Origin of the sequence: Chitinimonas sp. JJ19, assembly GCF_036961565.1 — a bacterium.
Classification (GTDB): Bacteria; Pseudomonadota; Gammaproteobacteria; order Burkholderiales; family Chitinimonadaceae; genus Chitinimonas.
This window is the reverse complement of sequence record NZ_JBAMDD010000002.1, coordinates 396,850-454,520: the sequence shown is the minus strand read 5'-3', so window position 1 is coordinate 454,520 and position 57,671 is coordinate 396,850. Positions and strand designations below refer to the sequence as shown.

Annotated in this window: 45 protein-coding genes and 1 pseudogene (2 of these 46 only partly in view); 41 read left to right on the top strand and 5 right to left on the bottom strand. The window is 61.0% G+C overall.

All coding sequences use genetic code 11. The features are described from left to right. From V7714_RS04480 to V7714_RS04400, 17 genes and pseudogenes are all read left to right on the top strand, one after another. A protein-coding gene (locus V7714_RS04480) for a J domain-containing protein (protein WP_335708630.1) crosses the window boundary here: on the top strand, window positions 1-58 show its 3' end. The gene continues 791 nt to the left of window position 1, outside the view; the window shows 58 of its 849 coding nt (coding positions 792-849); its start codon lies beyond the left edge, outside the window; it ends in the stop codon at window positions 56-58. Window positions 59-214: 156 nt separating this feature from the next. Continuing rightward, complete coding sequence (locus V7714_RS04475) at window positions 215-2,797, top strand: CHASE2 domain-containing serine/threonine-protein kinase (RefSeq protein WP_335708629.1); 2,583 nt, start codon at window positions 215-217, stop codon at window positions 2,795-2,797. A 9-nt stretch (window positions 2,798-2,806) separates the two neighbouring features. Further along, window positions 2,807-3,637 carry a Stp1/IreP family PP2C-type Ser/Thr phosphatase gene (locus V7714_RS04470; protein WP_290333316.1) on the top strand — a complete coding sequence of 277 codons (831 nt, stop codon included), beginning with the start codon at window positions 2,807-2,809 and terminating at the stop codon, window positions 3,635-3,637. Window positions 3,638-3,655: 18 nt separating this feature from the next. Continuing rightward, entirely contained in the window at window positions 3,656-4,402 is a 747-nt protein-coding gene (locus V7714_RS04465) for an FHA domain-containing protein (protein WP_335708628.1), read from the top strand. A 6-nt stretch (window positions 4,403-4,408) separates the two neighbouring features. Then, window positions 4,409-6,637 (top strand): CHASE2 domain-containing protein, encoded by a 2,229-nt coding sequence (locus tag V7714_RS04460; protein ID WP_335708627.1) that lies wholly within the window; start codon window positions 4,409-4,411, stop codon window positions 6,635-6,637. Window positions 6,638-6,702: 65 nt separating this feature from the next. Continuing rightward, window positions 6,703-7,425, top strand: coding sequence for a 3',5'-cyclic-nucleotide phosphodiesterase (locus V7714_RS04455; RefSeq protein ID WP_335708626.1), 723 nt, complete (start codon window positions 6,703-6,705; stop codon window positions 7,423-7,425). Between the two features lie 12 nt (window positions 7,426-7,437). Further along, window positions 7,438-9,801, top strand: coding sequence for an ATPase, T2SS/T4P/T4SS family (locus tag V7714_RS04450; protein ID WP_335708625.1), 2,364 nt, complete (start codon window positions 7,438-7,440; stop codon window positions 9,799-9,801). Window positions 9,802-9,836: 35 nt separating this feature from the next. Continuing rightward, the gene (locus tag V7714_RS04445; protein WP_335708624.1) at window positions 9,837-11,423 is read left to right on the top strand and encodes an HD domain-containing phosphohydrolase; all 1,587 of its coding nucleotides are present in this window, start codon (window positions 9,837-9,839) and stop codon (window positions 11,421-11,423) included. A gap of 75 nt (window positions 11,424-11,498) precedes the next feature. Further along, window positions 11,499-11,589: pseudogene (locus tag V7714_RS04440) on the top strand (prepilin-type N-terminal cleavage/methylation domain-containing protein); the annotation flags it as partial. 185 nt (window positions 11,590-11,774) lie between these two features. Next, window positions 11,775-11,957, top strand: coding sequence for a prepilin-type N-terminal cleavage/methylation domain-containing protein (locus tag V7714_RS20600; RefSeq protein ID WP_439954227.1), 183 nt, complete (start codon window positions 11,775-11,777; stop codon window positions 11,955-11,957). Window positions 11,958-11,988: 31 nt separating this feature from the next. After that, window positions 11,989-12,363: a hypothetical protein gene (locus V7714_RS04430; protein ID WP_335708623.1), complete on the top strand. Its 375-nt coding sequence runs from the start codon at window positions 11,989-11,991 to the stop codon at window positions 12,361-12,363. Between the two features lie 25 nt (window positions 12,364-12,388). After that, window positions 12,389-13,192, top strand: a complete 804-nt coding sequence (locus V7714_RS04425) for an ABC transporter permease (protein ID WP_335708622.1) — start codon at window positions 12,389-12,391, stop codon at window positions 13,190-13,192. Window positions 13,193-13,302: 110 nt separating this feature from the next. Continuing rightward, window positions 13,303-14,028, top strand: a complete 726-nt coding sequence (locus tag V7714_RS04420) for a hypothetical protein (RefSeq protein WP_335708621.1) — start codon at window positions 13,303-13,305, stop codon at window positions 14,026-14,028. 10 nt (window positions 14,029-14,038) lie between these two features. Then, window positions 14,039-14,944: an ABC transporter ATP-binding protein gene (locus V7714_RS04415; RefSeq protein ID WP_335708620.1), complete on the top strand. Its 906-nt coding sequence runs from the start codon at window positions 14,039-14,041 to the stop codon at window positions 14,942-14,944. Between the two features lie 48 nt (window positions 14,945-14,992). Then, the gene (locus V7714_RS04410) at window positions 14,993-16,993 is read left to right on the top strand and encodes an O-linked N-acetylglucosamine transferase, SPINDLY family protein (protein WP_335708619.1); all 2,001 of its coding nucleotides are present in this window, start codon (window positions 14,993-14,995) and stop codon (window positions 16,991-16,993) included. A gap of 164 nt (window positions 16,994-17,157) precedes the next feature. Further along, complete coding sequence (locus tag V7714_RS04405) at window positions 17,158-17,769, top strand: fused MFS/spermidine synthase (protein ID WP_335708618.1); 612 nt, start codon at window positions 17,158-17,160, stop codon at window positions 17,767-17,769. Continuing rightward, on the top strand, window positions 17,766-19,292 hold the full coding sequence (locus tag V7714_RS04400) for a spermidine synthase (RefSeq protein WP_335708617.1): 1,527 nt from the start codon (window positions 17,766-17,768) through the stop codon (window positions 19,290-19,292). The genes V7714_RS04405 and V7714_RS04400 overlap by 4 nt, the downstream gene beginning before the upstream one ends. 227 nt (window positions 19,293-19,519) lie before the next feature. Here the strand turns inward: V7714_RS04400 and rpoH are convergent, their stop codons facing one another. Together rpoH and V7714_RS04390 are read right to left on the bottom strand one after the other, a co-directional pair. Next, window positions 19,520-20,365, bottom strand: coding sequence for an RNA polymerase sigma factor RpoH (gene rpoH, locus V7714_RS04395; RefSeq protein WP_335708616.1), 846 nt, complete (start codon window positions 20,363-20,365; stop codon window positions 19,520-19,522). A gap of 141 nt (window positions 20,366-20,506) precedes the next feature. Beyond that, window positions 20,507-20,998, bottom strand: coding sequence for a MarR family transcriptional regulator (locus V7714_RS04390; protein ID WP_335708615.1), 492 nt, complete (start codon window positions 20,996-20,998; stop codon window positions 20,507-20,509). Window positions 20,999-21,829: 831 nt separating this feature from the next. Between V7714_RS04390 and V7714_RS04385 the strand changes: the two genes are divergently transcribed. The 24 genes from V7714_RS04385 to V7714_RS04270 all read left to right on the top strand — a co-directional run bounded on the left by V7714_RS04385 (window position 21,830) and on the right by V7714_RS04270 (window position 54,716). Beyond that, on the top strand, window positions 21,830-23,659 hold the full coding sequence (locus V7714_RS04385; RefSeq protein WP_335708614.1) for a S8 family peptidase: 1,830 nt from the start codon (window positions 21,830-21,832) through the stop codon (window positions 23,657-23,659). 442 nt (window positions 23,660-24,101) lie between these two features. Then, window positions 24,102-24,818 carry an autoinducer binding domain-containing protein gene (locus V7714_RS04380; RefSeq protein ID WP_335708613.1) on the top strand — a complete coding sequence of 239 codons (717 nt, stop codon included), beginning with the start codon at window positions 24,102-24,104 and terminating at the stop codon, window positions 24,816-24,818. Window positions 24,819-25,249: 431 nt separating this feature from the next. Further along, complete coding sequence (locus tag V7714_RS04375; RefSeq protein WP_335708612.1) at window positions 25,250-25,840, top strand: acyl-homoserine-lactone synthase; 591 nt, start codon at window positions 25,250-25,252, stop codon at window positions 25,838-25,840. 27 nt (window positions 25,841-25,867) lie between these two features. Then, the gene (locus V7714_RS04370; RefSeq protein WP_335708611.1) at window positions 25,868-28,105 is read left to right on the top strand and encodes an AMP-binding protein; all 2,238 of its coding nucleotides are present in this window, start codon (window positions 25,868-25,870) and stop codon (window positions 28,103-28,105) included. After that, on the top strand, window positions 28,089-28,355 hold the full coding sequence (locus tag V7714_RS04365) for an acyl carrier protein (RefSeq protein WP_335708610.1): 267 nt from the start codon (window positions 28,089-28,091) through the stop codon (window positions 28,353-28,355). The genes V7714_RS04370 and V7714_RS04365 overlap by 17 nt, the downstream gene beginning before the upstream one ends. Beyond that, the gene (locus tag V7714_RS04360; RefSeq protein WP_335708609.1) at window positions 28,352-29,458 is read left to right on the top strand and encodes a Rieske 2Fe-2S domain-containing protein; all 1,107 of its coding nucleotides are present in this window, start codon (window positions 28,352-28,354) and stop codon (window positions 29,456-29,458) included. The genes V7714_RS04365 and V7714_RS04360 overlap by 4 nt, the downstream gene beginning before the upstream one ends. A gap of 66 nt (window positions 29,459-29,524) precedes the next feature. Next, entirely contained in the window at window positions 29,525-31,453 is a 1,929-nt protein-coding gene (locus tag V7714_RS04355) for an aminotransferase class I/II-fold pyridoxal phosphate-dependent enzyme (RefSeq protein WP_335708608.1), read from the top strand. A gap of 110 nt (window positions 31,454-31,563) precedes the next feature. Then, window positions 31,564-33,156, top strand: a complete 1,593-nt coding sequence (locus V7714_RS04350) for an amino acid adenylation domain-containing protein (protein ID WP_335708607.1) — start codon at window positions 31,564-31,566, stop codon at window positions 33,154-33,156. Next, window positions 33,156-35,834, top strand: a complete 2,679-nt coding sequence (locus V7714_RS04345; RefSeq protein ID WP_335708606.1) for a polyketide synthase — start codon at window positions 33,156-33,158, stop codon at window positions 35,832-35,834. Before V7714_RS04350 ends, V7714_RS04345 begins: the two co-directional genes overlap by 1 nt. A 3-nt stretch (window positions 35,835-35,837) precedes the next feature. Then, window positions 35,838-37,010: an acyl-CoA dehydrogenase family protein gene (locus tag V7714_RS04340; protein ID WP_335708605.1), complete on the top strand. Its 1,173-nt coding sequence runs from the start codon at window positions 35,838-35,840 to the stop codon at window positions 37,008-37,010. Between the two features lie 148 nt (window positions 37,011-37,158). Further along, the gene (locus V7714_RS04335) at window positions 37,159-39,990 is read left to right on the top strand and encodes an aminotransferase class III-fold pyridoxal phosphate-dependent enzyme (RefSeq protein WP_335708604.1); all 2,832 of its coding nucleotides are present in this window, start codon (window positions 37,159-37,161) and stop codon (window positions 39,988-39,990) included. Window positions 39,991-40,004: 14 nt separating this feature from the next. Beyond that, window positions 40,005-41,141, top strand: a complete 1,137-nt coding sequence (locus tag V7714_RS04330) for a hypothetical protein (RefSeq protein ID WP_335708603.1) — start codon at window positions 40,005-40,007, stop codon at window positions 41,139-41,141. A gap of 65 nt (window positions 41,142-41,206) precedes the next feature. After that, window positions 41,207-42,001: an outer membrane lipoprotein-sorting protein gene (locus V7714_RS04325; RefSeq protein ID WP_335708602.1), complete on the top strand. Its 795-nt coding sequence runs from the start codon at window positions 41,207-41,209 to the stop codon at window positions 41,999-42,001. Between the two features lie 10 nt (window positions 42,002-42,011). Then, a complete protein-coding gene (locus V7714_RS04320) occupies window positions 42,012-43,436 on the top strand; it encodes an ABC transporter permease (RefSeq protein ID WP_335708601.1) in 1,425 nt (474 codons plus the stop codon). Then, window positions 43,433-44,701, top strand: a complete 1,269-nt coding sequence (locus V7714_RS04315; RefSeq protein WP_335708600.1) for an ABC transporter permease — start codon at window positions 43,433-43,435, stop codon at window positions 44,699-44,701. Before V7714_RS04320 ends, V7714_RS04315 begins: the two co-directional genes overlap by 4 nt. Before the next feature lie 70 nt (window positions 44,702-44,771). Further along, window positions 44,772-45,488, top strand: a complete 717-nt coding sequence (locus V7714_RS04310; protein ID WP_335708599.1) for an ABC transporter ATP-binding protein — start codon at window positions 44,772-44,774, stop codon at window positions 45,486-45,488. After that, window positions 45,478-46,710, top strand: coding sequence for a hypothetical protein (locus V7714_RS04305; protein ID WP_335708598.1), 1,233 nt, complete (start codon window positions 45,478-45,480; stop codon window positions 46,708-46,710). Before V7714_RS04310 ends, V7714_RS04305 begins: the two co-directional genes overlap by 11 nt. 65 nt (window positions 46,711-46,775) lie before the next feature. Further along, window positions 46,776-47,804 carry an SAM-dependent methyltransferase gene (locus V7714_RS04300; protein ID WP_335708597.1) on the top strand — a complete coding sequence of 343 codons (1,029 nt, stop codon included), beginning with the start codon at window positions 46,776-46,778 and terminating at the stop codon, window positions 47,802-47,804. 50 nt (window positions 47,805-47,854) lie between these two features. Continuing rightward, window positions 47,855-50,593 (top strand): PEP/pyruvate-binding domain-containing protein, encoded by a 2,739-nt coding sequence (locus V7714_RS04295; RefSeq protein WP_335708596.1) that lies wholly within the window; start codon window positions 47,855-47,857, stop codon window positions 50,591-50,593. After that, window positions 50,587-50,895: a hypothetical protein gene (locus V7714_RS04290; RefSeq protein WP_335708595.1), complete on the top strand. Its 309-nt coding sequence runs from the start codon at window positions 50,587-50,589 to the stop codon at window positions 50,893-50,895. The genes V7714_RS04295 and V7714_RS04290 overlap by 7 nt, the downstream gene beginning before the upstream one ends. Continuing rightward, window positions 50,862-51,665, top strand: coding sequence for a 4'-phosphopantetheinyl transferase family protein (locus V7714_RS04285; RefSeq protein WP_335708594.1), 804 nt, complete (start codon window positions 50,862-50,864; stop codon window positions 51,663-51,665). Before V7714_RS04290 ends, V7714_RS04285 begins: the two co-directional genes overlap by 34 nt. A 4-nt stretch (window positions 51,666-51,669) precedes the next feature. Then, window positions 51,670-53,394, top strand: coding sequence for an acyl-CoA dehydrogenase family protein (locus V7714_RS04280; protein WP_335708593.1), 1,725 nt, complete (start codon window positions 51,670-51,672; stop codon window positions 53,392-53,394). Window positions 53,395-53,490: 96 nt separating this feature from the next. After that, window positions 53,491-54,045 (top strand): hypothetical protein, encoded by a 555-nt coding sequence (locus tag V7714_RS04275; RefSeq protein WP_335708592.1) that lies wholly within the window; start codon window positions 53,491-53,493, stop codon window positions 54,043-54,045. Window positions 54,046-54,047: 2 nt separating this feature from the next. Then, window positions 54,048-54,716, top strand: coding sequence for a GNAT family N-acetyltransferase (locus V7714_RS04270; RefSeq protein ID WP_335708591.1), 669 nt, complete (start codon window positions 54,048-54,050; stop codon window positions 54,714-54,716). Window positions 54,717-54,778: 62 nt separating this feature from the next. Here the strand turns inward: V7714_RS04270 and V7714_RS04265 are convergent, their stop codons facing one another. The 3 genes in view from V7714_RS04265 to V7714_RS04255 are tightly spaced (each overlapping or abutting the next) and all read right to left on the bottom strand, a layout consistent with a single transcriptional unit that may run on beyond the window. Continuing rightward, the gene (locus V7714_RS04265) at window positions 54,779-55,222 is read right to left on the bottom strand and encodes a DUF2214 family protein (RefSeq protein ID WP_335708590.1); all 444 of its coding nucleotides are present in this window, start codon (window positions 55,220-55,222) and stop codon (window positions 54,779-54,781) included. Continuing rightward, window positions 55,219-56,433 carry a heme biosynthesis HemY N-terminal domain-containing protein gene (locus V7714_RS04260; protein ID WP_335708589.1) on the bottom strand — a complete coding sequence of 405 codons (1,215 nt, stop codon included), beginning with the start codon at window positions 56,431-56,433 and terminating at the stop codon, window positions 55,219-55,221. The genes V7714_RS04265 and V7714_RS04260 overlap by 4 nt, the downstream gene beginning before the upstream one ends. Continuing rightward, window positions 56,430-57,671, bottom strand: the 3' portion of a protein-coding gene (locus V7714_RS04255; RefSeq protein ID WP_335708588.1) for a uroporphyrinogen-III C-methyltransferase. Its footprint extends 558 nt past the window's final position; only the last 1,242 of its 1,800 coding nucleotides appear in the window; the start codon falls outside the window, past its right edge — the gene reads right to left on this strand; the stop codon is at window positions 56,430-56,432. Before V7714_RS04255 ends, V7714_RS04260 begins: the two co-directional genes overlap by 4 nt.

Sequence of the window (57,671 nt, the reverse complement as noted above, 5' to 3'; positions counted from 1 at the left end):
TCACCCTGATGCCTGGCGGGAATTTGGCCGCAAGATCAAGCCGCTGATCGTATTTTGACCCCGTTCACGCCGCCTTTTGCGCGCGGTAACTGCTGATGGAGTTGTCTGCAAGCCGACTTTTTACCCCGCGAAAATGGCTTGGAGGCTGGCGTTGCGCGCCTTTGCCATCTAATCTTCCTACAGCCCGAAATAGTAACTGGGCCAGGGAGAAATAATGAAGCGTGCTTTTTGGAAGGCTGACTGGTTTGTCGGCATCGTGGTCGTGGTGGTTTTTGCCATCGCCGGTATAGGCACCAATGTGCTGGCCGGCTTGGAGCGCAAAGCCTACGACACCGGTGTAGGCATGACCAGCCGTACCCCAAACGACCGTATCGCCGTGATTGCGATAGACCAGCAGAGCCTCGACAACATAGGCCGCTGGCCCTGGTCGCGCGATGTCCATGCCGATTTCATCAACAAGCTGGCGGCAGCCAAGCCCAAGGTGATCACCAGTACGGTGTTCTATACCGAGCCACAGCAGGACAAGGGGGCCGATTACCTCAAGCAGCTGCTCGACATCTATCGCAAGCAGCATGGCGAGGCTGCCGCCGCTGCGGCAGCGCAGCCGACCATCGCTGCTGATGGCACGGTGATACCGGCCGAGCCTGCGGCGGCGCCCGCGCCGGACAAGTTTGGCGCACTGCTGGAAGGGGCCGTCAGCCAGCTCGATTTCGACAAGCAACTGGCGGACAGCGTGGGCAAGGCGGGCAATGTGTTGCTGCCCATGTTGCTGGAGCTGGGTGAGCCAGTGGGCAATCCTGAGGAAGAAACCCCGGCTTATGTCCTGAAGAACGAGGTGGGTGTGGCCGGTGACCCAGCGTCTGGCTGGCCGATTCCGACCATGTATATGGTGCCGCCTATTCCCCGCATAGGAGAAAAGGCTGCCGGCGTGGGGCATTTGACCGTGCGGCCGGATGCCGCTGATGGCGTGGTTCGCGAGGAGCCGCTGGTCCTGCGTTATTACGATGAGATCTACCCCTCCTTGTCGTTGCTGACGGCGGCCAAGAGTTTGAACCTGGCGCCCAAGCAGGTGACAGTGAACCTGGGCGAGTCGGTGCAACTGGGGGGCATCAACATCAAGACCCAGTCGTATTCCACCTTTCTGACCTACTACTACCCGGATGTGGATGGCCGCTCGGCGATACCCGTGGACTCTTTCTACGATGTGGCCAGCGGCAAGATTCCGTTCACCAAGTACAAGGACAAGATCGTGCTGATCGGGCCGACGGCACCGGGCCTGGGTACCACCATGGTGACGCCCATCTCGGCCGGCACGCCGCCTGTGCTGTCCTTGGCACACAATGTTTCCAGCATACTGCAGCAGGATTATTTCTCTTCACCTGGCTGGAGTGTGTGGGTGCAGCTGGGCTTGTGCCTGCTGGTGGCTGCCTACCTGATTGCACTGCTGCCGCGCCTGGGGGCTGGGCCTGCAGCCATGGTGACGGGCGGCCTGTTTGTGGTGCTGGTGGTGGCGCACTTTGTTCTGATGACCACCCAGCTGCTGTGGCTGCCCATGATGACGCCAGCAGCGTTGCTGATCGTCGGGCACCTGGTGCTGACCACCAAGCGCTTCCTGGTGACGGAACGCCGCAGCGAGGCGTCTGAGCTGTCGGCGGCGGAATCCAACCGCATGCTGGGCCTGGCTTTCCAGACCCAGGGCCAGCTGGATATGGCCTTTGACAAGTTCCGCAAGATTCCCATGGACGACACCATGATGGATACCTTGTACAACCTGGCGCTGGATTTTGAGCGCAAGCGCCAGTTCAACAAGGCGGAGTCGGTGTATCGGCATATGGCCGGTTACAACCCCAAGTTCAAGGATCTGGATCAGAAACTGAACCGGGCCAAGCAGATGGCCGAGACGGTGATACTGGGCGGTGCGGGCAACCGCAGCAATGCCAGCACATTGATACTCGATGGTGGTGCGGTAGAGAAACCCATGCTGGGCCGCTACCAGGTGGAGAAGGAATTGGGCAAGGGCGCCATGGGCGTGGTCTATCTGGGGCGTGACCCCAAGATAGGCCGGGTGGTGGCCATCAAGACCATGGCCTTGAGCCAGGAGTTCGAGGCGGACGAACTGGAGGAGGCGCGCAGCCGCTTCTTCCGTGAGGCCGAAACGGCCGGGCGGCTGAACCACCCCAATATCGTTACCATCTACGATGCGGGCGAGGAGCACGACCTGGCGTATATCGCCATGGAATTCCTCAAGGGCAAGGACCTTGCCCCGCATACCAAGGCCGGCCAGCTGTTGCCGGTGGCGGATGTGGTCAATATCGCCATCCAGACGGCCGAGGCGCTGGACTATGCCCACAAGCAGCATGTGGCGCATCGGGATATCAAGCCGGCCAACATCATGTACGAGATGGACACCAAGATCGTCAAGGTGACCGACTTCGGCATTGCCCGCATTACCGATTCCAGCAAGACCAAGACCGGGATGGTGCTGGGTACGCCCAGCTATATGTCGCCAGAGCAGCTCAGCGGCAAGAAGGTGGATGGCCGCTCTGACTTGTTCAGCCTGGGGGTGATGCTGTATCAGATGACGGTCGGCACACTGCCGTTCAAGGGAGAATCCATGGCGGAGCTGATGTTCCGTATTGCCAATGAGCCGTACACCAACCCCAGGGAACTCAACCCCAATCTGCCTGCCAGCGTCGTGGCGGTGATCGATCGCGCCTTGAAGAAGAACGCGGACGAGCGCTTCCAGACCGGGGCGGAATTCGCCGAAGCGCTCAAGCAGTGCGCGGCTGGACTGTAAGGGGTTGTCATGAAGACACTTGCACACGCAATTGAGATGTATGGGCTGACCGATGCCGGCATGGTACGCAGCCACAATGAAGACGCCATTGTGTTTGAGGCTGACAGTGGCCTGGCCATATTGGCCGATGGTATGGGGGGCTATAACGCGGGTGAGGTGGCCAGCGGTATTGCTACCACCCTGCTGGCCCAGGGCGTCAAGGCGGCCATTGAAGTGGTGCCACCGCATGTGCCGGAGGCGCTCAGCGGCAAGTCTGCCGCTCACCGCATCCTGCGCCTGGAAATCGAAAAGGCCAACCTGGCGATCTTCCAGACTGCCCAGAGCCAGCCACAGTGCGCAGGGATGGGCACCACGCTGGTATCAGCCTTGTTCTACGATAACCGTATGACCTCGGCCCATGTGGGTGATTCGCGCTTGTACCGTCTTCGCGGCGCAGAGTTCGGGCCACTGACCCGCGACCATTCGCTGCTGCAGGAGCAACTGGATAATGGTCTGATTACGCCCGATGAGGCACGCCGATCCCAGAACAAGAATCTGGTGACGCGGGCAGTCGGCATAGATCCACAGCTGGACCCGGAATTGAATGATTTCGAGGTGCAGGTTGGCGATGTCTACCTGCTTTGTTCGGATGGTCTTAACGACATGGTGGATGATGCCGACATTGGTGCGGTGCTGAGTACCGTGTCGGGTAATTTGCCGCTGGCGGCCGAGCAATTGATACAGATGGCTAATGACAACGGCGGGCGCGATAATGTTTCCGTGATATTGATCCGTATTAATCGTAGTTTTGCCGCCGAACGCAGTCTGTGGGCTCGCCTGTTTGGCTGGCTGGCAGGCTGACATAAGAGGACTAAGCAGATGGCCAAACTGATTTTGAGTCTCGATGGCATGGTGCTACGCGAGTTCAAGTTGGAAAAGAACACGGTGACCATAGGTCGCAAACCCCATAACGATCTGCAGATCGACAATCTGGCGGTGTCGGGCGAGCACGCCCGGCTCAGCATGATAGGGGCCGATGTGTTTCTGGAGGACCTGGATAGCACCAATGGCACCCAGGTGAACGGCCAGCCGGTCAAGCGGCAGTTGCTGCAGGATGGGGACCTGGTGGAGCTGGGCAAGTACAAGCTCAAGTTCATGGCCGAGGGGGCTGCCAAGGCTGCCGCTGGCGCGCCGCAGGAAGATTTTGAGAAGACCATGGTGATACGGCCGGGTGGGGTGAAACCCACGGCGCCGGCCGCGCCGCCAGCTGCCGCACCGGGTGCAACGCCCAGCTATCGCGCTGGCGACACCGTGATGGAACTGCCGCCGGCCGCAGCACCTGCTGCTGCACCCGCTGCCGAGGCGCGGGCTGCCGCCATCAAGGTGCTGAGCGGCGCCAATGCTGGCAAGGCGCTGGACTTGGTGAAAAACCTGACCTCGCTGGGCAAGCCTGGCGTGCAGGTGGCCATCATTACCAAGCGGCCCACCGGCTATTTCATTACCCATGTGGAAGGCCCCAGCCGGCCGCTGGTGAACGGGCGGCAGATTGGGGTGCAGGCGGAAGAGCTGAGCGATAAGGATGTGATCGAGCTGGCTGGTGTGAAGATGGAGTTCTTCTACAAGTAAGGCGCCATGAAAACGCTGCGTAAATACTGGCTGCAACTCGCCCTGAGCTTGCTGGTGCTGATCTACTTCATGGGCTATGCCGCCAGCTTCTGGCGGCCAAGGCTGGTGGAGCAGATGGATTTGTGGCTCTACGATGCCCGCGTGGTGCTGACCATGCCGGGTGGCGTAGACCCGCGCGTGGTGGTGGTGGACCTGGACGAGAAGAGCCTGGCGGAAGTAGGGCGCTGGCCCTGGCCCCGCAACACCGTGGCGCAGTTGGTGGACAAGTTGACGGGGGACTACAAGGCTGCGGCAGTGGGCTTTGACATTGTGTTTGCCGAGAAGGACGAGAGTTCGGGCCTGCCGGTGTTGAAGCGTCTGGCCGAGACCGAGTTCAAGGGTGATGACAACTTCAGGCTCAAGCTGAGCGAGTTGGAAGGCAGGCTGGACTACGACAGCCTGTTTGCTGCCAGCCTCAAGGACAAGCCGGTGGTGCTGGGCTACTACTTCAGCTTTGAAGATGGTGCCCGCAAGGCCGGGCAGCTACCCAAGCCGGTACTGCCAGCCGGTATGTTCAAGGGGCGCAACGTCAACCCTATTCCGGCGCCGGGCTATGGCGCCAATCTGCCGGTATTGATGCAGCAGGCGACCTTGGCAGGGCATTTCAATCCGCTGCCGGACTCTGATGGTGTGACGCGCAGGGTGGCCATGCTGGTGGAGCATGAGGGCAAGTACTATGAGTCGCTCTCGCTGGCCATGGTGCGGGCCTACCTGAGCTTCCCCGAGATTGTGCCGCTGTATGGCACAGACTCCTGGCTGAGTTCCTATCAGCCGCTGGAGGGTTTGAAGATCAACCATCTGACCGTGCCGGTGGATCAGTCGGTACGCGCGCTGGTGCCCTATCGTGGCGGGCAGCGCAGCTTCAAGTACATATCGGCTGCCGATGTGCTCAATGGCAAGGCCGATGTCGAAGCCATTTCTGGCCGCCTGGTCTTGGTGGGCACCACGGCCCCCGGCCTGCTGGATTTGCGGGTGGCGCCGGTGGAATCGGTCTATCCGGGGGTGGAGGTGCATGCCAACCTGATAGCCAGCCTGCTGGATAACACCCTGCCTGCCAAGCCGGACTACCTGATCGGGGCGGAGATGGTCTTGTTGCTGCTGGTGGGCGGGACCTTGATGCTGGCCCTGGTGAAGCTCAATCCGCTGCCGGGTACGGTGGTAACGGCGGCCTTGGCGGTACTGGTGGTGGTAGGCGATTTCGCACTATGGAAGTACTCCCAGCTGGATCTGCCGCTGGCATCGCTGCTGTTGAGCATCATGCTGCTGTATGCGATCTCCATGTCGTACGGTTACTTCTTTGAATCGCGCAACAAGAAGCAGATGGCCAGCCTGTTTGGCCAGTATGTGCCGCCCGAGCTGGTAGCCAAGATGAGTGAGCAGCCCGAGAAGTATTCGATGGAGGGGCAAAGCCGCGAGCTGACGGTGCTGTTCTCGGACGTGCGCAGTTTCACCACCATTTCCGAGAGCATGGACCCGAAGGAGCTGACGCGGTTCATGAATGAGTTCCTGACCACGCTGTCGGATGTGATACGCACCCAGTATCTGGGCACCATAGACAAATACATGGGTGACTGTGTAATGGCCTTCTGGGGCGCGCCCATCCATGATCCCGATCATGCACGCAATGCGGTGCTGGCCGGTCTGGAAATGCAGCGCGCCATGGCGGCGCTTGGGCCCAAGATGCGCGAGAAGGGCTGGCCTGAGATCCATATCGGGGTGGGCGTGAATACCGGCCGCATGACGGTGGGCGATATGGGCTCGCAGATACGCAAGGCCTATACCGTGATGGGTGATGCGGTCAACCTGGCCTCCCGGCTGGAGGGCATTACCAAGCAGTATGGTGTGGGCATGATCGTGGGTGAGCAAACCCATGAGGCAGTCAAGGATGGCATCGTGTTCAGGGAGCTGGATAGGGTGAGGGTGAAGGGCAAGGATGAACCCGTCACCATCTACGAGCCCCTGGGTACGGTGGAGGCGGTCGACAAGGCGGTGAAGAAGGAAGTCGATCTGTTCCACGGCACCCTCAAGCACTACCGTAGCCAGAACTGGGACCTGGCTGAGATGCAGCTGATCAACCTGAAGAACCAGAGGCCGGACTGTAAGCTATACCAGGTTTATCTGGATCGTATTGCGTACTTCCGTAAGTCACCGCCGCCCGCCGACTGGGATGGTGTGTATGAGTTTGATACCAAGTAGCCGTCGGCAAGGATAAGAGGATGCGTCTCAAGGTGCTCGGTTGCAGTGGCGGAATAGGCGGTGGTATGCGTACCACCGCCTTTCTGGTCGGCCGCCATACGCTGATCGATGCGGGGACGGGAGTGGGTGACCTGTCGGTGGCCGAGTTGAGCCAGATAGACCGGGTGTTCCTGACGCATTCGCATCTGGACCACATTGCCATGCTGCCCTTGCTGGTGGATACCGTGGGCGCCATGCGCGACAAGCCGCTGGATGTCTATGCCAGCCGGGCTACCCTGGATATCTTGTCTGCCCATGTATTCAACTGGCGGGTTTGGCCGGATTTCAGGGAGATACCCAATAAGGCGGCGCCCTTCCTGCGTTTTGTCCAGTTTGAGCAGGGTGAGACGGTGATACCGGAGCCGGGGCTGAGCGTGACCGCCCTGCCTGCACTGCATACGGTGCCGGCCGTGGGCTACCAGCTGGATTCGGGCAAGCATAGCCTGGTGTTTACCGGGGATACCACGATCAACGATGCGTTCTGGCCGGTGATCAATACCATCGAGAATCTCAAGACGCTGATCATAGAGACGGCGTTCTGCAATCGCGAGCGCGCCCTGGCCGAGGCATCGCGCCATCTCTGTCCTGCCATGCTGGCCACTGAGCTGGCCAAGCTGAACCGCCCGGCTGAAATCTTCATCACCCATTTGAAACCGGGGGAAATTGAACTGACCATGCAGGAAATCGGGGAGGACGCAGCCAGCTTCCGTCCCAAGATGCTCAAGAATGGGCAGATGCTCGACTTCTGATCGCCAAACACCATGAACCAGCCAGCTGCAGCCCCGGAACTCAATATCGAACTGCAATTCATCCGTGATTTGCAGGCGGTGACCAACAAGATACACGCCACCAGCAATGTGGACGAGATCATGCTGGAGGTCAGCCAGTCCATCTGCGAGCTGTTCAATGCGGACAGGCTGACCATCTATGTGCTCAATGACGAGCAGAATGCCATCGTGTCCAAGGTCAAGATCGGGTTGAATTCCTTTAAGGATCTCAAGCTGCCGATCACCGAGCAGAGCGTGGCTGGTTATGTGGCCATGAGCAAGAAGCTAGTGAACATCAAGGATGTCTACGATGTGAATGAGCTCAAGGCTATTCACCCGCAGCTGACCTTCTTGCAGGAAGTGGACAAGCGCACCGGCTACCGCACCAAACAGATGATGGTGGCACCCATAGTCGAGGAAAAGAGCGGTGGCCTGATCGGTGTGGTGCAGCTGATCAACAACCGCGCCGGGCGCCCGTTTCCGGGGCTCACCGAGAAGGGCGCGGTGGAGCTGTGCAAGACCCTGGCCATTGCCCTGAAGCAGCGCCAGCATGGCGGCCCCTTTGTGGCGCGTACCAAGTATGACTATCTGGTGCTGGACGGGGTGCTGTCTGCCGCTGAGCTGGAACTGGCCATCAAGGGGGCCCGCGAGCATGGCACTGAGATTGAAGACATCCTGCTAAAGGAGTTCAAGGTCAATGCCGCCCAGGTGGGTGCCTCGCTGGCCCGCTTCTTTGGCGTGGAGTACGAGCCCTTCAAGCCCGACCGCATCAAGCCCCTTGATCTGGTCAAGAGCGTGAAACGTGACTTTGCCGAGATGGCGCAGTGGCTGCCGGTGGAAGAAGGCAAGGATGGTGTGATGATTATCACGCCAGACCCGGAGAAAGTACGCAGCAGCGGCATGGCCGGCCAGGTGTTTCCCGGCAAGAAGCTGATCTACCGGGTATGTAGCCTGCGTGAGTTTGGCCAGTCGCTGGATTTGTTCTTTGGCTCTAGCTCCGCCATGGATGGCAGCTCCATTGGTGATCTGCTCTCGGGTTTGTCCGAGGACTCCGATGAAGTGGAGGGGGTGAGCAGCGAGGCGCTGTCATTGGCGCAGGACAATGAGCTGGTCAAGCTGGTCAACAAGGTCATTGTGGACGCCTACCAGCAGGGTGCGTCCGATATCCATATCGAGCCGTTTCCCGGCAAGGGCAAGACCGAGATACGGTTTCGCAAGGATGGCTCCCTGCAGCCCTATATCGAGGTGCCTTCGGCTTATCGTGACCCTATCGTCACCCGGCTCAAGATCATGTGCGACCTGGATATCTCGGAGCGCCGCAAGCCGCAGGACGGCAAGATCAAGTTCAAGAAATACGGGCCGCTGGATATCGAGCTGCGGGTGGCGACCGTGCCGACGGCGGGCGGCATGGAAGACGTGGTCATGCGTATCCTGGCCTCGGGCGAGCCCTTGCCGCTGGACAAGATGGGTTTCAGCAAGCGCAATGACGAGACGCTGCGCAAGGTCATCTCCAAGCCCTACGGCCTGTTCTTTGTCTGCGGCCCGACCGGTTCGGGCAAGACAACCACCCTGCACTCAGTGCTCAAGCACCTGAATACTTCCGAGACCAAGATCTGGACGGCGGAAGACCCGGTGGAAATTACCCAGAAGGGTTTGCGGCAGGTACAGATGAACCCCAAGGCGGGGTTGACCTTTGCCGTTGCCATGAAGGCCTTTTTGCGGGCCGACCCCGACATCATCATGGTTGGGGAAATGCGGGACAAGGAAACCACCAGCACCGGCATCGAAGCTTCATTGACTGGCCACCTTGTGTTGGCCACCCTGCATACCAATTCGGCGCCGGAGTCCATCATCCGCTTGCTGGACATGGGGATGGACCCGTTCAACTTCTCCGATGCGCTGCTGGGTATTCTGGCCCAGCGCTTGGCCAAGCGCCTGTGCGCCAAGTGCAAACAGGCCTACCAGCCTGATGAAGCTGAGCTGAAGCTGATACTGGCCGAGTATGCGGAGGAACTGAAGAATACAGCCAGCTGGGCCAAAGACCCTGCTGCAGCACAAAAGGCGCTGCTGGACGAGTGGCGGCGCGATTTTGCAGACAAGGACGGCAAGTTCACCCTGTACAAGCCGGTGGGCTGCGAAGCCTGCAATAACACGGGCTACAAGGGGCGCGTGGGCTTGCATGAGTTGCTGGTGGGCACCGACGCCGTGAAGAAGCGCATACAGGAACACGCGCGCGTGGCCGAGCTGCTTGCAGTGGCCTTGGATGAGGGCATGCGTACCCTGAAGCAGGATGGCATAGAAAAGGTATTGCAGGGCGTAACAGATTTGCACCAGGTGCGGGCGGTCTGCATCAAGTGATCGAGCAGTGGATGACAGGAGAGGGGTGCGGCACCATGCAAAGCGCCGACCAGCTCATGCAGCGGCTGGAGATGCTCAATGCGATCGGCATTGCGCTCTCCAGTGAGCGCAATATCGGCAATCTGGTCGAACTCATCCTGCTCGCCGCCAAGAACCTAGTCAATGCCGATGCCGGTACGCTGTACCTGGTAGAGGGCGACACTCTCAAATTCGAGATAGTCCGCACCGATTCGCTAGGGATAGCACTGGGCGGCAGCACCGGCCGCGTCCCGCCCATGCCGCCGATACCGTTGCATCTGGGCGATGGCGTACCCAATACCAGCACGGTTGTGGGGTGTGCGGCCTTGCTGGGGGAGACCTTCAATATCCCAGATGCCTATCAGGCCGTAGGGTTTGATTTCTCCGGCACCAAGCGCTTTGATGCAGCCAATGGTTACCATTCCAAGTCGTTTCTCACCGTGCCCATGCGCAATCATGAGAACGAGATCATTGGTGTGCTGCAGCTGATCAACAAGCTGGCGCCCGATCGCAGCATTGAGGACTTCAGCACCGACGATCAACGCCTGGTTGAGTCTCTGGCCTCGCAGGCGGCCATTGCGCTGACCAACCGGCATCTGATCAACCAGCTGGAGAACCTGTTCGAGGCCCTGATCAATCTGATCAACACCGCCATCGATGACAAGAGCCCCTATACCGGTGGCCATTGCGAGCGGGTACCGGTACTGACCATGATGCTGGCCGAGGCCACCAGCAAGGCCAACTGGGGGCCGTTCAAATCCTTCCATATGACGGAGAAGGACCGCTATGAACTCAAGATAGCGGGCCTGCTGCACGATTGCGGCAAGATCACCACGCCTGTGCATGTGGTGGACAAGTCCACCAAGCTGGAAACCATTTTTGACCGCATAGCCCTGGTGGATACCCGCTTCGAGGTGCTCAAGCGTGATGCCGAAATTGCCCACCTGAAGGGTGAACTGGATGCGGAGGCCTACGCGGCTCGCCTGCTGCAGTATGCAGACGACAAGGCTTTCCTGCGCCGTACCAATCAGGGGGGCGAGTTCATGCGGCCGGAGGATCAGGCCAGGGTGCGCGGCATAGCAGCCTATGTCTGGAGCGGTACTGACGAAAATTGTCAGTCTGTGCCGTTCTTGAGTGAGGACGAGGTCACCAACTTGGGTGTGGCGCGCGGAACCTTGACCGATGCGGAGCGGCAGATCATCAACCACCATATTGAGGTGACCATACGCTTGCTGGAGGCCCTACCCTGGCCGCGCCACCTGACCAATGTGCCGGAATATGCAGGTGGGCACCATGAGCGCATGGATGGGCGGGGCTACCCTAGGGGACTTACGCGGTCACAAATGAGCGTGCAGGCACGCATGATGGGTATAGCGGACATATTCGAGGCGCTGACGGCGCGGGATCGCCCCTACAAGCCGGGCAAGACCCTGTCGGAGTCGCTGGGCATATTGGCGCGGATGACGCGCGATCAGCATGTAGACCCGGATCTGTTCGAGATATTCATCCGCGAGAAGGTCTATATGCAATACGCTAGGATGTTCTTGGAGCCTGGGCAGATTGATGCTGTGGATGAGGTGCAATTGTTGGCCATGGCAGGCTAGTAGTGGCGGTGTGCGATAGCTGGCATGCAGATTGCTCTACGCATAGTAAGGCAAGTAAGTTCATTGGTGGCTGCTATGTGTGTGACTCGTCAGTCGGGTTTTACGCTGATAGAGCTGATGATCGTGGTTGCGATCATTGGTATTCTGGCAGCCATCGCCATTCCTCAGTTTAGCGAATATACCAAGCGCGGTGAGGATAAAGCTGGGCAGTCTGATGCTAGGAATTTCCTAACCCTGGCGCAGGCAAATAGTGTTTAGTGTCTGGCACGATAGTTGCTCTTGTTGCCGAAGTATCGATGTAGTGTTGATGGCTTGCATAGGGTGAGCCAGACTCGACAGAAGGAGAAGTTCATGAAGCGCCTGCAAAAGGGTTTTACCCTGATCGAACTGATGATCGTTGTTGCGATCATCGGTATTTTGGCAGCCATTGCCATCCCTCAGTTCAGCGAATACACCAAGCGTGGTGAAGATAAGGCTGGTCAGTCTGACGCCCGGAACTTCCTGGGTCAGTCCATTGCGAACAGCACTGAATAATTCACCCGCCAAAGATTAAGGAGTTTTTGCTATGAAAAAGAGTATTCTGCTGGCTAGCCTGTTGGCTACGTTCTTCGCAATCAATGCAAGCGCTGCTGTTACTAGCCCGTGCACTGGTAGTGCAGCTGGTGGTAAGACCACTATTGCTGGTGGTACCCTGGGTACGGACTTCATCATCCGTGATTTCTCCCTGGCTTGCTCTAAGAATGTGTTCCTGAGCTACAACTGGAATGCTACCTCCGCTTGGGTTGCCGCTGGTTCGGGTAAGGGTGCTACGATTTTCGGTGGTACGACTGAAGGCGGTGGTGGTGCAAACTGTCTGAATAAGACCGCAGGCTTGAAGCCCGATGCCACCAACGTTAGTGCTGCATTGGCTAACGCTGAGACTGCTACCTTCTGTAAGTAAGGTGAGTTTGGGCGCATAAAAACTTATGTGGTCTTATTGCCTGACCGCGTGGTACTCCGGCTTTCGTGGCCGGAGTTTTCACGCGGTATTTGCTTTTACATTGCTGCTTCTAGGGGTGGCCTATCTGGGGGCCTCTTTCTCTGCAAGGCAGCCGCAGACTGTGGCGCTCGATATCGGCTTTTCTGCCGTCCGTTTCTCCTTGGTGCTCATGTCGCTGTTCTGGGTGCAGGAACTGGTCGGTAAGGAGCTAGAGCGCAAAACCATCTTGTTTGCTTTGACTTATCCAAGGCCACGCAGTGACTATCTGTTAGGGCGCTACTTTGGCATAATTTCTTTGTTGGCGTTGGCGACCCTTGTCTTGGGTGTGGCTTTGCTATTGATTACCAAGGTGTCGACCTGGGGCTATTCTCAGCCCTATGGCGTGCTGCTAGGTGGTGCGTATTGGTTGGCATTGTTTGGCCTGTGGCTGGATGCCTGCGTGGTGACGGCTTTTTGCCTGGCGATCTCGAGCGTTGCGACCAGCGCGATTCTGCCCTTTGCGGTAGGTGCTTGTTTTGCTATTGCGGCAAAAATGTTGGGTCCGGTGGCAGGTTATCTCGCGCGCGGCGCAGAGGGGGATGCTGACTTGGTGGCTAGCTATGGCACGACCTTGGATGCGCTGCTGCTGGTGATTCCTGATCTGAGTCGCCTGGACTGGCGTGAAATGTCACTGTACCAACAGGCACTACCATTCGAATTGATCGCGGGTGCGATAGTCATGGCGGTGGCCTACATTGTCATACTGCTAAGTGTTGCTGCGTTGGCATTCCGTCAGCGGGAATTTAGTTGATGCGCTGGCGGCATGTTAGCTGGTGGCTGATGTTGGCCGGTGCCGCGTTAATCTATGGGTGGGCATCTAGCCATCTTAAGGCGCTACCGCGCGCTGTTGCAGTTGAAGACATGAAGGTTTCGACGCCTATACCAGTGCAACTCCTGTTGGCTGGCGGCGATAGATTTCTTGCTGCCAATATTGCAGTGTTCAGGGCGCTAATGCTGCGAACGGATAGGGCTCAGGAAGAGGCGATTCCTGTCTTGGCGAAAGTGCAGCGTGATGCTGCTTGGTTGAATCCGGGCCATGCCGATAATTACTACACTGCGGCCGCCATTCTGGCGTGGCAGGGGCAGACTGGTTCGGCGAAGTATGTGCTTGAACGTGCAATACCTGCCCGCCCTGGCGATTTGATGCCCTCGTATTTCCATGCTTTCAATCTATTCCATTTTGCCAAGCAGCCTCGTGAGGGCGCACAGGTGTTGCTTGCCGCAGCAGCGCGCAGCAGCAATGAGGAAGAACAGCTTAGCCTGCGTGATCTTGCGGCGCGCTGGTTGAGTAGTGAACCCGATACACGTGCCGCCATTCTCTTGATCAAGAAGATGGCTGAGCAAAGCAGGCATGTTGGCTTCAAGCGCTACCTGGAGGCTCGAGCTGCCAGGATGGAGGGGCTGGAGCAGTTGCGGGAGGCGCACGCTCGGTTTACTGCAGCCTTTGGCCGGCCCCCTGCATCACTCGATGAATTGGTCGAGCGCAAGATGATTGCACGAATACCGCAAGACCCTTTGAAACTTGGTTACGCGCTGAGTCCTAAGGGTGAACCTATCTATCAGCGCCGTGTTCCGGCAGCGCAGTAAAAGTGACGCTATGACTGTAGTGATTCAGCTCGAGAGGCTGTCCAAGACTTATTCAAGGCGATGGCGCAAGCCGGTTCATGCGTTGCAGTCGCTGGATTTGACGGTGATGCAGGGCGAGGCGTTTGGTTTCGTTGGTGCCAACGGGGCGGGTAAGAGTACTACGATCAAGTTGTTGACCGGGGCTATGAGGCCCACTTCAGGCCATGGGCTGCTAATGGGGCGCCCTTTGGATGACCACAAAAGTCGTGCTTCGCTGGGTTATGTGCCTGAAAATCCTAGCCTATACGATTACCTGACCCCGTTGGAGGTTTTGGGGATTAGCGCGCGCATGCGTGGAGTACAGGGGGATGTCAAGGCAGAAAGCATGCGCTGGCTTGAGCGTTTTGGCATCGCGCACGTGGCGAAGAAGTTGATACGTGATTTCTCCAAAGGGATGGCGCAACGTACCGCATTGGCGCAGGCGATGGTTGGAAACCCCGGATTATTGATACTGGATGAGCCCCTTTCAGGGCTTGATCCTTTGGGGCGGCGCGAGGTGGTGGATATACTTGCCGAGTACCGTAACAATGGCGGCACGATCTTTTTTACCTCTCATGTTCTGCATGATGTGGAGCGGATTGCGGATCGCTTTGGCTTGATACACCAGGGTGAGATGCGGATGGTGCGTAGCCCGGCGGATCTGGCGCGAGAGGATAGCCGCGTGCAGATACGCTCCATGGGATCTACGGCAGTGGCTGGCATGAAAAGAGACGTTGGTGAACGGTGGGCAATCGAGTTGCCACATGATCAGGTCTGGATGCAATTGGAACGATTGCGTGATGCGGGCCACCAGATCGTTGAAGTCCGCGCTTCGCTCTCGCTAGAGCATTTGTTTATGCAAACTGTGCAGTCGGGCTCTGTTGGCAATACGGATTGACCCTTTTCCGCCCTGCGGGCGCCAGCCACTTCAGCCGTGTCGAGATTCATGAAACCAGCAAAATTTGAGAAGAAACGCCAACAGGCTGGCGTGCGTGTGATGGCTGCGTTCGCGGCAAAGGAATACGTATTGCTTGAGCGCTTGGCGGGCGAGTACCTCACCCAGTTCCCAGACGATGCGTTTGGTGTCAAGGCCATGGCCAGCAGTCTGTTGGCGCAGTCGCGCTTCGTTGAGGCAGAACCTTGGCTGCAGCGGGCGGTTACACTGGCGCCCGATGATGATGAAGCCATTAATAATCTCGCAGTTTTCCTGGTTAGGATGGGACGGCTGGACGAGGCGACGCCGTTGTTTGAGCGGGCGTGCAAGTTAGAGCCGAGCAACGAGTGGCGTCTAGGTAACCTGGCACGCTGCTATCGGCTGCAGGGTAGAGTAGACGAAGCGGAGGCAAAATATCGACAGGCCTTGGCGCTAAGCCCGGGTGATCTGGCGCTGAAATCTGGCTTGGGCGAACTGTATTACCGCGTCGGACGTTTGAACGAGTCAATACCCTTGCTGGAACAAGCCGCCCGGCAGCGGCCTATGGATGCGGAGTTGCTGGCTGCCGCACTGGTTTTAAGTAAGCGATACCAAGAGGCTGTTCAAGTCAGTCGGTCTGCGCTGGCGGCGATGTCAGACGAAGTTGCTCTACTTGCGCAATTGCTTCATGCCGCTCAACACCTGTGCGACTGGATATTGGTTGCTGAGGTTGCGACGAGGCTTCATGTCATTTGCGAGAGAGAAAGGCAGCTCCAGATCCCGCCATTCCTATCGTTGACGATACCGGGTTTTGGTAGAAAGCGGCATAAAAGGATTGCTGAAAGTTTTGGAGCCAGCCGCTTTAAGGATAGTGTATCGATGCACGTTCAGCCCGCAGATGCAGCTTCGAAGCCTCGTTTGCGATTGGGTTATATGTCTGCTGATTTCCATGAGCATGCTACGGCATATCTCTTGGCAGGTGTATTGGAGCAGCATGATCGGAATCGAGTAGAAGTCTTTACCTACTCTTATGGCGTACACGATACCAGCCCTATGCGCCACCGGCTTGCTGGCGCTAGCGATGTTTTTCGGGATATGTACACATGTTCATATCGAGAGTCCGCTGAAGCTATTGCCGCAGATAGGATAGATATCCTGATTGATCTCAAGGGATGGACCCAGAATGAGCGGCTGGCCATTTCATCCATGCGACCTGCGCCCGTCATTGTAAATTGGCTTGGTTACCCCGGTAGCCTAGGCTTACCGGTATTGGCCGACTACATTATCGGTGACAAATGGGTAACGCCGATCGAGCATGCCGATGGCTATAGCGAAAAAATTGCCCAACTGCCGCATAGCTATCAGCCCAACGATAATACACGTATTGTCCGTAAAGGGGCCTCCAGGGTCGAGCATGGCTTGCCGGAAGGCGCTGTCGTCTACTGCTCGTTCAACCAGTGTTACAAGATCACGGAGCCGGTCTTCAAAGTATGGTGCGAGGTGCTCAGGCAGGTTCCGAATGGCGTGCTTTGGCTGCTAAGGCCCGCAGATGAGGCGGCCAGAAAACTGATTGAGGCGCTGGCTGGAGAAGGTATCGAGCCGGAACGTCTGATATGGGCTGGGGATATGGACTTGGACGACCATCTCGCCCGTCTGACGCTGGCTGATGTGGCCCTGGATACGTCGCCGGTGGGGTCGCATACGACGGCCAGTGATGCCTTGCGCGCGGGAGTGCCGCTGGTGACGTGCCCTGGTGAGATATTTGCCAGCCGCGTAGCTGCCAGCTTGCTAGCGGCTTTGGATATGGAGTCCTTGATTGTTTCTAGCTGGGAAGCGTATATCGCGCTGGCGGTGAAGATGGGGGTGGACGCGAACTATCGACAGCAAGTGAGAAGTTGTCTGGCAGGCAATCTGTTGACCGCACCGCTTTTCGATACCCCGCGCTTCACTCGCAACCTTGAGCGATTGTATGTGAGCATCTGGCAAAACCATCTGGCGGGCAAGCATGAGCATCTCTTGTCTGTTGATGATTAAGTAGGGTGGGCAGCGTTGAAAAGCCCTTGAGCTGGCCAATCTGCGCTACATGCGCCTAGGTATGGAAGCGAGGCTGCGCATGGTTAGTAGTGCCTGCGCTTCTGCAGTGACCGATAAATGGCAAGCACTTGCGATAAGCGGGTGACACAACAGGAAGTAGGTCTATGCAAGGTAGTAAATTGGCGATTGCCAATGTTTTTACTTTGTCGGGTGCGGCAGGGCTGATCTACCAGATATGCTGGCAACGACTATTGTTCGGCAATTTCGGTGTGGACATGGAGTCCATTACCATCGTTGTGTCGGCGTTCATGCTTGGGTTGGGATTGGGTGGATGGTTTGGCGGTCGGCTGGCGGACCGTTTCCCCGATACCACCCTGAACCTGTTTGCCCTGTTCGAGCTGGGTATTGCCTTGTTCGGCATGATCAGCCCGATGTTGATAGGTGCGGCTGGTGACCTGTTCAGCAGTGCGCCACTATGGCAGGTCGGGCTTATCAATTTTATCCTTGTGTTGCCGGCGACCTTCGTGATGGGGGCCACCCTGCCGCTATTGACGACGCATTTCGCCAGGCATGACAAGGCAGTAGGAGAGTCCATAGGTTTGCTGTACTTCTTTAACACCATGGGTGCGGCGCTGGGGGCGCTTGCCTGCGGTTTTGTGTTGTTCCGGTATGTGACGCTCAACCAGGCCATCGGTATCGCTGTCGCCATCAATGTGCTGGTTGCTGTACTGGTCAAGCTGGTGCAATGGCGCCAGGAAAGAGTGCTGCAGCCATGATACGTCTCGCAGGCCTGTTGGCCTTCTTCTGTGGTCTCAGCAGCCTGGGACTGGAAATACTCTGGGTCAGGCTGGTAGGCTTTGCCCACCATTCTGTGCCCCAGGCCTTTGCCTTTGTCCTGTTTGCTTTCTTGATAGGCATTGCTGCCGGAGCCCACTACGGCAAGCGCCTGTGCCGTGACAACCATGCGCCACTGCAAGTGGCCGGTGTGCTCTTGGCTGCTTCTGGCCTATATGACATGCTCGCCCCATTGGTTTATGCCCTGGTAGTGTCAGTGCCTGTGCTGGAGACGGTAGTACTCTTTATCTTGGTGGCAGTGGCATCTGCATTGAAAGGGCTGTTGTTTCCCCTGGCTCATGAACTGGGCTCGCGCGGTGCGACAGCTTTGGGGCGTTCTGTTTCCAATGTCTATTTCGCCAATGTATTCGGTGCGACCGTAGGGCCGATACTGGTTGGTTTCGTGTTGCTGGATCGCTTGGGTGTGCAAGCCAGTTTCGTACTATTGGGTGTGCTTTCGCTGGTCGTCGGTCTGGGCCTGCTGGCCGCAAGCTTCTCCGGTGGCGCAAAGCCCTGGCGACTTGGCTTGGCTGGTGTCGCTACGCTGCTTTGTCTGGTGTGGGTACCCGCTGATTGGGTGGTGCAGCGTATTGCTGCTTCAGGTCGCCCAGCCTGGGAGACGGTCGGGAATATCATCGAGAACCGTCATGGCATTATCTATACGGTAGCCAGGCCAGGGCTGGCAGATAGCATCTACGGTGGCAATGTGCTGGACGGCGACTTCAATACCAGCATAGTGAGCAATAGCAATGGCATAGAACGGATGTATGCGCTGGCGGCGTTACGGCCGAATGCCAAGCGCATTCTGGTGGTGGGGCTGAGTGGTGGCTCATGGGTAGAGGTGCTGCGGCACCTACCCGAGGTTGAGCGTATTGATGTAGTCGAACTTAACCCTGGTTACTTGGACTTGATACAGCGCTACCCAACGGTAAAGGGGGTGCTGCATGACCCCAAGGTGCATATCCATGAGGCGGATGGCCGCAAGTGGCTAAAGCAGCATGAAGGTAGGTACGACCTGATAGTCATGAATACCACCTGGTATTGGCGTGCGTACTCAAGCTATTTGCTGAGCCAGGAGTTCTTGACTGTGCTTTCGTCACGCTTGGCGCCCGGCGGGATGCTGGCATTCAACAGCACTGGTTCGCCGGACGTGATGGAAACAGCGGCTCAGGTATTTCCACACCTGTTCAGGTATCGCAACTTCATCTTTGCTGGGCACCATGATGCCCGATCCAAGCTTGCCGAGCATGCGCATCTGATACGGCTTGTGCGCCCCAACTGCGGTAACGAAGGCTGTGGCAGCGAGCCCAAGATTGATCGGGCGATTGAGCGGGTGGCGCATTGGCGAACTGAAAGCCTGGAGATGGTACGCGCGGGGGCAGACAGGCCGCTGGAAGTGATTACCGAGCAGAACATGCTGACTGAGTACAAGTACGGTCGGGGATTCATGGCGCTGGAGTGGTAGTGGTAAGCAGGAGGATCAGAGTCAGCCAGACCATGGGCAGATAAGGATGAGCCGTTGCTAACCTTGATAAGGTTGGTGGTGCTCTTGTGCGGGCCTGTCGTGCTCCCAAGCGGTCTGCGCGCCTGCCTACGCGTAGACGGGGTGGAGCTGCTGCGCCGGGGCTTGGCTAGCGGCACCAAGCAAAAAAGGCGAACCTTGGGTTCGCCTTTTTGCTTGGTCATGCATAGTCAGGCCGGGGTCAGGGCCGTCTTCATCTTCTGCAGCGCCTTGACCTCAATCTGCCGGATGCGCTCGGCCGAGACGCCGAATTCATCGGCCAGATCGTGCAGGGTGGCGCCGCTGTCATCGGCGAGCCAGCGAGCTTCGACGATGCGGCGGCTGCGGGCGTCCAGGCCTTCCAGCGCGGATTGCAGGCCTTCGCCTTGCAGCCTATCGGTGGCGCGGCGCTCCAGTACGGCAACGGGTTCGTTGTCATTGTCGGCCAGCCAGTCTATGGGGGCATAGCTGTCTTCGTCACCGTCATCGGCTACCAGGGCGACGTCCTGGCCGCTCATGCGGGTTTCCATCTCCAGCACTTCCTCGGGCTTGACCCCCAGGTCGTCAGCGATCTGCTTGGCTTCAGTATGGCTGAGCGAGGCCAGGCTGGACTTCATGCTGCGCAGATTGAAGAACAGCTTGCGCTGGGCCTTGGTGGTGGCGATGCGAACCAGGCGCCAGTTGCGCAGGATGTATTCATGGATCTCGGCGCGTATCCAGTGTACCGCGAAGGAGAACAGGCGCACGCCACGGCTGGGCTCGAAGCGCTTGACTGCCTTCATCAGGCCGATATTGCCTTCTTGGATCAGGTCGGCTTGAGGCAGGCCGTAACCGGCATAGCCTCGGGCGATGGAGACCACCACGCGCAGGTGCGACATCACCAGCTTACCGGCGGCATCGAGATCATTGTGCTCGTGCAGGCGCGTGGCCAGCGAGACTTCTTCGTCCTGGCTGAGCAACGGAATGGCGTTGATTTGCTGGATATAGCGATCCAGGCTGTCGCCTGAGGCAATGGCCGGCAGGGTCATGGTGGTCATCTTGGTCTTGCTCCTTGTTGCGGCCTGTTGATTGACCGCAAAACGATATTAGCACTCTCAACCAGAGAGTGCCAATAGCGTAGAAGGTTCAGCCTGGGCAAGCATTTTTTTGCACGGTGAGTGCAAGGCCGTGTGGCCTGATCAACGCTGGCTGGGCCTGACCTGCGGGTCTTGCCGCAGTCTTTGGGTGTGCTGTTGCAGCAGGTCGCACAAGCTGCCCAGGGCCTGATGTATAAGCCGTTGTTGTGCAGCCGGATAGCTGGCATCCAGCGCCTGTATGGCACTGGAGAGTGGCTGGTAGAGGTGATTGATGGCGCCGATGCGGTCGGCAACTGGCATGAGCACGACGCTGCGGCGGTCTTGTGGATGAGGTTGGCGTTGTACAAAACCGGCGCGCTCCAGCCTATCTATCAGGCCGGTAATGGCGCCCGAGGTCAATTGGGTCTGGTCGGCCAATTGGCGCTGGGTCATGCCTGGTTGCTGCACGATCAGCCCCAATGCCTTGTGATCGGTCACGCTCAGGCCGATGGCGTCGGCCAGCGCTGCATCCAACATGGCGGCGTAGTTGCTGAAGGCGCTAGCCAGCTGATCAAGTCGTCCGTAGGCGGGGTCAGGGGGGGGCGGTATTTTCATCTTTGTTCACACCACGGGTTTGAAGCTGTGCATGGACCCAGGGGGCGGCGTAGCGGTTTGGGGCGCAGCCTGCCGCCCCGCTTTATTTCGATGCGGCGTTGTAGCGGCAGGGAATGCCCTGCAACCTCGCTGTATTCGCAATGAGGCGTTATTGAGAAATCTCCCCCTACATATCAGCCCCATGCTGCTTGGCGTGCTTTGCTCGCGCCTGGTCTTGCCTGGCAGTCGGGGTTGCTGGAAATCCCCTGAAGCCGCTCTCCTTCCCGGGAGGGTCAGGCAGCGTCGGAATAATTCACTCTGGTTGGGTTCGATTCGTCGAGCTTGCTGGGCACCTTCGTCGGGCTGCACCTTATACAGGGTGTCTCTTTCTGCATGGCATTCAATGCGCTCTTGCTAGCAGAAGTGATAGCCCCCGCCAGGTAGTGCGGCAAGTTATTTAACTAAATATATTTCTAATGTATTGATTTGTAAGGTGTTTTGTTTTCATCGGAATGGGGGGCGCACGGTCTGTCAGCACATTGACACTGATTGGAAGGCTGATTTAGATTGGTATCTAACTTAGTTGCTAAGTAAATAATAAGTATAGCAGATTTGGTGCTATAGCCTGGCTGTACGGCCAGGTATGGACAGGGCGCGATGATATGGCGGACAGGCAAGGCAGCTCGGGTGGTGCTGCCTAGGCGAACCGTGTCACGTACTGCGGTATTTCAGCCATGGTATCCCCTGGCGCTACGACTGCTGTCTTTACACAAGGACAGTGGGCGGTGGTTTATTCCCTGCGCTGATGGCGTCTCGGCGCAAATGCAAGTCCGATAACAACGGAGCAACGCAATGAAGAAGAACAAACAGCGTTTCGTAGCATTGAGCAAGGTGACTCTGGCGGTAGGGTTGGCACTATCTGGTGCTGCTGCCCTGGCCGCCGATGCAAGCAGTGGGACTGACCGTATCATCCTGAAGTATCGTGACAGCGGCCTGGCCGCGCCGCAGATGACCGGGCCGAATGCGGCCAGTGCGCGTGCCACAGTGCAGGCACAGCGGCAAAGCCGGGTGCAGCGCGCTGTGTCGGGTTTTGGCAGCTCGGCGACTCTGCTGCGTGAGGGCAGCAAGGGGGCGCAGATCTATAAGCTGGATCGGCGCTACAGCCTGGCTGAAGTGGAGGCCATGGCAGCGAATATCGCCAAGGGCGATGCGGGTGTGGAATATGCCGAGCCCGACAGGATGAAGCGCCATATGGATGTGGTGCCGAATGACCAGTATTGGACGCAGCAGTGGGATCTGCACAATAGCGTGACGGGGGTGAATGCGCTGCTGGCCTGGGGTAAGTCTACCGGCATGGGAGTGACCGTAGCGGTGGTGGACACCGGCTATACCCGCCACGCAGACCTGACCCGCAACCTGGTCAGCGGTGGTGGCTACGACATGATCAGCGACCCGGCAGTCAGCCGTAAGCCGGCTGGGCGTAGTCGGGATGCCATTGACGCCGGCGACTGGACGGTGGTGGACAATGAATGTGGCCAGGGTGAGCGGGCGTCGGGATCGAGCTGGCATGGTACCCATGTGGCCGGCACCGTCGCTGCGACGGCCCACAATGCCATGGGTATCGTGGGCCTGGCCTATGACGCCAAGATACTGCCGGTGCGGGTACTGGGCCGCTGTGGTGGCTATACCTCGGATATCGCGGACGGCATGGCTTGGGCATCGGGCGGCAGCATACCCAATGTGCCGCAGAACACCACGCCGGCCAGGGTGATCAATCTGTCGCTGGGTGGGACAGGGGCGTGCAGCCGGTATGAACAGGATGCTATCGACACGGCCCGTGCCAATGGCGCTGTGGTAGTGGTGGCGGCAGGCAATGATGGCATGGATGTCAGTACCGCCAGCCCTGCCAACTGCCAGGGCGTGGTGGCAGTGGCGGCATTGCGGGTGGATGGTGGCCTGGCGTCTTATTCCAACTATGGCAGCGGTATCGATATCGCTGCACCCGGCGGCGGCGGGCGGGATGACCCGAGCGAATACCGGGTGGGCATACGCTCGACCCTGAATGCCGGAACGACGGTGCGCGGTGCTGATACCTACGGTGACTACTCGGGTACCTCCATGGCCAGCCCCCATGTGGCTGCCGTGGCCGCCATGATGATTGCTGCCAAGCCCTCGTTGACGCCGGATCAGGTTGAAAGCCTGCTGAAGTCGTCGGCCCGGGCCTTTGTCAAACCCTGCTTGCGGCTGGATGGGCGTAGTGTGAGCTGTGGTACGGGCATGCTGGATGCCGCTGCGGCCATGGAGGCGGTATTGGGTGTCGAACCGACCACGCCACTTGAGCGTGAACCCAACAATACCTTGGGTACGGCCAACCGTATCTACACGCCGGCAAACTTTGAGGGTCTTATTAGCAATTCCACCGACCAGGATTGGTTTGTCATCGATTTGCCGGCCGGTAAGACATTGGCGGCGACTCTGAAGCCATCCGCCAGTACGGCTGACTTCGATCTCTATGTCTACAACAGCAGCGGTACCTTGCTGGGCAAGAGCGAGAAGGGGGCTGGCCAGTCTGATCTGGTCAGTGTCAGCAACAGCAGCGGGGCGACCGCTGCACGTTATGTGAAGGTGCTGCGCTACAGTACTTCGCCAGTTGGCAAGTACAGTCTCAAGTTGAGCAGGTAAGGCGGCTAGCAAGATTGCTAGTAGCTGCGGCCGCTGTTGCGGTGCAGCATACTGGTGATAAGTGCTTTAGCAGGGGGGCGGATGCCGAAAGGCACCTGCCCTTTTTTTGCGCTTGCAGGTAGGCGCTGCCCCCGGGCTTGCCGACAAGGTTATCAGCATATTCTGATGGGTAATATTTTGTATATCAAGCCGTTGCCGCTGTGCTTACGCTGGCGGCGGCTGAGGGTGGCGCGGGCCAGTCATATTGACTATGCTATTGGCATAATTGGCTGGTGCGGTGTGTGTCGGGCTTAGGTATTGAACTCAGTACATTTACAAGAACAAGCAGTGTCAACAACTGCGGCATGAAACGGGGCACGTATTACCCGGCCTGTTCAACTCGCCTGCTTGCAGGCAGGTGGATAGGTGGTTGAGTTCCGTTGGAATCACTCAGGAGGGATGGATGAAGAATTGGCAAGCGGACCTGTTGGCTGCCCAGGAGTCGGTGAATTGTGAAAAGGCTTTGCTTAAACAGATTGAACTGGCTGCGATCGCCCTGGGCTTTGAGTATTACGCCTATGGCTTGAGAGTGCCTTTACCGTTGTCCAACCCCAAGATGGTCATACTGAACAACTATCCGCTGGCATGGCAGCAGCGCTATATGGAGCAGGGCTATCTGCGCAAGGATGCGACGGTGCAGCATGGGCGCAGTTCGCAGACGCCCATCGTCTGGTCCAACCAGATATTCGCTTCGGCCACCGATCTGTGGGACGAGGCGCAATCATTCGGCCTGCGGCATGGCTGGGCGCAATCGAGCTGTGCCGCCAACGGCGTGGGCGGCATGCTGACCCTGGCTCGCTCCAGGGGGGTGATCACCGCTAAGGAGTTGCACAGCAAGGAACTGAAGATGCGCTGGCTGGTGCAGACCTCGCACAATGCCTTGGCCCGTATCCTGTCGCCCAAGTTGGGTATAGGCGGTGGCAAGCTGAACCTGACCCAGCGCGAGATGGAAGTGCTGAAGTGGACGGCTGACGGCAAAACCGCCAGTGAGATTTCCGAGATACTGGCTTTGTCTGAGAACACGGTGAATTTCCACATCAAGAATGCGGTGGCCAAAATGGGGGCGTCGAACAAGACGGCGGCCGTGGTACGTGCGGCCATGCTGGGCTTTTTGAATTGATGGCCTGAAGGCAGACGAAGGGCAGCAAGTACCTGGAGCGGCGCATTGCGCCGCTTTTTTTGCGCCCTGGCGCTGCGTGCACGGCACCCCCTGAGCGATCGTGGAGGGCGTGCATGCCCTGGTTTTGGCGCTTGCTTGGGGCCTGGCTGCCCTGGTTGCGCACCGTGTGGCAGGTCATTTGTCGACCCGTGATGTTGCAAAAAAATGACGGTCAGGCGCCTAGCCGCTGAAATGCCTTACTTCAAGGTGCTTGGCGGTGTTCGAGAGGGAGGCTGGTCGGTTGTGAAACCCTGATGTGTCGCCGCTGTGCGCCCTGGCGGCATGCCGGGCAGAAGACGACCCCACCAAATCTGGTAGTTACGTGAAGTCACCAAGCGCTATTCAATACGCTCCGATGCTCTCGCCGAGAAGAGCCGAATAAGGAGGTAGTGGTGCAAATCGTCACAGGAAGGTCTGACCATCTGCCGTCCGGCGTGTTCATGGGACTGGCCCGATATCGTCACCGGGTGTTCGTGGAAAAGCTGGGCTGGCAGCTCAAATGCCAGGATGGTCTCGAGTTTGATCAGTTCGACCGGCCCGATACGCTTTATGTGGTGGCCCAGGATCAGGACGATCAGGTAGTCGGCGGTGCCCGGCTGCTTCCTACGACCCGCCCCTATCTGCTGGGCGAAATTTTCCCTCAACTGCTTAACGGCCAGCCCGTACCCAACTCGTCCGATATCTGGGAGCTGTCGCGCTTTGCTGCGGTGGACTTCAGCGAGGCGGCCAGTTCGGCGGCCAATCCGGCCAAGCTGCCGCTGGGGCAGTTTTCCTCACCCGTGGCCGTGGAGCTACTGCAAGCCACGCTGGAACGTGCTGCCGAAAGCGGTGCCCGGCGCGTGATCACTGTCTCGCCGCTGGGCGTGGAACGGCTGCTGCGCAAGGCCGGATTCAGTGCTGATCGGGCGGGCTCACCCGTGCTGGTGGATGGCAACCCCATCATTGCCTGCTGGATCGATGTTCCTGGTTACTCCCCTTCCTGAGTCGGTTACAACTTCCGAAAGCGCACGATGACATCAAGCGATATTCGTATCCAGGTACTGGGCGGCGAAGGTGGCCTGCTCGCAGCAGATGAATTGATGGGCGGGCAGGCTGGCCACGCGCACTACCGCAATGGCCCGGCGGACTGCCATACCTTTCTTGATCTGCTGAAGTACCGGGTTGAGAGCGCGCCGCGCGAAATGGTTTATACGGTGCTGGGCGAGGACGCCGAGCAGGAGGAGACGCTCAGCTATTTCGAGCTGGAGTCACTGGTTACCCGCATTGCCCACGCGATCAAGAGCGTGCAGCGCTTGGAAGAAGCGGGGCAATCCAAGGTGGTGCTGGTACTGCCGCAAGGCAAGTACTTCGTTGCTGGGTTCTATGCCTGTCTGGCAGCTGGCGCCATTGCGGTGCCGACCTTTCCGCCCCGCAACCCGCTGCAGCGCGACAGGCTCAAGCTGATACTGCAGGATTTGCAGGACCCCATCGTACTCACCGATCTGGCAGGGCTGGACGGCCTGCTGGTCGACATCGAGCAGGATGCTGCCCTCAAGGGCTTGCGCTGGCTGAGCATGGAAGACTGCCTGGGTGAGCGGGCTGGGCATTTCAGCGAGTTTCAGGCGAATCCTGACGATATTGCCATGTTGCAATACACCTCAGGGTCTACCGGTAAGCCCAAGGGCGTTATCGTCAGCAATCGCAATCTGGTGGAGAACTCCCGCCTGATCGAACAGTGTTTCGGTCATCGCGAAGGGGTCAGCCGCTCGGTGATCTGGTTGCCCCCCTATCACGACATGGGCTTGGTGGGCGGCATCCTGCAGCCAGTCTGCGCTGGCTTTGCCACCATGCTGATACCGACCAATCTGGTGTTGCGCAGCCCCTATCGCTGGCTGGAGGCGGTGTCGCGGTTTCGTGGCACCAGCAGCGGCGGCCCTAACTTCGCTTTCGAGCTGTGCGTCAACAATATCCGCGACCGTCAGCTGGAGCAGCTGGATCTCAGTAGTTGGAACATCGCTTTCTGCGGCGCCGAACCCATCAACTACCACACCATGCAGCGCTTCGCCGAGCGTTTTGGCCGGGTCGGCTTTGATCCCGCTGCGCTGTATCCCTGCTACGGCATGGCCGAGGCTACCCTGATGGTGTCCGGCAAGCCGCTGGATACGCAGTTCAAGTCACTTAGCGTCAGCGCGCGGGAACTGGGCAAGAACCAGTTGAGCCCCTTGCCCGAGACAGACCCGGAAAGTCGCTATCTGGTCAGCAGTGGCCGGCCACATGATTCGCTGGATGTGCGGGTGGTGGACCCGCAGCTGGGTATTGCGCTCAAGGATGGCGAGATAGGCGAAATCTGGATCAGTGGCCCCAGTGTGGCGCAGGGCTACTGGAACGACCCTGGCAAGACACGCCAGCAGTTCGGCCTGCAGATCAATGGTCAGACCGGGCATTACATGCGCAGCGGTGACCTTGGCTTTCTGGCGGACGGTGAGTTGTTTGTTACTGGCCGCTTGAAGGAGGTCATCATCATACGCGGGGTCAATTTCTATCCGCAGGACCTGGAATACGAAGCGGCCGTGGCCTGTGCCGAGCTGAAGAGCGGCCGGGCGGTGGCCTTCTCGGTGGAAGAGCAGGAACGTGAACAGCTGGTGCTGGCCATAGAGGCCAGGCAGGCCGACCTGGACTTTGCCAGCCTGGTGGTGGCCATCAATCAGCGGCTGATACAGAAGTTCGGCATCAAGGCGGACAAGGTTGTCTTTGTGCCGCGCAAGACGGTCAAGATTACTTCGTCGGGCAAGCTGCAGCGTGTTGCGCTCAAGGGCGAATACCTGGATGGCAGCCTGAGCAGCTACTTCAGCTGGTGCGAGGCGGGCGGCGATGTAAGCGGCGCCAGCCACGAGCAGGCGACCGGCGCGGCGCTGGCGGTGTTGGACCTGGGATCGGCAGACAGCATCTGTTTGTGGCTGCGAGCCATGATTGCCAAGCTCAACCGCTGCAGCCTGGAACATGTCCGCGCCGAGGACCCGTTTGCGGCGCTGGGGCTGGACTCGGTGTCGGCCCTGCACATTCTCTCGGTGCTGGAGGCAGAGCACGGCGTGCTGGTGTCACCGGAGTCGCTCTATCAGTTCAATACCCCGCAGTCGCTGGCCTCGGAAATCGCCAGGCTGAGCTATCTGCGCTCGGCCGCCGCCTCTGCTGTGCACGAGCTCTGCGAGCTCGCTGCAACCCCGGAAACCCTCGTTCCAAGCCAGGACAACTATGCAATCCCTACATGATTTCACCGGAAAGGTACTGGGCTTTATCTCCCGCAGCTTTCTGGATGGCGACAAGAACCTGACGGTGGAGACGCCCCTGATGGAGCTGAACATCCTCGATTCGGTATCGGTATTCGACATCGTCGATTACATCTCCAGCGAATTCAAGATACGGATTCCCCTGGAGGAGATAGACCCGGTGAACTTCCAGAGCGTGGTCAGGCTGGAAGAGATGATTCTTAGATTGGCTAGCGGAGAGAGCGGAAAATGATACCCAACCAGTGGTATGCCGTAATACGTGGTCAGGATGTGAAGAACAAGCCGGTCGGGATTACCCGGCTGAACAAGAAGCTGGTGCTTTACCGCGATAGCAACGGTGAGGTGGCCTGCCTGGAAGATCGCTGCGCCCACAAGGGTGTGCTGTTGAGCAAGGGCAAGCAGCATGGCGATGCGATTGCCTGCCCCTATCACGGCTTCCAGTACAACCAGCAAGGCAAATGCGTGCATATGCCGGTACTGGGCAAGTGCGGCGTCATTCCCCGCACCATGCAGGTACCCGCTTACAAGGTACACGAGCAGCACGGCTTGATCTGGCTGTGGAATGGCGAGCAGCAGGACAGCTATCCCGAGGTGCCCATGTTCGCCAACTTTGCCGAATACAAGGGCTTTACCTCGCTGTATGGCTGGACCGCGCCCATCCATTACACGCGCTACGTCGAGAGCGTGTGCGAGGTCTACCACGTACCCTTTGTGCACAAGGGTTCCTTCCTGAATATCTGGGACCCCAAGGGCGGGCGGGTGGATGACTTCCGCTGCGCCATCGATGGGCACCTGATTACCAGCGACTTCATTCTGCGGCCCGATGACGAGCGCCCGGCCCAGGACACGCTGACGGCCAAGTTCCCATGGCAGCGGGGCTGGCGCATAGGCGTGGACGTGCTGATGCCCAATCTGGTGCAGATACGCAATGACGTATTTGACGTCTATCTGGTGGCCACGCCCATAGACGATGAGAACACCTGGGTCTGCTTCTGCTATCAGGAGCCCAAGAAAGACCTGCTGTTCCCCTTCTTCAAGCCTTTGCCCATACCGCTGTGGCGTCAGTTGCGGCCATGGATGATGTGCCGGATGGAACGCTTCATCCAGCAGGCCAAGGACTTGGAGGCCATAGAAGGGCAATGGCCGCGTGCCTCCAGCCTCAGCGCCAACAACCTGATCCCAGTGGACAAGGTCAACGCCTACTACCTGCGCCTGCGGGACAAGCTGATCCGCGAAGCGGAGGCCGGCAAGTCGACCCAGAGCAAGGCGCCGGCTGTGCCCATCCACCTGGTGACCGAGCCGGCAGGTTCGGCCCTGGAAACCAACTCTCTTTAAAACTTTCGCCGCCCCATTTTGCCGCCGCTTGCCCGGCTGGCCCAGACCACGCACAAGGACCGCGCAATGAATGAGCAAGCCATCGCCTCGCGATCAGCACCGGAAGAACTGATCCTCAGCGTCGTGAAGACGCATACCCGCTATGCCGAAGAGGATCTGATCGCCGACGCCTTGCTCCAGGAGGAGCTGGGCATAGACTCCATCATGATTGCCTACATCGGGGCTGATCTGAACAAGCTGTTTCAGGTGCCGCATACCGTGGGCACCCAGGGTGTGGAAACCCTGGCGATGCTGATGGCGCGTTTTCTCCCCTATCCGCTTCGTAACGATGCCACCCAACTGCTGGCCGGCCTGCAGGCTGCTGCCACGGAGGATGAGGCGGAAGGTGGGAACGAGGAAGGCGGAGATGCCCCGGACGGAGGCACCCGCCGTGCGGTCATCCTGGATGTGGTGAAGCAGCATACCCAGTATGCCCTGGCTGATCTGCAGCCTGCTGCCCTGCTGCAGGAAGACCTAGGGGTGGATTCCATCATGCTGGCCTATATCGTGGCCGACCTGAACAAGCTGTTCGAGCTGCCGGTGGCTGCCGAGGCCAGTGGCATGGAGACGCTGGACAGCCTGATTGCGCGGTTTGCCGCCTACCCGCTGAAAGCCGGCGCGGCTGCGCGGCTGCAGGCCGGTGGGGATGTGGCGGTGGCTGAGCCGGAGACGGTAACAGGGCGGCAGGACGCGTCTGACTACGATAGCCTGACCATGCGAGACTTTGCCGGCGACAACGGCCGCGACCTGTTTGGCAAGGTGCAGCGATTTGCGCCTTTCCTGCGTGATCGTACGGACAAGGGGCTGTTCTGGTACGGCATGCCATTCCGTAGCGCCTGTACCAACCGTGCAGTCATCTTCGACGAATACAGCGGCATGGAACGCGAGTTCCTGATGTTTGCCTCCAATAACTACCTGGGCCTGGCCAACGATCCCCGTGTGATTGATGCCATCGTCGATGCCACCCAGCGCTTTGGCGCCACCAATACCGGGTGCCGGCTTATCGGCGGGACCAATACCTTGCACCTGGAGCTGGAGGCCAAGCTGGCTGCCTTCAAGGGGCGTGAGGCCTGCATCGTGTTTCCGTCCGGCTACTCGGCCAATGTGGGGGTGATCTCGGCCTTGCTGGGTGGTAACGATACGGTGATCAGTGACGTCTACAACCATATGAGCATACAGGACGGCTGCAAGCTGTCTGGCGCTGCACGCCGCATCTACCAGCACAACGATATGGCCTCGCTGGAGATGGCCTTGCAGAAGGCGGACAGCCGCTCGGGCGGCAAGCTGATCGTGGCGGACGGGGTATTCAGCATGCATGGCGATATCGCCAAGCTGCCGGAGATGGTGGCCCTGGCGCGGCAATACGATGCCCGTCTGCTGATAGACGATGCCCACGCTACCGGCGTGCTGGGGCGTCGAGGCTCTGGCACGGCCGAGCACTTCGGCCTGGGCCACGAGGTAGACCTGGAGGTGGGCACCATGAGCAAGGCGCTGGCCGGCATGGGGGGCTTTGTGGTGGGTGACCGTGAGGTGATCGACTACCTGCGCTTCTACGCCAACTCCTATGTTTTCGCCGCCACCATCCCGGCTGGCGTGGCTGCCGGCCTGATCCGCTCGGTGGAATTGATGGAGCAGGAACCGGAGCGGCTGGAGACCCTGTGGGCCAATATCCGTTACCTCCGTACTGCCCTGCAGGCGGCAGGCTTCAATACCGAGCACAGTGAAAGCGCCGTCATCCCCATCGTCATCGGTGACGAACAGAAGACCATGGCCATGGGCCGGTCAGTGCGGCAGCGCGGCCTGTTCTGCCAGACCGTGGTGTTTCCTGGCGTGGCGGTGGGCGACGCGCGGCTACGTGTCAGTGTGCTCTCCACCCATACCCGCGAGGATCTGGACCAGGCCATCGCCATCTTTACCGAGGCGGCGGAGGAAAACCAGCTGTTCGCCAGGCACTAGCCATCTGCCGAAGGCTGCCCGGCCCGCCATGGCCTGGCAGCCGCTGAAACCCGCGCTGTATTCGCTTTATCGAACCTAGCCCGCGTCAGACCAACACCGGAAGACCCGCCATGCCACAACACCGTCAGATTGCACCGCCAGAGGCCGTGCACCAGCCCCTTGCGCGCTACGCCCGGACCAGTCCGGAGCGGCCCTTCCTGTTGGCAGAGGGGGGAGTCAGCTATGGCCGAGCGGCCGCCTGGGTGGCTGCATTGGCCAGTGAGCAGCTTGCCGATGTGGCCGAGCAAAGGGTGGCGATCTGGATGGCTAAGGGCAATCACTATGCCTTGTCCATTCTGGCCAGCCTGTACGCAGGCGCTTGCTATGTACCGCTGGATGGCGGCCAGCCCGTGCATCGGGCTGCAGGTATCGTGGAGGATGCGCAGGCCAGCGTACTGATAGTCGATACCGCGCACTATGCCGAATTGCAGTTGCTGGGCGTGCCCGATTGCGTGGAGCGCCTGATCCTGCTGCTGTCACAGGGGGAGGCGGCACCCGATGGTGAGGATGGCAGGCTGCTGGTGGTGGGCGATGCCATGCTGCTGGACAGGGCGTTGACGCTGGACGGCGGGAAGCCGGTTCCGCCCAGCCAGGTGGCGGCCATACTCTATACCTCGGGTTCGACCGGCAAGCCCAAGGGCGTGCAGCTGAGCCACCGCAACCTGTCCAACTTCATAGGCTGGTGCGGCGAGGAGCTGGCGCTGAGCCAGGATGACAGGCTGCTGAACATCGCCAGCTTCAATTTTGACCTCAGTACCTTCGACCTGTTCTGCAGCCTGCTGCATGGCGCCTCGGTCTATGTGAGCCATGAGCAGGAGCAGCAAACCCTGGGTCGCCTGGCGGATGTGCTGCGGCAGCAGCAGATCACCGTGCTGTACACCGTGCCGTCACTGCTGGCCCTGCTGAGCCGGGCTGGTATCTGGGAGGCGCTGGCACCGCTGAGCCTGCGTTATGTGATCTTTGCGGGCGAAGTGATGCCCTTGCCGCAACTGCAGTCGCTGGCGAGGCAGTTGCCGGCCAGTTGCCAGCTCTACAATTTTTATGGCCCGACCGAGACTAACGTGTGTCTGTATCACAAGGTCAGCGAGGCGGACCTGGCAGGATCGGCCCCGCTGCCCATAGGCCGGCCCATACGGGGAGCTGAGGTCTGGCTACGCGACCAGGATGGCCGCCGTCTGGGGACGGAAGAGGGCCAGCTTGGCGAGATCTGGGTAGCCGGTGCCTGCGTCACACCGGGCTACTGGCGGCGGCATGATGCCGTCAATGCCGAGAACCATGTGCTCAATCAACATGCCACCGGCGACTACGGGTCGTACCGCGATGGGGTGCTGGTCTACCACGGGCGCATGGATCGCATGCTCAAGCTCAATGGCTACCGGGTTGAGCTGGGCGAGATAGAGGCGGTGCTGGCCACCCATCCCGATATTCATGAGGTGGCGGTGTTGGCAGAGGCTGGCCCGGTCGTACGGCTGATGGTTTACCTGGCGACGCGCCAGGCTGACGCCAGTATTTCGATTGCCGACCTCAAGATATTCTGTGCGACCCGTTTGCCGCGCTACATGATTCCGCATGGCTTGTGCCAGATGGTGGCATTGCCAAAAAACGCCAATGGCAAGATTGATTACCGTGCCCTGGCCGATGCCGACAAGCTGGTGAGCGCCTGATGCAGCGGACTGAAGATCACGCACCGGCAGTTGCCGTGGTGGGGATGGCCTGCCGCTACGCTGATATAGCGTCACCGGCTGCGTTGTGGCAGCGCTTGCAGATGCCTGGGCAGGTGGCGGCCGAGGGTTTGCGGCGTATGGGACCGGTACGGGCGGAGCTGGCGCAGTTCGGTATTCCGCCCATCTATCGGGATTCCATCAACACCCTGCAGCTGCACCTGTTCGAGCTGGCGCAGCAGGCCCTGCAACAGGCCGGCTTGGCAGACGGGGGTATTGAGGCCGAGTACACCGATGTGATTTTCTGCAGCGGCTTTGGCCTGAACCGTGGCTACGAGAACTTTGCGCGCATACAGGCGCAACACCTGGCCGTTGAGTTTGCGGCTGCGGCGGCTGGCGACGAAGGCCAGGCTGAGCTGCTGGCAGGCAAGCTGCGCCAGGGGCTGCAGCAGGATTTTTCGGCCAGCTCGCACGACAAGGTGGGCGAGATGGCCAGCTCCATCCCTGCCCGCATTGCCGGCTTCTTCAAGCTGCGCGGCCAGTCCATGGCGCTGGAGTCGCTGGATGGTGGCGGTGTGCAGGCTTTGCTGGCGGCGTGTGAATCATTGCGGCAGGGCCGTGCCAAGGCCGTCTTGCTGCTGGCGGGGCAGGGCTTGGAATCGGAATTGATGCTGGAGGTGCTGGCAGGCCAGGGCATTACAGCCGAACTACCGGGCCCGACGCATGCCGAGGAAGGCCTGGGCGGGGTGGGGGAGGGTGCTTGCGCCCTGGTGCTGAAAGCCTGCCATCAGCCCGAGCCGAGGGCGCTGGCCTACCTGGGTGGGCTGTATGCCTGCCCGGCCGGTGACGAGGCTGAGCTGGCGATGCAGCGATCAGCCCTGTGCACTGCCGACCTGGTTTATGTGGATATGCTGCGCAATTGCTGCGAGGCGCGCTACGCCACCATGCTGGCGGCGACTGCCGCCGCGGCCTACCGCAATGATGCACAGCGCAAGTGCTATTGGGGGGCTGCCCAGAATGCAACGGGCTACACCTATGCCGCCAGTGTGCTGACCGGCATGTTGAAGGCGCTGCTGGTATTGGAGCACCGCCAGGTGCCACCGTCCCGTGGCCAGGATGAGGCGGTGGCACGCCCCTTTACCGACTTACTCAACCTGATACTGCCCAGCCAGACCGTGGCTTTGGGGGGCGGTGCCATTGCGGCCATGGTAGCGGGTGAGGACCTGCGTGGTTGTGCCTTTGGCGTGCGCCTGCAAAGCGAGTTTCCTGGGGCGGCCTCTGCCACGCCCATCGGCACGGTGCAGCAGCCTGTTGCGCTGGTGGGCATGGGGGGCTGCTTCGGCCAGGCCATAGGCCTGGATGAATACTGGGAATACCTGAGTGGCGCGGCCGACAGCTTCGGCAGCCTGGATGGGCAGCGCTTTCTGCCCCAGGTTTACCGCCATGAGGATCCGGCGGCCCCCGGTAGTTACTACATCGCCCGTGCCTCCGCCATGCCGCTGGGGTGGTTGGAGCGGATACAGAGCGGGCTGGCCGAGCAGGGCTATGGCCCGGCCCAGTTGGCGGCCTGTACCGCGGCGCAGGAGGCGGTGCGCAGCGTGCCTGCGGCGGCAGGGGGAGGGCGGGTGTTGGCGGTGACGGCTTCCAATCTCACCCTGGGCGTAGAGAAGCTGGCCGCCAGCCGGTACTTCCGCCAGCAGGTGGTGGCTTGCTTCCGCAAGGTGGCACAGGCGCAGGGTCTTGCTGGGTCCGCAGTGCAGGCTGGCCTGGCGGCGGTGTCGCGACAATGGGCCGTGCAGGGCGAGCATGCACCGGCGTTGGAGCTGCTGGCTGCCAGCGGTATCAGCCGGTTGGTGGCGGAGCAGTTTGGCTTGCACGCCCAGTGTGTGGCGGTGGAAGCGGCGTGTGCCGGCTCGCTGGCCGCCCTGGACCTGGCGGTGAACAGCCTGCGGGCTGGCCGCTGCGATGTGGCCCTGGTCAGCGGGGTGGAGTTGCCGGTCAATATCAATGATCTTTGCCTGTGCTCTTCGCAACGGATGCTGGCGCCAGACCTGATTGCCACCTTCAGCAGCACGGCCAGTGGCTTCACGCCTGGTGATGGCGCCGGCACCCTGGTGTTGCGCCGGGCCTATGACTTGCCGGCCGGCCTCACCGCACGTGCACTGATTACCGCGCTGGCCGGCAGCACCGATGCCAAGTCGATGATTGCGCCCAATACCGAGGGGCAGGTCAAGGCCATGGAAAGGGCGCTGCTCCAGTCGCCGCACGGTACCGAGGGGATAGATTTCATTGAGACCCATGGCACGGGCACCCGGATTGGGGACCAGGTGGAGATCAGCTCACTGGCCCAGGTCTACCGCCCCCTGCCTGGGCGTATGCGCAAGTTGGGCGCGCTCAAGACCCGCTTTGGCCACTGCTTTGCCGCAGCGGGCATGGCCAGCGTGATCAAGACGGTGCTGGTCATGGAGCGGGGGCAGCTGCCCGCCAACCGTCTGCGTGGCGCCATCAATCCTGAGTTGCAGCTGGCTGAGCGCGGCTTTGACGTGCTGGCGCATACGCAGAGCTGGCCCCGCCCCGCGCAGGGACCGCGCCGCGCTGCCATCAATGCCTTTGGTACCGGCGGTATCAATTTCCATCTGTTGATGGAATCTCCCCCCATTGCTGCATCCCTTCCCGAGTGAACCATGGATTTTTCGCTTAATGCACAGCAAGCCGCCATCCAGCGCGGCATTGCCGAGATCGCCGCCGAACTGGCCGATCCCGAACTGACGCAGCGCGACCTGGCTGCGGCGTTCTCCCGACCGCTCTGGCAGGTGCTGCACCGGCACGGCTTCAGCAGCCTGTTTGTCGATACCGAGCGCGGCGGCTTGGGTTATGGCGCCGTCGATGCCGCCCTGGCCTTGGAGGCACTGGGGCAGCATTGCCAGGATACCGGCCTGGTATTTGCCCTGTCGGCCCATCTGTGCGCCTGCCTGCATCCCCTGCTCAAGTATGGCAAGCCGGCGCAGCTGGAACGGTGGCTGCCACGCGTCATGCAGGGACAGATAGGTGCCCATGCGGTGACCGAGGTGGAGGCAGGCTCGGATGTGTTCGCCATGCAGACCCAGGCGAAGAAGGAGGGGCCGGGCTATGTGATCAATGGCAGCAAGTGCTACATCACCAATGCGCCGGTGGCGGACTTCCTGCTGGTCCACGCCCGCACGGGCCCGGGCCAGAGCTATTTCGATTTCAGTACCTTTATCCTGCCGGCCGATGCACCAGGGGTCAGCATCAGCGCGGTGCCGCACGAGAAGCTGGGGCTGCGCACGGCGGCCATGGGTGATATCCGCTTTGAACATGTCTGGGTGCCCGAGGCGGACCGTATCGGGGCCGAGGGCAGTGGTGGCCCGATCTTCCAGGTATCGATGGAGTGGGAGCGTACCTGTCTGTTCGCCCTGTACCTGGGGGTGATGCAGCGGCAGTTGGATCTTTGCGTGGCTCGTAGTGAGTCGCGGCAGCAGTTCGGCCAGGCCATCTCGGCCTACCAGGCCGTCAGCCACAAGCTGGTCGATATGTCGCTGCGGCTGGAGTCGGCCCGGTTGGCCATCTACAAATCGGCCTGGTTGCTGGACCAGGGCAGGCCGGATAGCGCCTGCGCGGCCATGGCCAAGCTGCTGGTGTCGGACGCGGCCATGCAGAACGGCCTGGCGGCCGTCCAGATTCACGGCGCCCAGGGAATACTCTGCGGCGAGATAGAGCGGCAGTTGCGCAATGCCATGCCGGCTAGCGTGTTCTCCGGCACGACGGAAGTCCTCAAGAACAACCTTGCCCGCCAATTGCGGTCGGCAGTGTCAATACGCCAGGCATCCAGCCAATAAGCGCCGCTAACAAAACCTTTCGGCGTTGTTGTGCGAGCTTGCCGTACCTACGTACTGTCATCGCTCGCACGCCTAGCCAGAACCGCTGCGCTGGGTTTTGTTAACCGCTCTATATACCTAGCCAAACAAGCAAGAAGGAATGAGGAAGATGGAAAAGCTGGTCGGTCAGAGTGTGATGGGTAAGGAAGCCCTGCTGCAGGCAGCCGGCCTGCTGGTGGATTTCAGCAAGGCCGAGGGCGATATGCTCTACATGGAAGGTGGCGAAGACGGCGAGGCCGGGCTGACTCCCATACTGGACATGGTGGGGGGCTTTGGTTCCACCTTGCTGGGACATAACCACCCGGAGATACGGCAGGCGCTGGAGCAATGCGTGGCGGCCGGTCGCCCCATCCATGCCCAGGGTGCACGGCGCGGCCAATCGGTGGCCTTGCGCGAAGCCTTGGCCAACAGCCTCAAGCGGCATGGCGGGCGCGACTACCAGATCGTGGTGCTCAATACCGGCACCGAGGCGGTCGAGGCGGCCATCAAGCATGCCCAGTATGAATATGCCCGGCGCCTGCAGCGCATGGCCGACGAAGCAGCGGATAGCGTACGCATGCTGCAGATCAAGCTGGAGCGCGGCGAGCTGGAGATCAGCGAGGCGTTTCTGCTGCAGTGTGAACGGGTGCTCCAGCAGGAGCCGCTGGACGACCTGGATGCGCTGCTGACGGCCTTGGCACACCGCAATCAGCAAGCCTTCAACCGCCATGAGTTCGTGGCGGCCTTCAAGGGGGCCTTCCACGGCAAGACCCGTGGTTCATTGGCGCTGACCTGGAACCGCGATGCCCGCCTGCCCTTTATCCGTAACAATCCGGATGCCGTGTTCATTGACGATTGCGCGGCATTTGCCGACCTGCTGGCCAGCCGCCAGCAGTGTTACTACCAGTTTGCCTTTGCGCCATTACGGCTGGAAATACGCCAGTTCAACACCCTGGCGGCCCTGATCTATGAACCCATACAGGGCGAGGGCGGGATAGTGGAGGTGAGTGCCGAGCGTCGCGAACTGTTGCTGCGGATCAAGGCCGAGCACCCTGAGGTGGCCATCATTGCCGACGAAATACAGTGTGGCCTGGGCCGTTCGGGCAGCTTTCTGGAAAGCCAGGCACAGGGCCTGCCCAACGACTACCTGACCTTCTCCAAATCGCTGGGTGGCGGTTACGCCAAGATATCGGCACTGGCGATAGCCACCGACCGCTACCGCAATGAGTTCAGCATGCTGCACAGCTCGACCTTTGCCGAGGATGATCTGTCGACCACCCTGGCCAAGCGTACGCTGGAGATCATAGAACGTGATGGTCTGCCGGCACGCTGTGCGCAACTGGGCTCCGCCCTGACCGAATCCCTGCAGGCACTGCAGCGCAAGTGGCCTGGTGTGATCAAGGATGTGCGCGGCAAGGGTGCGATGCTGGGGCTGGAGTTGCAGGATCTGTCGGCCCATCCCTCGGCAGTGCTGTCCAGCCTGGCGCAGGACGGCATGCTGAGCATGATCTGCGCGGGCTACCTGCTGCATAGGCGGCAGATACGGGTGCTGCCTTCGCTGGGCAAGCGTGGTGTACTGCGGCTGGAGCCCTCGGCCTACTTCCGCCCTGAGTACATCCCACAACTGCAGGCGGGCCTGGATGATCTGTGTGCCTTGCTGGCCGGTGAGGATGTGGCGGGTTTGCTGGCCTATCTGATCGAACCCGGTGCTGCTGGGCGGCAGCCGGCCGCTGCCGGTGCCCCCTTATTGCATCCGCAGCGTGAGCCGGCAGAGGCGATGGCCATGGAAAAGGTGGGCTTTATTGCCCATTTGATCGACACCAGCAGTTTGCTGGAGTGGGACCCCTCGCTGGCCGCTTTCGACGAAGAGGAGTTGGGCCGCCTGCGGGAACAGATACAGTCCACCCTGGAGCCGCAGCGCATTGTGCGGCGGCAGGTGCGCTCGCCCTTGGGCAAGCAGGTGGAGGTCATACTCTACGGCATCCTGATGGATGCGGAGACGATAGAGGACGATATCCGCTTCAATAAATCGGACCGTATCCGCAAGCAGGTGCTGACTGCCTACGATCTGGCCCGCCAGGATGGCTGCTCCATGGTTGGCTTCGGCGGCTATACCTCCATCGTGACGGCCAACTGCAGTGAGTTCGACTACAGCTTTCCTGCCGTGACATCGGGTAATGCGCTGACGGTGGCGACCAGCCTGGCCACCTTGCGTCACAGTGCTGGTGCGCATGGTCTGCGGCTGGCCGAGGCCCATGTGGCGGTGGTGGGGGCTACCGGGAATATCGGCATGGTCCATGCCGCCCTGATCGCCCATGAGTGTGCCCGTCTGACCCTGGTGGGGCGTGCTGGTGCGGGGTCACGCCTGGCCGCAGTGGCTGATTATGTGGTGCGTGACCTGGCCGAGCAGGTGGAGGCGGCTGGTGGCGGTTTGCTCAAGCAGCGCTTTGCCCTGCATTACCAGCACGCCTTGCGCGATGGCATGGCAACCGAGGCGGCTTTGGGCGCCGCCATGAGCCATCTGATGGCGGAGGGCCTGCTGGCATACAGCGAGGAGACCCATAGCTGCCGGGCGGCCGATATCGTGGTCAGTGCCTCCAACAGCAGCAAGCCTTTCCTCGATGCCAGCCACTTCGCGGCTGACAAGCCGGTGTTGATCAGTGATATCGCCATACCGGGGGATGTCGTCCGCGATCTGTCGCAGCAGGTGCCCAGCCTGCGCCTGATACGGGGTGGCGTGGTCAGCATGCCGCACAACCCCGATTTTGACCTGCCTGGCATACAGCTTGGCCGTGGCCAGGTTTACGCCTGTGCAGGTGAGACCCTGCTGCTGGGGCTGGCAGGCATCAAGTCGGACTACAGCAAGGGGGCGGTGACCACCCGTCAGGTACGCGAAATCGAGGCGCTGGCACGCATGCACGGGTTTGAACTGAACCGTGAGAAGTTGGTGAGCGTGTTTTGAACCTGCACGACACCATGCTACTTGCTGAAAAGATCAAGCGCGCGGCCGATCTGGCCAGGCTGGCGCCGTCGTCGCACAACTGCCAACCCTGGCAGGTGTGCAGCTTCGAGCCGGACTTCTATTTCACCCACCTGGACCTGGTTGCCTGTGCACATCGCGATCTGCGACAGGTGCTGGTGCTGGGGCTGGACCGTGAACGCTGCCTGACGGCCTTGCCCTCTCTGCGGCGTGAGATGCGCATGAGTGCAGGGGCTTTTGCCACGCTTTTCTATAACTTCCTGCGCTTGCAGGGCGTGATGGTGGAGGCTCGCCTGGTGCCTGAGCATGGCGCGCCGTTGACCGAGTTGGGCGCGCTGCAACTACATCATTGCGAGCCGCTGTTGGTGCTGATGCTGGGGTCGGTGGAGCAGGCGCCGCAAGCGGAAGCGCTGGCAAGGCTGCAGCAATTGGTGGAAAGCCGGCGCACCCTGAGGACACCTTACAAGCGGCCGGTTCGTGGTGGCCCGGCACAGCCGCTGCCTACCGTGCTGCCTTACCGCCTGCAGGACGATGGCCCGCTACGCTGGACCCATTGCGACAACAGCATCGATATCGAGCGGTTGGCGCGGTTCGTGGGCCAGTATGCCGAGCGCGATTTCAGCGACAGCCGCGCTTGGCGCGAGACCTACCGCTATATCGACTTCTCGGCCCGCAGCGGGGCGATAGAGGGCGAGGGATTCAATATCCAGCAACTGACCGGCCCATTGCCTGGGTGGAAGCGCTGGGCCTATCGCGCTGCGCTGGCACCTGCCCTGCTACCCCTGACGGCAAGGTTCGGCCTGACCCGCAATATCGCCAGCCAGTTGGGCGGGCTGGTACGCAACAGTGCCGCGCTGTGCTACCTGAGCTATGCAGGCAGCCCGGCCAGGGCGGCTGAGCAACAGCTGCTGGCCGGCGAGGCCATGCTGGATTTATGGCTGGCCGCCACGGATAGGGGCATGGCACTGCATCCGGTCAGCGTGGTGCTACAGCACAGCGAGATACGTGAGCGGCTGGAATGCCTGCTGGCCGAGCCCGATGAGATCTGGTTCTTCGCTCGCCTGGGTGAGCCCGTACAGCCGCCCACCACCGAGTTCCGCTACCGCCGCGCGGTGAGTCCGCTGGCATGTTGAGCCCCGTTTTCCACCTGCGGCGCAGCCGCACCGTGCACCCATCACCATTCCGTTGGAAAGACAGTATGGCTACATATCGCACCCTTACCGTTCCCCTGACCTTGCTATTGAGCCTTGCGGCCCATGCCAGTGCGGCGGACAGCCTGCCCCTGCAGCAATGGATCAAGCAGGCGGAGACCATACTGCGCGGCGATACCTCGGCCGCCATCATGAGCATGAAGATCAAGAAGGAAGCCTATCAGCGCGAGTACGACCTGATGGTGCTGACGGACGACAGGGCAGAGTCGAGCAAGGTCCTGATCAAGATGCTGGGACCGGCACTGTGGCGCGGCAATGCCACCGTGAAGGTGGACGACAAGATCAGTTTCTACGACCCACGCAACAGCCGGGTCACGGTTATGGGCAGCTCCATGCTGGGTGACAACTGGATGGGCAGTCACTTCAGCAATGACGATCTGATGCGGGAGACGGATCTGTCACGCCACTACGATTACCAGCTGCTGCAGCAGCAGGCCGGGCAGGAGGAGGGCATAGGGGCTGTTCGCCACTACACCATCAAGCTCAGCCCCAAGCCGACCGCCCCCGTGGCCTGGGGCAAGGTGGTGTACCAGCTGTACCTGGATGGCCAGCAACGGGCCTATCCCAAGCAGCTTGATTACTTCCAGCGTGCTGAGGACGCCCAGGCTGCGCGCACGCTCAGCTATTCGGCACTGAAGGCCATGGACGGCAAGACCGTGCCCACCCGCATGACCATGCTGCTGCCGGCCAAGCGGGGTGAGTTCACCGAGATCGAGTATCGCAAGCTGAAGTTCAACGTGAAGGTGTCCGCCGAGAATTTCGGCGAACGCGCCTTGCAATAGGAGACGGTGCATGAACGCCATTGCAAGGATTGCTTTTCGCAACCTGGGCCGTAACCGCCGCCGCTCCCTGATTACCGGCGCGGGTATCGCCCTGGGGGTAGGCATGTGCATAGCCGTGCTGGGCATCATGGAGGGGCTCAGCGCGGAATTGATCAACGGCACTACCGATGGGCAATTGGGCCATATCCAGGTGCACCACCCCGACTATCTGTCGCGCCGGCAATTGCTCAAGACCGTGCAGCAGGCGCCGGTACTGAGCGAGAAGGTGGCGGCGCAGCCGGGTATCGCGGCGGTCAGTGGCCGCCTGTATGGCTGGGCCTATCTCAGCTATCGCCAGCGTGCCATCGGCGTGCAGCTGTTGGGCGTGGACCCGGTGCATGAAGGGGCGGTGACCCGCATGCCACGGCAGATCGTGGCAGGCAGCTTTCTACCGGCCGCCCCCACACCCTGGCCGGCTAGCAAGCAACTGAGTGAAGCCCAGGCGGCCCAGGACAGGGCGCTGACCGAGCAGGCCATTGCCAGTGCCTTCGACCAGATCGAGCAACTGGATGCGGCGCCCGCCGTGCCGGCACCGGCCGGGCTGGCGGCGCAGACCCAGGCCATCGTCGAGCAGATAGCCCCTACCCCCAGCAAGCCGCCCGCTGTGGTGTTGGGCAACAAGCTGGCCCGCAATCTGGGTGTGCGGCCTGGTGATCTGGTGACGGTGCTGTACGAGAACGCGCAAGGCGCCCAGCTATCGCTGCAGGTTCAGGTGGTGGGGATCAGCCGTACCGGCACCGACTTGCTGGACCGTACCCGCGCCTTGCTGCATCTGGCGGACTTGCAGCAGATGCTGGGCTTGCAGGAGCAGGTGCATGAACTGGCCATACGGGCGCAGCAGCCCCAGCAGGCGCAGGCCCTTGCAGCCAGCCTGCAGCAGGTATTGAGCGGCGGCCAGGCCTTGTCGGTGCAGGATTGGGCGGCATTGCGGCCGGATATCCTGGCCTTGATCACCTCCAACCGCATGCTGATGGGCAGTTTGGTGTTCATCGTGTTCCTGATTGCCGGCAGCGGCGTACTCAACACCATGTTGATGAGCGTGCTGGAGCGGCAGAAGGAACTGAGCATGATGAAGGCGCTGGGCTTGTCGGCACCGGGTGTGACCTGGCTGGTGCTGCTGGAAACCCTGCTGCTGACCCTGCTGGCCACGGCGGCAGGTCTGGTGCTGGGCTTGGGGCTGATTCTGTATCTGCAGCAGGTGGGCTGGGATATCCGCAGCTTTGGCGAGTTCTCGCTGTCCGGGGTGGAGGTGGCGCCGGTACTGCGGGCTGAGCTGACTGCCAGCGGCGTTGTGATTCCCTTGGTAGCCATGTGGCTGATCGCCATCCTGGCAGCGCTGCACCCGGCCATCCGGGCGGCGCGTATCTCACCGGCTCTGGGCATGAGGTCTGCATGAAACTGGAACGTAAACTTGCCATGCGCAATCTGTTGCGCAACCGTCAGCGTAGCCTGCTGACGTCCATCATGATCGTGGCCACCGTCAGCCTGATGATCCTGTTCCAGGGATTGTCGGATGGCGGTCATCGGGCCATGGTCGATATCGGCATCAAGATGGGCCTGGGTCATGTGCTGGTGTACCAGCAGGGCTATAACGATGATCCCTCGCTGGAGCACCTGCTGGTAGACGCCACCGCCACGGGGCAGCAGCTGCAGCAAAGTGTGCCCGAGCTGACCCATATGGTGCGGCGCCTGCACCTGAATGGCCTGATACAGGCGGGCGCCAATGGCGTGCCCATCACGCTGTCTGGGGTGGACCCCGGCCTGGAAGTGCAGGTGTCGCGCATCGCCGACCGCAAATCGATGATGGCTGGCCAGACTCTGGCCGAGCTGCCGCGCGAGCGCTCAGGTCATGGCTTGCCCGGCATCGTGATAGGCGAGCAGTTGGCGCGCAATCTGGAGGTGGGACTGGGTGACCGCGTCACTGTCAGCGTCAAACCCAAGGGTAGTTCCGATCTGTCACGCGAGGCCTTCCTGGTCACCGGTATCTTCAAGACAGGTATGCAGGAGTTGGATGCTTTCTGGGCAGAGCTGGACATTGCCGATGCACAGCGGCTGGCCAGACTGGGCCAGGAAGTGAGCGTGCTGGCGTTGTATCTCGATGATGTGGAGAAGGTGGGGCCGGTGGCGGCCAGGCTGGCCAGCCAGTTGCCGGCTGACAAGTACGAGGTATTGCGCTGGGATCAGGTTGCGCCCGAGCTGCACTCGGCGGTGATGCTGGATGCGGCGGGCATGTATCTGCTGATGGTCATCGTCTTTGTGGTGGTGGCCGCTGCCATCCTCAACACCATCCTGATCTCGGTGATGAAGCGTACCCGCGAGTTCGGGGTGATGCTGGCACTGGGGGCCAGCCCCGCCCTGGTGGTGCGGGTGGTGTTCTGGGAGGCCTTGTTCCTGGCCTTGTTCTGTATCGCCCTGGGCGGCGCCCTGGGTTATGCCGGCCACCATCACTTTGCTACCGAGGGGCTGAATTTCCGCGAGGTGTTCGGGACCACGCTGGAGGCGGGGGGCGTGCTGCTGCCCGATCGTTTCTTCTCCTTCATCTACCCCGGCAAGCTGGCCTTCTGCCTGTTGTTCGTGCTGTTGCTGACCTTGCTGGTCACCATCTATCCGGCCATCCGGGCCAGCCGGCTGGCGCCGGTGGAGGCGACACGGCATGGCTAGGCCCAGGGCAGACAAGGCAGTAGTGCCGGATGCGCCAGGCCGCGCATCCTCAACGAAAAAGGCGACCACTATGGCGAACACAAGCGTGATCAGGCTCGAACAGGTAGGCAAGGTATTCGAGCAGAAGAAACAGCGTTTTCAGGCGCTGAAGCAGATAGACCTGACGGTGGAGTCCAGCGAGTTTGTGGTGATTGCTGGCCCGTCGGGTTCAGGCAAGACCACCTTGCTGAACCTGATAGGACTGCTGGATCAGCCCAGTTCCGGCAAGCTGTTTTTCAACGGCCGCGATCTGTCGCAGTGCTCCAGCACCGAGCTGGCACAACTGCGCCGCGACCAGATTGGCTTTGTGTTCCAGGCCTACAACCTGATGCCGGTGCTGACTGCGCTGGAGAACACCGAGATGGTGATGGAGTTTCGCGGCATGGCGGCCGACAAGCGCCGCGCTGCAGCCCGCAAGACACTGACGGCGCTGGGACTGGGGGAGCTGATGGATCGCTATCCCGACCAGTTGAGCGGTGGTCAGCAGCAACGCGTGGCTGTGGCACGCGCGGTGGCGGGCGAACCCATGCTGGTGATCGCCGACGAACCGACAGCCAACCTGGATTCACGCACCGCCGAGAGTCTGATGGACCTGATGTCGCAGCTGAATCGCGAGCATGGCATCACCTTTATCTTCAGCTCGCATGACCCACGGGTGATCTCGCGGGCCAAGCGGGTGATTTCACTGTGCGACGGCAGCATCGTCGCACCGGTGTCGCTGGCCGTTGAATTCAGCCATGCCGTTTGAGGTGGTGCTTAGGTGGCATGGCCTGGGGGTGGGTCTGGCCTTGCTGCTGGCGGGCCAGGTTGCCGCGCAGGCGGACGATGCCCTGTTTGACGATGAGCTCGGTGGCCGTGAAGCACGCCTGGGGGGCGTCTTGAAGCTGGGTAGCACATTGGTGGATGAGCCGGAACGTGAGCCTGCCTACCTCAGCAGCGGCTTTGCCCGGCTGGAGTATGAGCAGCCCCTGGGGCAGTCCGGCAAGCTGATTGCCCATGGTCAGCTGGACCTGCTGGCTGCGTCGGACCGGCGCCTGCACCAGGCCATGCGTGACCAGCCTGGGCCGGTGGACCGGTCTTTGACCCTGCACAAGCGGCTGGAGCACGGCAGGCAGCACCAATGGCAAGCCTCGCTGGACTGGCTTTACTACCAGCACGACTGGGAAGGCGGGCGGCTGACGCTGGGGCGCCAGCCGGTGAGCTTGACCCAAGGGCGTATCTGGTCGCCAGCCGATCTGCTGGCGCCGTTTGCCCCCAGTGATCTGGAGCGCCTGTACAAGCCCGGTGTGGATGGGGTACGGCTGGCCTGGTCCGCCACGGCCGATCTGAACCTGACCAGCATGGTGACCAGTGCCAAGGTGCAGGGCGAGGGTAGCCATGCCAACTTTCTGCAGCAGGCCGACTGGGCAGACGAGCGGGGCAAGACCACCTTGCTGCTGAGCTATCGCGATGGCCAGCGCAGCGTGGCGCTGAGTCGTCAGCATAACAATCTGCTGGCCGGCGCTGATGTTTATGGCGAGCTGGCCGCCAGCCGGCTGGATGCACGTAGCGCGCAGCTCTGGCGGGATCGCACGGCGGTGCGGGCGGTGGTGGGGCTCAATCGCAAGGTGGCAGAGAACACCTTGCTGACGGTGGAGTACTTCTATCAATCGCTGGGGGTGACCGAGCCCGCCGACTATGCGGCATTTGAGCTGCGGGCAGCCCAGACCGACCTGCCAGCCATGGGGCTGGGTCGCCACAAGCTGGGCGTGGCCTTGAGCCGCCAGGCTTCGACCCTGTTGAGCCTGGAAGGGCAGTGGCAGGCCAATCTGAATGATGGCAGCAGCGCGGTATCGGGACTGCTCAAGTATTCCTTGCAGAAGGATCTGGAGTTGCGCGCCGCCTTCAGCCTGGCCGTGGGCGGCAAGCGCGATAGCGAATACCGGCGTCTGGGCAACGCCTGGCAACTGGGACTGTTTTATTACTGGTAGGACTGATGGAAACGTCGGGCCGGCGGCCAAGCCGGCCCTGGGGATGGACAACAACAGGAGGCGCCATGCGGCTGAACACACTAAAAAAACTGGTGTTCGACAAGAACATCTTCGGCTTTCTGGGACTGAGCGGCAATATCAACCAGCTCTACAAGACCAGTTTTGCCACGGCTGCCAGCTCGTGCGGCCTGCTTGATTACCTGCACGCCAGGCCACGCACGCTGGCCGACATCCAGTTGAAGCTGGCAACCGACCATACCCAGCAGGCAGGCCTGGAGGCCTGGTTGGGCTGTGGCGTGCGGTTTGGCGAACTGCGGCTGAAGGACGGTCACTACACCCTCAAGGGCAAGTTGTCGCGATCGCTGGCGCAGCCACGCAATGAGATTGCCGCCGCGACGCTGGAGGAGGTGGTGCGTTACCACTACGACGCCCTGCTGAACGCACCCAGCCGACTGCGCAGTGGCCACAAGTACAGCCTGGCGGACCAGGACGGGGAGTTGATCGCCCGCTCCTCGCGCATACTCGAACCCTTTGTGGAAGAGGCCATCGAGTGGGCCTTGCGCGATGGCAAGGTACAAAGGGTGCTGGAGGTGGGCTGCGGCTCGGGCTACTACCTCAAGTACCTGAAGCAACTGGCCCCTAAGCTGCAGATAGATGCCATCGATTACCAGCAGGAGGTTGTGGCGTCGGCCAAGGACAATCTGCGCCTTTGGGGCTTGGAGGACCAGATCGAGGTGAGCTGTTGCGACGTCATGGATTATTCGGCGGCGGGCGCTTACGACCTGATTACCCTGCATAACAACATCTATTACTTTCCGCTGGCCTCGCGGATGGCCCTGCTGCGCCACCTGCATGGGCTGCTGGCGCCCGGTGGGCAGCTGTTGCTGACCACCAGCTGCCGTGGTGGCAGCCCGGCCATTGCAGCGCTGAACCTTTGGTGGTCGCTGTCGGATGTGAGCGGCGCCCTGCCGCACAAGGACGAGCTGGTCGGCATGCTGAACCAGGCGGGCTTCAGCCGGGTGGAGGCCAGGCAGATGCTGCCCGGTGAGAGCTACTACGGATTTCTGGCCAAGGCTGACAACACCATTCAATAAGGCAGGGGCGGGCGCACGCAGGTGCACCGTACCCAGGAGCAGGAGGCGCTATGAAGCAACTGGAATCTGTAGTGGGGCAGGAGGTCACCCAGGGCTGGGTGTGCAATTTCGACCAGGGCGCTGCGCTCTCGGTGCAGCAGATAGGGGGCAAGGGGTACAACCTGATACGGCTGCGGCAGTTCGGCTTTACCGTACCAGAGGGGTTTTGCATCAGCACCGATGCATACCAGTACTTCATCAAGGAAACAGGGCTGGGGCAGGATATCTATCAGTTGCTGCAACTGGGGGATGAAACGGTCTACAGCGAGATTGCCGAGCTGATCTGCAAGACCGCCATGCCGACGCCGCTGGCCGAGGCGATATTGACGGCGTACCGGCAACTGGGGGCGGCGCTGGTGGCAGTGCGGTCGTCCGGTGTGGACGAGGATGCCGCCGAGTACTCCTTTGCTGGCCAGCACGATACCTTCCTGAATATTGCTGAAGCGCAGCGGGTACTCGATAGCGTGCGCGCCTGCTGGGCCTCGATGTGGAACGCCAGTGCTATGGCCTATCGCGCCAGGCAGGCGGCGCCGGGCATGCCCCAGGCCATCGGGGTAGTGGTGCAGGCCATGATCAATGGCGAGGCGTCGGGGGTGGCATTCAGCGAGAACCCGCTGCAGGGCCAGGCCGATCAGTTGTTGATCGAGGCCTGCGTGGGCCTGGGCGAGGGCCTGGTTTCGGGGCGGGTGGTATCGGACAGCTATGTGCTGGGCAAGTCGCCCCTGCAACTGGCCAGCAGCCAGATCAACTACAAGCCGACGGCGTTGCAGCGGGGTGAGGATGGCAGCACGGTGGAACGCGAGCTCGATGCTGCGCTGGCCGTGCGCCCGGCTTTGAGCGAGGCGCAGGCGCTGGAATTGGGGCGCTTGGTGGTGCTGGTGGAACGTAGCTATGGCAAGCCCCAGGACATTGAATGGACCTGCCGGGCCGGCCAGTTCTTCCTGCTGCAGAGCCGCCCCATCACCACCACGGCGGTGACGCTCGATAGCGGTTCGCCCCATGTGGGTGAGCCGGATGAAGCCATCGCCAAGCGCATCCTGTGGTCGCGCATGGACATAGGCGAGATATTCACCGGCCGCCTGACGCCGCTGGGGGTCTCCTTTGCCAAGTACTACCAGTACCGGGTACACCGCGATTGCGGCGTCGGCCTCGGCTTGCTGGACCTGGGCAAGGAGGATGAATACATGGGCTATTACAAGGGCCATGTGTACCTCAATGTTGCCTATACCGCCTACCTGCTGGCGCAGACCCCGGCGGGCAAGGATCAATCGGTGTTCATCAAGCGCTTTGCCAGTGCCGAGGTCGATGTAGAGCGCTACCAGAATCCCTATGGTGCGGTACATCAGCATGACCGTTACACCCCAGGCAGGACCAATCGCTACTGGCTGCGCAAGACTGCGCAGGAGCTTCTGGGCGCCAAGGCACGCGCCAAGCATATGGTGGCATCGCGCTACCAGGAGTTCGACCGGGCCATGGCCATGGATCTGGGGCGGCTCAGCCTGTTTGAGCTGCGCGAGGAAATGACCCATTGCCTGGATTACTTCAAGGCCATGCATGTGGGCTATATGCCGTTCTACATCAATGCCTTCGGTCTGTATGGCGTGCTGGAGGAGCTGTGCCACGCCTGGCTGCCGCAGGATGGCAAGCATCTGCAGAATCGGCTCAAGGGCGATATGTCCAATCTGCGCACGGTGGAATCGGCACGCGATATCTGGCGTCTGTGCAAGGCGCTGGATGCGTATCCCGAGGTCAAGGCGCTGTTCCTGCAGGCCGATGTGGCGGCCATCGAAGCGGCATTGCCGACGTCCAGCCAGGGCCGTGAGTTTCTCAAGCGAGAGATGACACCGTTCATGCGCGCCAACGGGGTGCGCGGGCGTGAGGAGATGGAGCTGACCTATCCGCGCTGGATTGACGACCCGGGCTATGTGCTGCAGATGATCAAGACCTATCTGGAGCAGGGCTATGAGGTGGAAAACAAGCTGCAGGCATCCAGCCAGGTACGCAGTGTGGACACCGACAAGCTGCTGGACAGCCTGCCCTGGTTCAAGCGCGCGGTCATGAAGCGGGTGATACGCATGTACAGCGCCTGTAGCCGCATGCGCGAAGAAACCCGCATGAGCATGATTACCTCGATCTGGCTGTTGCGGCGCATTGTGTATGAACTGGGGAGGCGGCTGACTGAGCGGGGCTTGCTCAAGCATATCGACGAAGTGGCCTATCTGGACTTTGGTGACCTGCTGACCCATGTGAACGACTACGAGGCGGCGGAGACCCTGTTCAGCCGCGCCAAGATAGAACAGGCGCGGCGCCAGCACAGCAGTTATCTGGAGCAGCCCGAACCGCCGCTGACCTTTATCGGCAGCGCCCACAATGCCGTACCGGTCAAGCTGCCGGAGGCGGGCGAGCATCTGCAAGGCCTGGGTACGTCCAACGGACGGATATCGGGGCGGGCCAGGGTCATTACCGACCTGCGGCGGGAGGCGGGGCTGCTGCAGAAGGGCGAGATCATCGTGGCACGGTTCACCGATGCCTCCTGGACACCATTGTTCGCCTTGGCCAAGGGGGTAGTGACCGACATCGGTTCCATGCTGTCGCACAGTTCCATCGTGGCACGCGAGTTCGGTATCCCGTCGGTAGTCAATACCAAGCTGGCGACCGAGCTGATCAAGACCGGTGACTGGATCACCCTAGATGGCGACAGTGGGGTCGTCATCATTGAAAACGACAAAGAGGAGAACACACCATGCTGACCATCATCGACAAGATCAAGCTGAAAGACCCGGCCTACGAGGACGACTTCGTCAAATGGGTGCGGGAGGTGGATTACCTGACCTGCCATGAGTTGCCCAGCGTGCAGTCGTTTTGCGTGCACAAGGTCATGCGTGGTGCGGATTGCGATTTTGTCGAGACCATTACCGTCAGCTCCTGGAAAGCGTTTGAGCAGGATATGCGCAGCCCGCAGTTTGCGGGCCTGGTGGCACGGTTCAGCCAGATGGCCGATGTGAGCGAGCAACTGGTGTGCGATCCAATAGCGCCCGGCTACCGGAAGTAAGCCTGAGCCGGCACGGCGACCCGGCAGCGGCTGGCGTGGTTTGCGCCAGCCTGCCGTTGGCGCCGCTACGCGAGGCCTGGCAGGCCGATGGCAGGCTGGCGGCCGGCCTGCCCAGCTGGCTTTGTGCCGATGAGATGGGCTTGCTGGCGCAGTTTCCGGTGCAGAAGCGGCAACTGGAGTGGCTGGCAGGTCGCCTGGCGGCGAAACAGGCCTTGAACCACTACCGTAACTGGCTGGACGCGGCAGAGCCGCACCCGGTGGACATGGCCATACGGCGGCAGCCGGATGGGCGGCCCTTTGTGGATGAGCGCACCTATCTCTCCATCAGCCATAGCCGCTGTCAGGCGGTGGCGGCGGTGGCCAACTGTCCGGTCGGTATCGATGTGGAATCCTTTGACGCCTTGCAGGCGGGCAGCCTTGCCGACCTGCTGGCCGAACAGGAGGTGGCGGCGGTGGCAACCGGGCAGGGCTGTGATCGCAGCCAGGCCCGCACCTTGATCTGGTGCCTGAAGGAGGCCTTGTTCAAGGCCTGTGGCCAACGGGCCTTTGTGCCGTTTGCCAGGGCCATACAGATACTGGGCTGGCCGCAGGGACAGGCGCCGCACTGGCGGACGGATAGCCATGCCGCTGGCACAGCCTGGGCCGAAGAGGCCGCGCCGGCCTGCGGCCATTGGCGGGTAGAAACAGCATGGACCGAAACCAGTGCCCAGGTACTGGTGTATCGGCAAGAGTGGCCTGGTGCCGACCCCATAAAACGAGCGGAGGAATGAGGGAATGAGTTTGAACCGGATCAGTGAGAGCGAGCAGCTGGAAGCCCTGCTGGGTGACCCCTACGCACCGGAGGGGCGTCTGGCCTATGCGCTGAGCCATGAATACGATGAAGCGGAGCGGTTTCCCGAGGCCCATATCGACACCCTGCGGGAATTGGGCTGCTTTGCACATTTTGTGCCTGAGCGCCTGGGTGGCAAGCTGGCCGAGTTTGAGCAGCTGGCGCTGATATGCCGGGTGATTGCCCGGCGCGACCTGACCACGGCCATCGCCTTTGGTCAGACCTTGCTGGGTGCCTTGCCGGTATGGCTGGCCGGCAATGCCCAGCAGCAGGCCAGCCTGCAGCAACAGATGGAGGAAGGTGGGCTGGGTTGCCTGGCGCTGACCGAGAAGGCCCATGGCAGCGATATTTTTGCGACCGAGGTCCAGGCACGGCAGGTGGGCGAGCAGTTGTACCTAAATGGCAGCAAATGGCTGATCAACAATGGCAGCCGGGGGCAGTCGGCCACGGTGCTGGCCAAGCGCAGCCAGCCCAGCGGGACGTCGGAACTGTGCCTGCTATACCTGCAAAAAGCGCAGATGGACAAGCGGCAATGGCAGCCGCTGGCCAAGATACGGACCCACGGCATACGCGGCGCCGACATCAGCGGGCTGGAGTTCACCGAATGCAAGGTAGCAGCAGACAGCCTGCTGAGCGGCGGCGAGCCGGCGCTGTTTACGGTGATCAAAGGGCTGCAGATATCGCGCATACTGTGTGCCGGATTCTCGCTCGGTGCTTTGGATACGCTGTTCCGCCTTACCTTGGGTTTCAGCCGAGAAAGGGTGCTGTATGCCCGCACCGTGCTGGAGATTCCTGCCGTGCGGGCCAACCTGGCACAGTGCTATAGCCGTACCTTGATGGCCGACCTGCTGACCCAGGTGGGTAGCCGCGCCATCAGCCATCTGCCAAGCCAGCTCAGCCTTTATTCCGCCATCGTCAAATACCAGGTGCCGACCGAGGCTGAGCAGCTGTGCCAGCAACTGAGCGTCACCCTGGGTGCTCGCCACTATCTGCGCGATGCCTACCAGTTCGGCATGTTCCAGAAGTTCATGCGTGACAACCAGGTGGTGAGCCTGTTTGACGGCAGCACCCAGATCAACCTGGGCCTGATCGCCAGCCAGCTGAATGCCCTGAGTGCGGGCCTGCTGGCGCGGCAGGCAGCACCGGCCGGCATGTCGCATCTGCAGCAGGTGATACCTTTGTTCCGGGTGCAGGAACGTTGTGCCGGGTTCCCCGAGCAGTCGCAACTGGCGCTCAACAACGGTGGCCAGGATGCCATCATGGCGGCGTTTCTGGAGCTGCTGGCCGAGCCTGCGCGCCTGCGCTGCTGTGCCGAGACCTTGCCCTTGGTGACGAAGCTGCATGCCGGCCTGTTGCAGTTGTTGCGCGAGGTACAGGCGCTGGCCCAGCCACCGGCCACACCCATCAACTCGGCCTGCTATATGGATCTGGCCAAGCGTTATGTGCAGTATTTTGCCGGCGCCTGCGCAGTATTGGCCTGGCATTGCAATGACGAGACCCAGGCCCAGGAGTTTGCGGGCTTTGCCTTGCTGCAGGAGTATCTGCGCTACCTGCTGGATGTACCGGTGAGCCCGGCTTGTGCCACCCGCCATGGCGAGATTGTGGAGATGGCTGTCGCCAAGGTGGATCAGCGCCAGCTGCTGTCACTGAATCGGGTGCAAATCAGTTAGCGTCCTTTTAAGGACTGGGAGCAGGGAGGGTAGGGAACTATCGCGCAGGCAGGCTGGACTGACACTTTAAACAGAACAGCCAGCCGGAGGATATACATGCGACAGATCGCCATTCCATCCCTGTTTCGAGAAGTACTGGGTGAGTCTCAGAGTGTGGTGGAGGTTGCAGCCATACTGCTGGTGAGCCTGGGGCTTACCGGCCTGTTGTGCTTGCTGCATGCCGATGCGGTATTTGCGGTGGCGCCCTGGCGCAGCGCGCTGGCCATCTTGCTGGTGCTCGATATCATCGCTGGCTGCATCGCCAACTTCAGTTATTCCACCAACCATTACTACGCCAACAACAGCAAGGCCAGGCTGGTCTTTATCGCCATCCATGTCCACCTGCTGGCAGTGGCCTGGTTGCTAGGTTTGGCTTGGCAGCATGCGCTGGTGGTATGGGGCTATACCATGGGTGCAGCCCTGGTGGTGAATGCCCTGTACGGCAACCGCATGCAGCGTTTTACCGCCGGAGTCCTGCTGGTGCTAGGGGTGGCACTGGTGTTGCTGGCACCTGCTGCACCGCCGTTCTTTATGGTGGTGTCGCTGTTGTTCATGATCAAGGTCATGTTCAGCTTCGCAGTTGACCACTACGGCAGCCCGGTGGAGGGCTGAGCATGGATACCACCCTGGGTACCTGCCGGGACTTGCAGTGGCGCGATAAAGCTGCGTTCGTGGCGCTGATGAACCAGGCTTTCACGCCCGACCCACTGTTCCAGCGCCTGTTTGTGGTGGGCCAGACCGAGGCTGAGGCGAGCCGTCGCAGCCGGGCTTTTCTGGCTTTTCTGTTTGACCAAGCCTATCTGTTGGGTCACCGCTTGCGTGGGCTGTTTGACGGTGATCGATTGCTGGCCTGCTATCTGCTGGAGGCACCCGGCAGGCATTGGCTCAGGCGGCTGCTTGGTGGCGCTTGCCTGCTGTTCAAGTCGCTGGGCCTACCCTGGCAGGTATCGTTTGCTGCCTTCGGCCTGATGAATGCCTATATGCGGGCCACCCGCCGGGCTGCGCCTGCTGTCCCGCACTATTACCTGCGCATGATAGGCGTGCACGGCAGCGTGCGGGGCACCGGGCTGGGGGGCTATCTGCTGCGCGAAATCATTGCCCAGGCAGAGGCGGATGAGCGGGTACAGGGCCTGGCCTTGGACACCGAAAACCCAGGCAACCTGCCGCTCTACTATCGCTACGATTTTCTGCTGGGCGCGGTGCAGGACCTGCGCGGCCTGCCACTCTACTGCCTGTTTCGCCCCAATCGGCAGCTTGGGACGCCCAGTACCCAGATCCAATAACTAATTCAAACAGATGAATCGCCGAGCGCCTGCTCAAGGCCTCAGGCAAATGACGCTGGCGTTCAGAGCCCCACGCCTCGTGCCATCAAGCTGGCCAGTATGGGCAGGGCCAGTAGCAGCAGCAATTGCACCCGTATCAGCATGATGACCCGTTTGTATTCGGCCGGTATCAGCAGGCCAGCGCTTTTGGCGGCGCGGCTCCAGGCGATAAAGCGCAAGGTGGGGTAGATGGAGAGCAGGCCCAGCAGTACGAAGATGGTGATCTTGAGGTGGAACACCGGATTCTGCAGATAGAGTGCCGTGCCTTTCTCGCTATACATGCGGGCAATGCCGGTGGCGATCTGGGTGATGGCGGTGAGGCCGTAGATGGCGTCGATGCGGGCCAGCTTGCGGGCCAGGGCCGCGTCCAGCTCGGGTTTGAGCAGCAGGTGCTCGGCCAGCAGGCAGGCCATCAGTACCATGGCGCCCAGGTAGTGCAGGCTGGCCAGCAGGGCATTGCTCATCATGCACGTTTCTCCAGCAGATCCAGGGCCAGGCCCAGGCTTGCGCGGTAGTGTTCCTCAGCGGTCTCGCGCTCGTCCAACTGCTCCAGCAACTGGCCCAGCTCGGCATGGGCCACCGGAGTGGCGGCGACGGCCACACTAGCTTCCAGATAGTTGCGTGCCTTGCCCCATAGTGCGGCATCGCGGCACATGCGGCCCAGGGCCAGCAGCAACTGGTGGTCATTGGGGTGATGGCGCAACCAGTCCTCGGCGCGCGCCAGGCGTTTCACCGCATCGCCCTTGACCCCCAGGCGACCCAGTTCGCCATAGGTTTCCAGCGGGGCCACATCCCAGTTGGCTTCCAGTGCATCGACCAGGATGGACTCGGCCCGCTCGCCCACGCCCACCCGGATGAACTGCCTGGCGGCGGCGGCGGCCAGCTTGGGCAGCAGCTTTTCGTCCTTGCGCAAGCCATGCCACCAGCGTTCCAGTTCGCTGGCATCCATTGGGTCTAGCTTGAGCTGGTTCAGGCGGGCCTGATTGCGTATGCGGGCGGCGTGGCTGGGGTCCAGCGCGTCGCTTTTCTCCAGCATGTCGGTCAGCTCTATCACCCGGGCTGGATGGTTGTCCTGCTGCCGTATCTTCAGCTCCAGCTTGAGGGCAGCGGTCAGCTTGGGCGATTGGGCGTAGACGCGCTGCAGGGCCACCAGGGCTTCGCGGTTGCGATATTGCTCGTACATCATCTCGGCTTCGAGCATGTCCAGCGCCAGCGAGCGGCCACCGCAGGCGACGCGGGCTTGTTCGATAAATTGGTCGCGCGCTTCGAAATCGCGGCCAAAGTGGGCGGCGCGGGCGGCGATCAAGGTATCGATCAACTGCATCTCACGTTCGTCCTCGGCCTCACGCGCCACTTTGATGGCCCTGACCGACTTGTGGTAACGACCTTCTATCAGGGCGGTGATAGCTTCGCGGCGATAGCGACGGGCGTCGTTGACACGTTTGGCGGCCTTGTAGCGGCGTACGTTGCGTGGCATGGCCAGCAGCCAGTCCACCAGCTTGACCAGGCCGTAGCCGCCCAGCACCAGCAGGGCGAACAGCAGTACAAAGGCGTTGAGCGATAGCTCCATGCGCCACGGTGGGAAGAACAGCAGGGCGTAGCCGGTATTGAGGCGGGCAAACATGGCCAGCCCCACGGCCAGCCCGAACAGGGCGATCAGCCAGAACAGGATTCTCACTTGCCTTCCTCCCGGCTGACCTTGCGACGGGCATCCCGCGCGGCATTGAGACTATCTGACAGGCTGGGCAGCATCTGGGCCGGCTGTGCCGCTTGCAGCTCGCGCAGGGTGGCAAGGGTGGCGACAACCGGCTTGGAGCGGGTGTCGAAGTGCTTGCGCAGCGTGCCGTCTGCCGCCTGGAGATCACGGCGGAAGGTGATCTCATCACGCTGCAGCAGGGCTAGACGGGCGTTGAGCAAGCGCAGCTTGATCTGCTCACGCAGGTAGACTGCCTGTTCGGGGGCCAGCAGCACCGGGTCGGGTTGGTCTATACGGCGGATTTCCACCAGCGCGCCCAGTGCCCGGCTCAGGTCGCCGAGCAGGCCCTTGCGCTTGTCGGCCTCTGGCTGCACCTGATCCTCGGTGGATTTGGCGTCCACGGCCAGTGGCAGTTTATCGATGCCGCCGGCCAGGCTGTCCAGCCGGGCCGACAGGCCGACATAGTCTATCCAGGGCATGCGCTTGAGGGCGTCCAGATCGCGCGCCAGGGCGCGGCGCAGGGGCAGCAGGCGGGGCTGGTCATGGCCTGCCAGCCGCTCGTCCAGGCGATAGAGGGCGGCCAGGGCGGCGCCCACATTGCCGGTGAGCTGCAATTGCTGGCTGGCCAGCGATAGCGTCAGCTCGGCATCGGCCAGCAGGGTTTCTTCCTGGTCGCCCATGATGGCGCCGTACAGCGCCTGCTGGTCATCCTGGCGTGCCTGCAGCTCGCCGATGCGGTGGTCTATGGTGGCCAGCCTGGCATCGAGCTGGGACATACGGCCGCCATCGCGGCGCTCGCCGGCCGAGAGCAGGCCCAGGCGGCCTTCCAGCTGGCTCAGTTGCCTGTCCATTTCGGCCTGCATGTCCTGCCGCTGCAGGTGTTGCCAGGCCAGCGATACGCCGATGGCAATGGCGGCACCGCCCAGCGCCCAGCGCCATTGGCCGGTGCTGCGCGGGCGTACTGCCTTGCGCGGCGGCTCCATGGCTGGCAATGGGGGAGGCGTTGGCGTGGCGGCGACATGGCTGCCGGCAAAGCATTCGCTCAGCGAGGCCACGATGCCGGTATCGCCGGCAGCGGTGGTAAATACGCTGGACACACCATTGCGCCTGGCCGCCTCGGCAATGGCCGGGTGACTGGCAAAGAACAGGGTGCTGCGCAGCAGGTCGGTCAGGGGCTCGTCGCACAGGCTGAAGAGGTTCTGCACGGCCTCGCTGCTGGT

Bases quoted from the DNA above. Each gene is read 5' to 3' on its own strand.
- V7714_RS04475 (WP_335708629.1), top strand. From the start codon at position 215: ATGAAGCGTGCTTTTTGGAAGGCTGACTGGTTTGTCGGCATCGTGGTC.
- V7714_RS04470 (WP_290333316.1), top strand. From the start codon at position 2,807: ATGAAGACACTTGCACACGCAATTGAGATGTATGGGCTGACCGATGCC.
- V7714_RS04465 (WP_335708628.1), top strand. From the start codon at position 3,656: ATGGCCAAACTGATTTTGAGTCTCGATGGCATGGTGCTACGCGAGTTC.
- V7714_RS04460 (WP_335708627.1), top strand. From the start codon at position 4,409: ATGAAAACGCTGCGTAAATACTGGCTGCAACTCGCCCTGAGCTTGCTG.
- V7714_RS04455 (WP_335708626.1), top strand. From the start codon at position 6,703: ATGCGTACCACCGCCTTTCTGGTCGGCCGCCATACGCTGATCGATGCG.
- V7714_RS04450 (WP_335708625.1), top strand. From the start codon at position 7,438: ATGAACCAGCCAGCTGCAGCCCCGGAACTCAATATCGAACTGCAATTC.
- V7714_RS04445 (WP_335708624.1), top strand. From the start codon at position 9,837: ATGCAAAGCGCCGACCAGCTCATGCAGCGGCTGGAGATGCTCAATGCG.
- V7714_RS20600 (WP_439954227.1), top strand. From the start codon at position 11,775: ATGAAGCGCCTGCAAAAGGGTTTTACCCTGATCGAACTGATGATCGTT.
- V7714_RS04430 (WP_335708623.1), top strand. From the start codon at position 11,989: ATGAAAAAGAGTATTCTGCTGGCTAGCCTGTTGGCTACGTTCTTCGCA.
- V7714_RS04425 (WP_335708622.1), top strand. From the start codon at position 12,389: ATGTGGTCTTATTGCCTGACCGCGTGGTACTCCGGCTTTCGTGGCCGG.
- V7714_RS04420 (WP_335708621.1), top strand. From the start codon at position 13,303: ATGAAGGTTTCGACGCCTATACCAGTGCAACTCCTGTTGGCTGGCGGC.
- V7714_RS04415 (WP_335708620.1), top strand. From the start codon at position 14,039: ATGACTGTAGTGATTCAGCTCGAGAGGCTGTCCAAGACTTATTCAAGG.
- V7714_RS04410 (WP_335708619.1), top strand. From the start codon at position 14,993: ATGAAACCAGCAAAATTTGAGAAGAAACGCCAACAGGCTGGCGTGCGT.
- V7714_RS04405 (WP_335708618.1), top strand. From the start codon at position 17,158: ATGCAAGGTAGTAAATTGGCGATTGCCAATGTTTTTACTTTGTCGGGT.
- V7714_RS04400 (WP_335708617.1), top strand. From the start codon at position 17,766: ATGATACGTCTCGCAGGCCTGTTGGCCTTCTTCTGTGGTCTCAGCAGC.
- rpoH (WP_335708616.1), bottom strand. From the start codon at position 20,365: ATGACCACCATGACCCTGCCGGCCATTGCCTCAGGCGACAGCCTGGAT.
- V7714_RS04390 (WP_335708615.1), bottom strand. From the start codon at position 20,998: ATGAAAATACCGCCCCCCCCTGACCCCGCCTACGGACGACTTGATCAG.
- V7714_RS04385 (WP_335708614.1), top strand. From the start codon at position 21,830: ATGAAGAAGAACAAACAGCGTTTCGTAGCATTGAGCAAGGTGACTCTG.
- V7714_RS04380 (WP_335708613.1), top strand. From the start codon at position 24,102: ATGAAGAATTGGCAAGCGGACCTGTTGGCTGCCCAGGAGTCGGTGAAT.
- V7714_RS04370 (WP_335708611.1), top strand. From the start codon at position 25,868: ATGACATCAAGCGATATTCGTATCCAGGTACTGGGCGGCGAAGGTGGC.
- V7714_RS04365 (WP_335708610.1), top strand. From the start codon at position 28,089: ATGCAATCCCTACATGATTTCACCGGAAAGGTACTGGGCTTTATCTCC.
- V7714_RS04360 (WP_335708609.1), top strand. From the start codon at position 28,352: ATGATACCCAACCAGTGGTATGCCGTAATACGTGGTCAGGATGTGAAG.
- V7714_RS04355 (WP_335708608.1), top strand. From the start codon at position 29,525: ATGAATGAGCAAGCCATCGCCTCGCGATCAGCACCGGAAGAACTGATC.
- V7714_RS04350 (WP_335708607.1), top strand. From the start codon at position 31,564: ATGCCACAACACCGTCAGATTGCACCGCCAGAGGCCGTGCACCAGCCC.
- V7714_RS04345 (WP_335708606.1), top strand. From the start codon at position 33,156: ATGCAGCGGACTGAAGATCACGCACCGGCAGTTGCCGTGGTGGGGATG.
- V7714_RS04340 (WP_335708605.1), top strand. From the start codon at position 35,838: ATGGATTTTTCGCTTAATGCACAGCAAGCCGCCATCCAGCGCGGCATT.
- V7714_RS04335 (WP_335708604.1), top strand. From the start codon at position 37,159: ATGGAAAAGCTGGTCGGTCAGAGTGTGATGGGTAAGGAAGCCCTGCTG.
- V7714_RS04330 (WP_335708603.1), top strand. From the start codon at position 40,005: ATGCTACTTGCTGAAAAGATCAAGCGCGCGGCCGATCTGGCCAGGCTG.
- V7714_RS04325 (WP_335708602.1), top strand. From the start codon at position 41,207: ATGGCTACATATCGCACCCTTACCGTTCCCCTGACCTTGCTATTGAGC.
- V7714_RS04320 (WP_335708601.1), top strand. From the start codon at position 42,012: ATGAACGCCATTGCAAGGATTGCTTTTCGCAACCTGGGCCGTAACCGC.
- V7714_RS04315 (WP_335708600.1), top strand. From the start codon at position 43,433: ATGAAACTGGAACGTAAACTTGCCATGCGCAATCTGTTGCGCAACCGT.
- V7714_RS04310 (WP_335708599.1), top strand. From the start codon at position 44,772: ATGGCGAACACAAGCGTGATCAGGCTCGAACAGGTAGGCAAGGTATTC.
- V7714_RS04305 (WP_335708598.1), top strand. From the start codon at position 45,478: ATGCCGTTTGAGGTGGTGCTTAGGTGGCATGGCCTGGGGGTGGGTCTG.
- V7714_RS04300 (WP_335708597.1), top strand. From the start codon at position 46,776: ATGCGGCTGAACACACTAAAAAAACTGGTGTTCGACAAGAACATCTTC.
- V7714_RS04295 (WP_335708596.1), top strand. From the start codon at position 47,855: ATGAAGCAACTGGAATCTGTAGTGGGGCAGGAGGTCACCCAGGGCTGG.
- V7714_RS04290 (WP_335708595.1), top strand. From the start codon at position 50,587: ATGCTGACCATCATCGACAAGATCAAGCTGAAAGACCCGGCCTACGAG.
- V7714_RS04280 (WP_335708593.1), top strand. From the start codon at position 51,670: ATGAGTTTGAACCGGATCAGTGAGAGCGAGCAGCTGGAAGCCCTGCTG.
- V7714_RS04275 (WP_335708592.1), top strand. From the start codon at position 53,491: ATGCGACAGATCGCCATTCCATCCCTGTTTCGAGAAGTACTGGGTGAG.
- V7714_RS04270 (WP_335708591.1), top strand. From the start codon at position 54,048: ATGGATACCACCCTGGGTACCTGCCGGGACTTGCAGTGGCGCGATAAA.
- V7714_RS04265 (WP_335708590.1), bottom strand. From the start codon at position 55,222: ATGATGAGCAATGCCCTGCTGGCCAGCCTGCACTACCTGGGCGCCATG.